This is a genomic window from Colwellia sp. BRX9-1, from assembly GCF_014077195.1.
Lineage (GTDB): Bacteria > Pseudomonadota > Gammaproteobacteria > Enterobacterales > Alteromonadaceae > Colwellia_A.
On record NZ_JACGVM010000008.1, the window covers coordinates 115,343 to 167,835 of the forward strand.

Annotated in this window: 48 protein-coding genes (1 of these 48 cut by a window edge); 18 read left to right on the forward strand and 30 right to left on the reverse strand. The window is 38.0% G+C overall.

Going from position 1 to position 52,493, the window contains the following annotated elements; genetic code table 11:
- Together H4J76_RS09835 and H4J76_RS09840 are read left to right on the forward strand one after the other, a co-directional pair.
- Positions 1–767, forward strand: partial view of a YicC/YloC family endoribonuclease gene (locus H4J76_RS09835; RefSeq protein WP_182214435.1) — the 3' portion only. The gene continues 97 nt to the left of window position 1, outside the view; only the last 767 of its 864 coding nucleotides appear in the window; its start codon lies beyond the left edge, outside the window; its stop codon occupies positions 765–767.
- A gap of 138 nt (positions 768–905) precedes the next feature.
- Positions 906–1,571: a YceH family protein gene (locus tag H4J76_RS09840; RefSeq protein ID WP_070375507.1), complete on the forward strand. Its 666-nt coding sequence runs from the start codon at positions 906–908 to the stop codon at positions 1,569–1,571.
- A gap of 59 nt (positions 1,572–1,630) precedes the next feature.
- On the opposite strand, the gene H4J76_RS09845 is transcribed toward H4J76_RS09840, so the two are convergent.
- The 4 genes from H4J76_RS09845 to H4J76_RS09860 all read right to left on the reverse strand — a co-directional run bounded on the left by H4J76_RS09845 (position 1,631) and on the right by H4J76_RS09860 (position 5,402).
- A complete protein-coding gene (locus tag H4J76_RS09845; RefSeq protein WP_182230513.1) occupies positions 1,631–2,236 on the reverse strand; it encodes an HAD family hydrolase in 606 nt (201 codons plus the stop codon).
- A 238-nt stretch (positions 2,237–2,474) separates the two neighbouring features.
- Complete coding sequence (locus tag H4J76_RS09850) at positions 2,475–4,184, reverse strand: GMC family oxidoreductase (RefSeq protein ID WP_182214438.1); 1,710 nt, start codon at positions 4,182–4,184, stop codon at positions 2,475–2,477.
- Positions 4,181–4,900, reverse strand: coding sequence for a gluconate 2-dehydrogenase subunit 3 family protein (locus H4J76_RS09855; RefSeq protein ID WP_182214440.1), 720 nt, complete (start codon positions 4,898–4,900; stop codon positions 4,181–4,183). The genes H4J76_RS09850 and H4J76_RS09855 overlap by 4 nt, the downstream gene beginning before the upstream one ends.
- A 4-nt stretch (positions 4,901–4,904) precedes the next feature.
- The gene (locus tag H4J76_RS09860) at positions 4,905–5,402 is read right to left on the reverse strand and encodes a thioredoxin family protein (protein ID WP_083277985.1); all 498 of its coding nucleotides are present in this window, start codon (positions 5,400–5,402) and stop codon (positions 4,905–4,907) included.
- 154 nt (positions 5,403–5,556) lie between these two features.
- Between H4J76_RS09860 and rph the strand changes: the two genes are divergently transcribed.
- Positions 5,557–6,270 carry a ribonuclease PH gene (rph, locus tag H4J76_RS09865; protein WP_070375502.1) on the forward strand — a complete coding sequence of 238 codons (714 nt, stop codon included), beginning with the start codon at positions 5,557–5,559 and terminating at the stop codon, positions 6,268–6,270.
- A gap of 26 nt (positions 6,271–6,296) precedes the next feature.
- Positions 6,297–6,950: an orotate phosphoribosyltransferase gene (pyrE, locus tag H4J76_RS09870; RefSeq protein WP_182214442.1), complete on the forward strand. Its 654-nt coding sequence runs from the start codon at positions 6,297–6,299 to the stop codon at positions 6,948–6,950.
- A 123-nt stretch (positions 6,951–7,073) separates the two neighbouring features.
- On the opposite strand, the gene H4J76_RS09875 is transcribed toward pyrE, so the two are convergent.
- The 3 genes from H4J76_RS09875 to bioH form a co-directional block, all read right to left on the reverse strand.
- Complete coding sequence (locus H4J76_RS09875) at positions 7,074–8,057, reverse strand: putative metalloprotease CJM1_0395 family protein (protein WP_182214444.1); 984 nt, start codon at positions 8,055–8,057, stop codon at positions 7,074–7,076.
- A 3-nt stretch (positions 8,058–8,060) separates the two neighbouring features.
- On the reverse strand, positions 8,061–8,375 hold the full coding sequence (locus H4J76_RS09880) for a hypothetical protein (protein WP_182214446.1): 315 nt from the start codon (positions 8,373–8,375) through the stop codon (positions 8,061–8,063).
- 194 nt (positions 8,376–8,569) lie between these two features.
- Positions 8,570–9,370: a pimeloyl-ACP methyl ester esterase BioH gene (gene bioH / locus H4J76_RS09885; RefSeq protein WP_220465216.1), complete on the reverse strand. Its 801-nt coding sequence runs from the start codon at positions 9,368–9,370 to the stop codon at positions 8,570–8,572.
- A 68-nt stretch (positions 9,371–9,438) separates the two neighbouring features.
- Here bioH and H4J76_RS09890 point away from each other — a divergent pair, with 68 nt between their 5' ends.
- Positions 9,439–10,245, forward strand: coding sequence for a ComF family protein (locus H4J76_RS09890; protein WP_182214447.1), 807 nt, complete (start codon positions 9,439–9,441; stop codon positions 10,243–10,245).
- A gap of 61 nt (positions 10,246–10,306) precedes the next feature.
- Here H4J76_RS09890 and H4J76_RS09895 read toward each other — a convergent pair whose 3' ends face one another.
- Positions 10,307–12,883, reverse strand: coding sequence for a M14 family zinc carboxypeptidase (locus H4J76_RS09895; RefSeq protein ID WP_182214449.1), 2,577 nt, complete (start codon positions 12,881–12,883; stop codon positions 10,307–10,309).
- A gap of 244 nt (positions 12,884–13,127) precedes the next feature.
- Here H4J76_RS09895 and nfuA point away from each other — a divergent pair, with 244 nt between their 5' ends.
- On the forward strand, positions 13,128–13,706 hold the full coding sequence (gene nfuA, locus H4J76_RS09900; RefSeq protein WP_070375496.1) for a Fe-S biogenesis protein NfuA: 579 nt from the start codon (positions 13,128–13,130) through the stop codon (positions 13,704–13,706).
- A gap of 58 nt (positions 13,707–13,764) precedes the next feature.
- Positions 13,765–14,019 (forward strand): hypothetical protein, encoded by a 255-nt coding sequence (locus tag H4J76_RS09905; protein WP_182214451.1) that lies wholly within the window; start codon positions 13,765–13,767, stop codon positions 14,017–14,019.
- Here the strand turns inward: H4J76_RS09905 and H4J76_RS09910 are convergent.
- Positions 14,009–15,376 carry an MATE family efflux transporter gene (locus H4J76_RS09910; protein WP_310733554.1) on the reverse strand — a complete coding sequence of 456 codons (1,368 nt, stop codon included), beginning with the start codon at positions 15,374–15,376 and terminating at the stop codon, positions 14,009–14,011. The genes H4J76_RS09905 and H4J76_RS09910 overlap by 11 nt on opposite strands.
- A gap of 93 nt (positions 15,377–15,469) precedes the next feature.
- Between H4J76_RS09910 and H4J76_RS09915 the strand changes: the two genes are divergently transcribed.
- Entirely contained in the window at positions 15,470–16,519 is a 1,050-nt protein-coding gene (locus H4J76_RS09915) for a polysaccharide deacetylase family protein (protein WP_182214452.1), read from the forward strand.
- 58 nt (positions 16,520–16,577) lie between these two features.
- On the opposite strand, the gene H4J76_RS09920 is transcribed toward H4J76_RS09915, so the two are convergent.
- The 5 genes from H4J76_RS09920 to H4J76_RS09940 all read right to left on the reverse strand — a co-directional run bounded on the left by H4J76_RS09920 (position 16,578) and on the right by H4J76_RS09940 (position 20,676).
- A complete protein-coding gene (locus H4J76_RS09920) occupies positions 16,578–17,219 on the reverse strand; it encodes an SCO family protein (RefSeq protein ID WP_182214454.1) in 642 nt (213 codons plus the stop codon).
- 175 nt (positions 17,220–17,394) lie between these two features.
- Positions 17,395–18,339, reverse strand: a complete 945-nt coding sequence (cyoE, locus tag H4J76_RS09925; protein ID WP_182214456.1) for a heme o synthase — start codon at positions 18,337–18,339, stop codon at positions 17,395–17,397.
- Positions 18,340–18,348: 9 nt separating this feature from the next.
- Positions 18,349–19,356 (reverse strand): heme A synthase, encoded by a 1,008-nt coding sequence (locus H4J76_RS09930; protein ID WP_182230514.1) that lies wholly within the window; start codon positions 19,354–19,356, stop codon positions 18,349–18,351.
- A 1-nt stretch (position 19,357) separates the two neighbouring features.
- Positions 19,358–19,918, reverse strand: coding sequence for a hypothetical protein (locus tag H4J76_RS09935; protein WP_182230515.1), 561 nt, complete (start codon positions 19,916–19,918; stop codon positions 19,358–19,360).
- A gap of 26 nt (positions 19,919–19,944) precedes the next feature.
- On the reverse strand, positions 19,945–20,676 hold the full coding sequence (locus H4J76_RS09940) for an SURF1 family protein (RefSeq protein ID WP_182214462.1): 732 nt from the start codon (positions 20,674–20,676) through the stop codon (positions 19,945–19,947).
- 56 nt (positions 20,677–20,732) lie between these two features.
- On the opposite strand from H4J76_RS09940, the gene H4J76_RS09945 reads away from it, so the two are divergent.
- Positions 20,733–20,948, forward strand: coding sequence for a DUF2909 domain-containing protein (locus H4J76_RS09945; protein ID WP_070375487.1), 216 nt, complete (start codon positions 20,733–20,735; stop codon positions 20,946–20,948).
- A gap of 78 nt (positions 20,949–21,026) precedes the next feature.
- On the opposite strand, the gene H4J76_RS09950 is transcribed toward H4J76_RS09945, so the two are convergent.
- From H4J76_RS09950 to H4J76_RS09975, 6 genes are all read right to left on the reverse strand, one after another.
- On the reverse strand, positions 21,027–21,911 hold the full coding sequence (locus H4J76_RS09950; RefSeq protein ID WP_182214464.1) for a cytochrome c oxidase subunit 3: 885 nt from the start codon (positions 21,909–21,911) through the stop codon (positions 21,027–21,029).
- 52 nt (positions 21,912–21,963) lie between these two features.
- Entirely contained in the window at positions 21,964–22,545 is a 582-nt protein-coding gene (locus H4J76_RS09955; protein ID WP_182214466.1) for a cytochrome c oxidase assembly protein, read from the reverse strand.
- Positions 22,546–22,556: 11 nt separating this feature from the next.
- Positions 22,557–24,149, reverse strand: coding sequence for a cytochrome c oxidase subunit I (gene ctaD / locus H4J76_RS09960; protein WP_182214468.1), 1,593 nt, complete (start codon positions 24,147–24,149; stop codon positions 22,557–22,559).
- A gap of 11 nt (positions 24,150–24,160) precedes the next feature.
- On the reverse strand, positions 24,161–25,717 hold the full coding sequence (gene coxB / locus H4J76_RS09965) for a cytochrome c oxidase subunit II (protein ID WP_404842430.1): 1,557 nt from the start codon (positions 25,715–25,717) through the stop codon (positions 24,161–24,163).
- A 565-nt stretch (positions 25,718–26,282) separates the two neighbouring features.
- Complete coding sequence (gene lexA, locus H4J76_RS09970; protein ID WP_182175283.1) at positions 26,283–26,918, reverse strand: transcriptional repressor LexA; 636 nt, start codon at positions 26,916–26,918, stop codon at positions 26,283–26,285.
- A 76-nt stretch (positions 26,919–26,994) separates the two neighbouring features.
- Positions 26,995–27,813 carry an alpha/beta fold hydrolase gene (locus H4J76_RS09975; RefSeq protein WP_310733553.1) on the reverse strand — a complete coding sequence of 273 codons (819 nt, stop codon included), beginning with the start codon at positions 27,811–27,813 and terminating at the stop codon, positions 26,995–26,997.
- Between the two features lie 375 nt (positions 27,814–28,188).
- On the opposite strand from H4J76_RS09975, the gene H4J76_RS09980 reads away from it, so the two are divergent.
- Together H4J76_RS09980 and H4J76_RS09985 are read left to right on the forward strand one after the other, a co-directional pair.
- A complete protein-coding gene (locus tag H4J76_RS09980) occupies positions 28,189–28,719 on the forward strand; it encodes a DUF6942 family protein (RefSeq protein ID WP_182214469.1) in 531 nt (176 codons plus the stop codon).
- A gap of 120 nt (positions 28,720–28,839) precedes the next feature.
- Complete coding sequence (locus H4J76_RS09985) at positions 28,840–31,839, forward strand: ATP-binding protein (RefSeq protein WP_259364761.1); 3,000 nt, start codon at positions 28,840–28,842, stop codon at positions 31,837–31,839.
- 17 nt (positions 31,840–31,856) lie between these two features.
- On the opposite strand, the gene H4J76_RS09990 is transcribed toward H4J76_RS09985, so the two are convergent.
- The 3 genes from H4J76_RS09990 to H4J76_RS10000 form a co-directional block, all read right to left on the reverse strand.
- Positions 31,857–35,021, reverse strand: coding sequence for a two-component regulator propeller domain-containing protein (locus H4J76_RS09990; protein ID WP_310734073.1), 3,165 nt, complete (start codon positions 35,019–35,021; stop codon positions 31,857–31,859).
- Between the two features lie 97 nt (positions 35,022–35,118).
- Positions 35,119–36,813: a S8 family peptidase gene (locus tag H4J76_RS09995; protein ID WP_259377134.1), complete on the reverse strand. Its 1,695-nt coding sequence runs from the start codon at positions 36,811–36,813 to the stop codon at positions 35,119–35,121.
- 277 nt (positions 36,814–37,090) lie between these two features.
- On the reverse strand, positions 37,091–38,929 hold the full coding sequence (locus H4J76_RS10000; RefSeq protein ID WP_182230517.1) for a S8 family serine peptidase: 1,839 nt from the start codon (positions 38,927–38,929) through the stop codon (positions 37,091–37,093).
- A 440-nt stretch (positions 38,930–39,369) separates the two neighbouring features.
- Between H4J76_RS10000 and H4J76_RS10005 the strand changes: the two genes are divergently transcribed.
- The gene (locus H4J76_RS10005) at positions 39,370–41,742 is read left to right on the forward strand and encodes a S8 family serine peptidase (RefSeq protein WP_182230518.1); all 2,373 of its coding nucleotides are present in this window, start codon (positions 39,370–39,372) and stop codon (positions 41,740–41,742) included.
- 110 nt (positions 41,743–41,852) lie between these two features.
- Here H4J76_RS10005 and H4J76_RS10010 read toward each other — a convergent pair whose 3' ends face one another.
- The 3 genes from H4J76_RS10010 to H4J76_RS19930 are packed head-to-tail and all read right to left on the reverse strand — an operon-like array spanning position 41,853 to position 43,136.
- A complete protein-coding gene (locus H4J76_RS10010) occupies positions 41,853–42,656 on the reverse strand; it encodes a formyl transferase (protein WP_182230519.1) in 804 nt (267 codons plus the stop codon).
- Between the two features lie 40 nt (positions 42,657–42,696).
- Complete coding sequence (locus H4J76_RS19925; protein WP_259368040.1) at positions 42,697–42,903, reverse strand: S9 family peptidase; 207 nt, start codon at positions 42,901–42,903, stop codon at positions 42,697–42,699.
- Between the two features lie 44 nt (positions 42,904–42,947).
- Complete coding sequence (locus tag H4J76_RS19930; protein WP_259368041.1) at positions 42,948–43,136, reverse strand: S9 family peptidase; 189 nt, start codon at positions 43,134–43,136, stop codon at positions 42,948–42,950.
- 78 nt (positions 43,137–43,214) lie between these two features.
- Here H4J76_RS19930 and H4J76_RS10020 point away from each other — a divergent pair, with 78 nt between their 5' ends.
- Complete coding sequence (locus tag H4J76_RS10020; RefSeq protein WP_070375470.1) at positions 43,215–43,403, forward strand: DUF2892 domain-containing protein; 189 nt, start codon at positions 43,215–43,217, stop codon at positions 43,401–43,403.
- A 254-nt stretch (positions 43,404–43,657) separates the two neighbouring features.
- Here the strand turns inward: H4J76_RS10020 and H4J76_RS10025 are convergent, their stop codons facing one another.
- Positions 43,658–43,921, reverse strand: coding sequence for a hypothetical protein (locus H4J76_RS10025; protein WP_070375469.1), 264 nt, complete (start codon positions 43,919–43,921; stop codon positions 43,658–43,660).
- A 338-nt stretch (positions 43,922–44,259) separates the two neighbouring features.
- Between H4J76_RS10025 and H4J76_RS10030 the strand changes: the two genes are divergently transcribed.
- The 4 genes from H4J76_RS10030 (at position 44,260) to H4J76_RS10045 (ending at position 47,042) form a co-directional block, all read left to right on the forward strand.
- On the forward strand, positions 44,260–45,018 hold the full coding sequence (locus H4J76_RS10030) for an ABC transporter substrate-binding protein (protein WP_182214478.1): 759 nt from the start codon (positions 44,260–44,262) through the stop codon (positions 45,016–45,018).
- A gap of 170 nt (positions 45,019–45,188) precedes the next feature.
- A complete protein-coding gene (locus H4J76_RS10035) occupies positions 45,189–45,560 on the forward strand; it encodes a VOC family protein (protein ID WP_070375467.1) in 372 nt (123 codons plus the stop codon).
- A 133-nt stretch (positions 45,561–45,693) separates the two neighbouring features.
- On the forward strand, positions 45,694–45,891 hold the full coding sequence (locus H4J76_RS10040; protein ID WP_070375466.1) for a CPXCG motif-containing cysteine-rich protein: 198 nt from the start codon (positions 45,694–45,696) through the stop codon (positions 45,889–45,891).
- A gap of 266 nt (positions 45,892–46,157) precedes the next feature.
- On the forward strand, positions 46,158–47,042 hold the full coding sequence (locus tag H4J76_RS10045; RefSeq protein ID WP_182230520.1) for an MYG1 family protein: 885 nt from the start codon (positions 46,158–46,160) through the stop codon (positions 47,040–47,042).
- A gap of 172 nt (positions 47,043–47,214) precedes the next feature.
- Here the strand turns inward: H4J76_RS10045 and H4J76_RS10050 are convergent, their stop codons facing one another.
- Complete coding sequence (locus H4J76_RS10050; RefSeq protein ID WP_182230521.1) at positions 47,215–49,467, reverse strand: hypothetical protein; 2,253 nt, start codon at positions 49,465–49,467, stop codon at positions 47,215–47,217.
- Positions 49,468–49,774: 307 nt separating this feature from the next.
- A complete protein-coding gene (locus H4J76_RS10055) occupies positions 49,775–50,416 on the reverse strand; it encodes a LysE family translocator (RefSeq protein WP_182221329.1) in 642 nt (213 codons plus the stop codon).
- A gap of 115 nt (positions 50,417–50,531) precedes the next feature.
- On the opposite strand from H4J76_RS10055, the gene H4J76_RS10060 reads away from it, so the two are divergent.
- Positions 50,532–51,458, forward strand: a complete 927-nt coding sequence (locus tag H4J76_RS10060; protein ID WP_182230522.1) for a LysR family transcriptional regulator — start codon at positions 50,532–50,534, stop codon at positions 51,456–51,458.
- Between the two features lie 253 nt (positions 51,459–51,711).
- Here H4J76_RS10060 and H4J76_RS10065 read toward each other — a convergent pair whose 3' ends face one another.
- Positions 51,712–52,287 (reverse strand): transposase, encoded by a 576-nt coding sequence (locus tag H4J76_RS10065; RefSeq protein WP_259377135.1) that lies wholly within the window; start codon positions 52,285–52,287, stop codon positions 51,712–51,714.
- Between the last annotated feature and the right edge of the window lie 206 nt (positions 52,288–52,493).

Here is a 52,493-nt window from a genome sequence, read left to right on the forward strand (position 1 = left end):
AAACTTACTTCCGTTTACCAGAACAATTTCGTAGCATTGAACCGGCATTGCGCGAGCGATTTCGTAAACAATTAAATCGTGGCAAAGTAGAGTGCAGCTTGCGTTTCAATGCTAACCCATCAGCAAAAAACAATTTATCACTTAATAAAGGCTTAGCTGAACAACTGTTACAGCACGCAGGTTGGATAAACGAACAAACACTTAATAGTCAATTAAATCCTTTAGAAATTATGCGCTGGCCTGGTGTCATGGAAGCTGAAGAAGCCGATATGACCAACATTCAAAAAGAAATTTTGGAAGGATTTGAACAAGCGCTAAAAGACTTTATTGATGCTCGGGCAAGTGAGGGAGAAAACTTAAAAGTATTAATTGAACAACGCCTTGAAGGTATTGTTGAGCAGTCAGACAAAGTAAAAGCATTTATGCCTGAAATCATTGCATGGCAGCGTAAGCGGATCACCGATAAATTCACCGACGCCAAAATTGAGCTTGATTCAAGCCGAGTTGAACAAGAGCTAGTGTTACTTGCGCAAAAAATGGATGTTGACGAAGAAATTGATCGCCTATTTAGCCATGTAAAAGAGACAAGAAGCATCCTAACAAAAGGTGGTGCACAAGGTCGTCGCCTAGATTTTATGATGCAAGAATTTAATCGTGAAGCGAATACCTTAGGATCTAAATCGATTAATGTTGATATCACCAATGCAGCTGTCGAACTAAAAGTACTTATCGAGCAAATGCGTGAGCAGATCGCGAATATCGAATAGGTATTAAGTAGGTTTGATTCTTTTAAAAGCCATAGCAAACTATGGCTTTTTTTATGACTGATAAAACAACTTAACATAGTAAATATAGACATAGCTTGGTATAACATTAGCAAAGACTTTTGTCAGGAAACTTTAAAAATGATCACACTATCCGCCAACCAATGCCGCATTATTGGTGTAATGCTTGAGAAAGAAATCACAACACCTGAGCAATATCCACTCTCATTAAATGGTATTACCCTAGGCTGTAATCAAAAAAGTAACCGTGAGCCGGTAACGAATTTTTCTGAAAGTGATGTGCAAAACTTAGTCGATGAATTGGTAGAAATGAATCAATTAATGGTAGATAGAAAAGCTTCGGTAAGGGTAAATAAATATTTTCATCGTTTTTGTGATACTGAGTTTGGTCATTTAAAATTTACACGCCAGCAAAAAGCCATTATTTGTGTGTTATTACTAAGAGGGCCGCAAACCCCGGGAGAGTTAAGAACTCGTACCAATCGTTTAGCTGACTTTACCGATGTCAGTGAAGTTGAAACGACTTTGCATCAATTGCAAAATTTAAACAGTAAGATATTAGTCAAAAAGCTAGCGCGAGAGCCTGGCAAACGTGATTCTCGCTACGTTCATTTACTTTCTGATACCCATGAAAATCAATTAGCTGATACTAACATTGTCGATATAGACGATAGTTCATCTGAAAATCAGCCTCGTCTGGAGCAAAGAGTAGCAGATCTAGAAAGGCAAGTTACCGTATTGAGCGAACAAGTATCATGCCTAACAGCATTACTTGAAAATAAGTAATTAACGATTTAATGTGCATGAAAATCTGCAGTAAAGAACATACACTGCAGATAATTCCATTATGCATGTTCTACAATCGATACTTGCTTAATTGTCTCGCTTAATTCATTAAGGTCGAGAACGACAACATCTGCCAAATTTTCATAGCTTGCTGTTATACCATAATTGATAAGACAAGACATGGTGTTAGCATTTCGCGCCGCTTGCAAGTCATATAAATAATCACCGACATACAATAAATTTTCAGGGGCTATCTGCCAAAGCTCGGCTAAATGTAGTAACGCATCAGGAGCTGGTTTGGCTTTGTGATCTTCTCGGGTCAGTAATATCTCAATATCGATATTATTGTTTTTTACTTTTATCGTCGCTGCTTGTCGACAATTTCTGGTAACAATCGCACAAGGTAAAGACAACTCAGCTAATAAAGTTAAAATTTGGTCGGTTCCCGCCAACTTATTTGCTGTCATAGCATCATTTATTTCATATTCTACTATCACCTCATGAGCTTCAACTTGATGATGTTCTGGTAAAGCATCAATAAAATCTAATAAATCGATGCCTTTTGGACACCCCAAGGAAGCTCTTATACTGTCAAAATCTAAAGATGAAGAGACCAAGGTGTTGTCGAGATCAAATATCACCCCTAATGGTTTATGTGCTAACAATACTGTATTACTCCTCGTTATCGGACAAACGAATTAAGTGTAATAATAACATTCGCTTTGATTAGCAATTTATTACACCAAGTTATAATTAAACTGTGCAGTAATACGTGGCTATAGCGAATTCAGATCAGACTCGTCGATTAGCCTTAGAAAATTGATGTCTCGTTAAAACCTAATCAATAAACTGTTGTGAGGGTATGCTTTTATCTCCTCACAACACTCCCCCCAATAACAATGGCTAAATGATAGACTCTTGCCAACGGTGTTTAATATGCTCTGCAACTCGAAATGCATTGGCATAAATGGTAAACGTGTAGGGAACACTACCGCCTGTGGGCATAAATGAGCCATCAGTAACATATAAATTATTGACTTCATGGGCTTGACAGTATTTATTCAATACCGATGTTTTGGGGTCATTACCGAACCGGCAACCTCCTGCCATTAAGTTTGTTGGCGGGTAGCTGCTAACAGAGCTAGTAATATTTTTTGCGCCCATACTTTCCAGCAACTTCTTGCCTTTCTCCGCTAGATACTCTCCAACCACCCTATCATGTTGGTGTGCACCAATTCTTACCTTGGCGACTGCTTGCCCCCATTTATCAGTGACTTCTGGGTCTAAACTAACAAAACAATCGTCGGTGGGTAACCAGTCATTAAAGACTTCAAAACGTAAGGTTTTATAAGTGGTAAATTCTTCTTTTAAGTTTTTCTGTAATTGCTCGCCCCACACTAACTCATTTGCATCATTGAATTGTTGCCCTTGTGCACGAGCAATAGGGTTTTGATAAAAGAGAAAGTCTATGGTGCCGCCTTTCGCTTGACCTTGTTGATTAGCACCAGAGAAGCTTTTATCGTCAATTTGATACCAGTCTTGTAAAGCACGATTTATAAAAGGGCCAACTTGCTTTAATTGAGCTTGCTTTTGCGTTGTTAAATCAGCAAATAAAAAGTCCCCTTTACCTGTACCTCCACCACTAAACACTAAATTCTTACCCACTTGTCCGCTATTGTTCGCAAGCCCTTGTGGGAATTTTTTCCCTTTGGAAGCCAGCAATAAACGTGATGTTTCAACCGCTTGACAAGCAACAACATAAATTTTTGCTGTGGCTTTTTGTTCTCGACCTTGTGAGTCGTAATAATGGATGGCAGATATTTTACCTTCATCATCACTCGCTATATGATAAACCTTAGCATTCGCTTTAATGGTTAAATTTCCCGTTGCCACGGCATGGTTTAACAAAGCAGCTCGACCACTACCTTTGGCACCGGTTGAACAACCATAGCTACTACAATACCCTGAATACTCGCAACTTTTTCGTCCCATGGCTGGAGTCGATAAGATGGCACGAGGTACTGGCAATGAGTGATAGCCAATATTTTTTGCTGCTTTGTCAATCCAGTCTGATACTTGATGATCAACTAATGGCGGGTATGGGAAATCGGTTGAGCGTGGTTCTTGATGAGGGTGTGAAACAACTTTCCCCGAGACACCAACATCTCGTTCTACTTGCGCATAAAAAGTTTCAAGCTCGTGGTAACTGATCGGCCAATCGACAATATTAGCGCCTTCAATATCACCAAAGGTTGACTTTAACTTAAAATCTACCGGCTTTAATCGATGAAAATAACCGCTCATAAAGTTAGATGAACCACCGACAACATTACCGTTCCAGAAGCTCCAGCCCGACTCACTTGTTGGCTCGCCTTGCCAATAGTTTTCTCCGTCAGCGGTTTGATATTCTTCTTCAATAACATGCTGTTCATCAGCCAGTTTGGGATTATAAGAATCACGTAAACTAATCGCTAATTCATCTTTGAAAAATTCTTTCTCGGTTAACCACGGACCTTTTTCCAGTATTAATACTTTAGCGCCAGCTTTCGCTAATGTATAAGCGACAGGTGAGGCCCCTGCACCACTACCAACTATGCAAATATCAAAACTCATGCTTTGTTACTTCCTTTAACTGTCGACCACTTTTTATTTGCTAATAAGTCTTTTGATTGAATAATGTTGTTGGCACTTTTGTCGCTGGTCACCGAACGTTTGGGTAACTCGAAATAACGTTGACCCGCTTCAGGTAATGGAAAGCCCGCTTGATGCTCTAGCCATTGCCAACCAGTACCTTTTGGATTACCGCCATAAGCAGGTGGCGATAACATAGCTTCAAAAATATAACCCAGTAGATTATTGAGCCAGTTTTCGCCCGCTCTCGAGCCACTGATCCCTCGTAACATAGTTTCTTTTTCGACTTTGCTTAACTCAGTAAAGTTTTTTTGTAATTGGTTTTGTGTATAACCATTTAACCAACCGACACCTTTAAAAATAAAGTCAATTTCACTTTTTTCAGTGGGTTGCTGATAAACAACGTTATATAAATAAATAACGACTTGTAACTCTTTGGCGCTTGGACCACTACTTGATTCTGGTAAGAGATGATCAAGCACGGCATTCAAGGTTAACCAAGGCTCTGCCTGCAAAGTCTCAAACACTTTATCTTTTTCATGTTGACTGAACGCTACCGCAGGAAGTGCAGAGATTGCCGTTGCTCCCGCCGCTGATTTTAATAATTTACGACGAGAAAACTTATGTGATAACCAAGATGGTGTTTGATAATTTTTATCAAAGAAGCTGTTGATTTTATTTAATGCTGTACCTGACATTGATTTATCCTTTTGTCTCACTGCTTTGCCATTTATTAAGAAAGGCTAACCACTGCTCTTTAGAATATTGTTCACCAACGAGTAATTCGGCAGTATCTTTTGATAAAAGCATTTTACCGCTACTTGTTGATACGTACATATGAGGATAGCCTAAAACGGGTGGTAACGATTTCATAAACGCTTCATTTTCATTACTGTCACTGACGCTTATTTTTAACAAGACAAACTCACTATGGAGCTTCTGATAAACCTCAGGGTTTTCAGCCAAAAAAACATCCATTTTTTTACACCAACTGCACCAGTTGCCACCAATTTCAATTAGCACATTACGCTGAGTTTTTTGAGCTAGCTTTATTGCCGCATTCGCATCTTTAAAGGGATCACTTTTTTCATCATAGACTTTACTGTATTTAGGTAAATCATCAGCGTTAATGGCTGAGGCGGGTGTTATTAACAAAAAAGAAGCGAAAGTAACAAGCATTAACACAACAAAGCTTTTCATAAGTAGGCTCAATATAAATTAGGATATTGTAAAGTACTGCTAACTAGACCCTAATTAGATTAACTATATTTCAAATTGTTTTCACGTGATTATGTCAAATTTGTTGCTGAACGATTATAATGCGCAACAATTATTTCACCATAGGTATATTAACATGCGTCCAAGCGGCAGAACTCCAGGTCAAATACGTCCTGTAACCATTACTCGTCAATTTACTACTCATGCTGAAGGTTCAGTATTAATTGAATTTGGCGACACCAAAGTTATTTGTACTGCCTCAGTAGAAGTCGGTGTACCACGTTTTTTAAAAGGACAAGGTAAAGGTTGGATCACAGCAGAGTATGGCATGTTACCTCGCTCTACCCACACCCGTATGCGCAGAGAAGCAGCTAACGGCAAACAAAGTGGTCGTACGTTGGAAATATCTCGTTTAATCGCTCGTGCATTGCGCGCAGCTGTCGATTTGAAAGCCCTAGGTGAAAATACCATTAGCGTCGATTGCGATGTTATACAAGCTGATGGCGGTACACGTACTGCTTCCATTACCGGTGCTTGTGTCGCATTAGTCGATGCTTTAAATTATATGCGCGCTAAAGATATTATTAAAACTAATCCATTAAAGCATATGATAGCAGCAGTTTCTGTTGGTATTTATAAAGGTGAAGCCGTTTCGGATCTTGATTACCCAGAAGATTCTGCTGCCGATACCGATATGAATGTCGTTATGACAGACACAGGCAAATTGATTGAAATTCAAGGCACAGCAGAAGAAGCGCCGTTTAGTTTTGATGAAATGCACAATATGCTAGCGTTAGCAAAAGATAGTATTAACGAATTATTTGATTTACAAAAGTTAGCCCTTAGCTAAATACTCTGATTAAAGTGGGAATAAAGATGAAAGATTATCAACGTGAATTTATTGAATTTGCTCTAGCGAAAGAAGTACTTCGCTTTGGTGAATTCACTTTGAAGTCAGGCCGTACAAGTCCATACTTTTTTAATGCGGGTTTATTTAATACCGGCGGTGATTTAGCACGCTTAGGTCGTTTTTACGCACAAGCACTCGTTGATTCTACTATCGCGTTTGATTTGCTTTTCGGTCCAGCTTATAAGGGCATACCAATTGCAACCACCACTGCAGTAGCATTAGCTGATCATCACGGTATGGACATGCCTTATTGTTTTAACCGTAAGGAAGCAAAAACTCACGGTGAAGGTGGCAGCTTAGTTGGCTCTCCTTTACAAGGTAAGATAATGTTAGTGGACGACGTTATTACTGCCGGCACTGCTATTCGTGAATCAATGGAAATTATTAAGGCCCATGGCGCTCAATTGTCTGGTGTATTAATCGCTCTTGACCGCCAAGAAAAAGGCCAAGGTGAATTATCTGCTATTCAAGAAGTTGAACGTGACTTTGGTACAGAAGTTATTGCCATTGTTACCCTAGCTGACGTGGTTACTTACCTTGAAGAGAACCTTGCTTTGCAACCTGCATTAGCGACAAGTTTAGCGAGTATTAATAAATACCGTGAGAATTACGGTATTTAGCTGACAATCATTAATATCACTTTAGCTTAATGATACAAGCACAATAAAAAGCCTCATTATTTATTAATAATGAGGCTTTTTCTTTATAGCGCAATAACTTAAGAGGTTTAGGCTTAAGAGGTTTTAGGCCGTTAATTGGAAATGAAAACTGGGTTCTTTTTCATAAGCTTGAGTAATGCCAGCATAGAGGCTTTCAATTCTTAAAGCTCGCTCATCAACAGAACTATCACGGTTAGCTATAATTTCGTCCTGAGACGCTAACGTGCGATTAACTAGTGTATCAAAATCTTCTGTTTCTTGATTTTCTTCTGCTGAAAAGACATCACGAGACTTACCTTGGACGGTTACATTTTTTGCTTCACTGGTGTCTGCTGAACTAATCGCGGCCAGCTCTGTTTGCGCTTGTAAAATAGCTCGCGACGCTGAAGCTGCAACACGGGTGTCTTGAATTGATGGATCGGCAGGTGCTAGTGCGGCGGCATAGACCTTTTGCATTTTAGTTATGGTTGCTCTTGGATCGCCATTAACCGTAGAAAGGTCTACTGAAACTTCACCACCAACAGCATATTTCTTTCCGTCTGGACCCATTTCAAAAGTATATGAAGGTGAGCCCGTTGATGCGCCACCGACAGAAGCATGTGCCAATTCATGAGCACGTACTTCTTGATCTCTTAGTTGTAGCTCATTAATAATTCTTTGTTCGGTAAAAGCTTCTCGACTGTTAGGAGCCGGTTTGCCATCAGGGGAGCTTGCTGAATTTTGACCATTTTCACTATCATCTTCAATAGCATTTTCGTTTGCTAGAAAAGTCTCAGCTGAAGATTGTTGCTCTGATGAACCACTCTCGCGATTACTATCACCGCTAATCGTTTTTGTTGCTGATTCCGCCTGCTTGCGGATGCTTTCAAAATCAAAATTTTCATTATTCTGTGCAGGGGTTCTGCCTCTTTCTCTGTCAGAAGCTACCCCTTTTTCTGCTGGAGACTGGTTTGAGGCCGCTGGTTTTGCAATAACTTCGCGGATATTATTTTCACGACGCAAGCTATCCGTTTGCGGATTAACCGCAGTAGGAATAGACAGAGTAGGCGTTTGCGGCGTGATGTTCATCGGTTATGCTCGAACGTCTAATAGCGTGCCTAAAGTTTCATCAGCTGTTTGAATAACATCGGCGGACGCTTTCGCTTGAAATTCTGCAACTTTTAAATCGACAACGGCTTTGGTAAGGTCTGGTAATTCTGCTGAACTAGCATTCTTACTAGCTGTATCTGGGCTAGGTGCATTATCAGTATTGTTTTCTTGGCCAATACCAAAATCTTCAGGACTAACAGCTAAGTTAGCCGCAATATCTGCTGCAGCTTCTGTTACATCGCCTTGCGCTTTTTGAAAGCCTTGTAGACCACTTGTTAATGCTGATTGTATTTCCATAACAAACTCCTCTATACCTATTAACAGAATAACAATGTACAAATAAGTAAATACTAAATTTACAGACTTAATTTACATATTTAATTTAAATACTTAGCTTAAGTAATCGGCTTAAGTACTCAGTTTTTGCTATTTAACCCTGCAACATCTTTGTTCAATTATCATACAATACGACTAAAAAGTAAAGGATCGATTTATCGATAAGTACCTTCAACTAAAGGGGCTAGCCAAGTCGTTAGTGTTTCGATAAACGCCTCCGGGTGAGAAATAAAAGGTGCATGTGATGCCTGTTCAAAAATAACAACATCACTGTTAGGTGATAATGCAGTAATAGCTGTAATTGCCTTGCGCGGCACTAAGCCGTCAAGCTTTCCGTATAACCGCAAGTAGGGTATCGATATTTGGGCGAGACTTTCGCGCTGATCAACGGTTGTCAATAATTGCAGCGACTCATCTAAAGTTGATTTGGTTGGCATTGGAAACTGCATAACGAGTTCTCGTAGCAATTTAATATCATGACGTAAATGAGGGCTGCCCATCGCCTGAACTTTTAAAAAGTTATTAATCGTCTTGGCGGTATCTTCTGCTAGTTGTCGATGAAATATCGCTAAAACATCTGGCTTAATGCCAAACCAGTTCTCTTGCTCAACAAAACAAGGCGAGCTAGCGACCGTGATTAATGCTTTCACTTGCTTTGGAAAATTTAATGCTATTTCACTGGCAATCAAACCACCTAACGACCAACCTATATATACCGCAGGTTTTGCTACAGATTGCGCTATTAATGATGCAACTTCAGCTAAAGTATAAGGAGATATTGAGTGTTCTAAATTGGCACCAAAACCAGGTAAATCGACAGTGATCACTTCAAAGTGCTCTTTTAATACCTCGACACTCGGTTGCCAAACGCCTGAGTTTAATCCCCAGCCATGAATAAAAACTAGCGGAAGTCCGCACCCTTGACTCGATATTTTTAAAGTTTCTGCCATGCTCATAATAGAGGGTATTACCGTTAATTTTTATTACACGAAGTTAACGACAGTTTACTTAAAGAAGGTATTAAATGGAATTTAACCACGTAAAATTTATTCAATATTTAAAACAAAAATCATTTAACTTTATTGATCGTTTAAAGTTGTTTACAACACAATTAAGTTGTTGTGACTTATGTGGTGGTCGCTGTCAAAGCCAAGCGCTTATTTGTGATTTTTGCTTGGCTGATTTACCACTTTTTGATTTAAAAAAATTACACGGTGATTTATTAACCTGGCCAGCGATAAATACTATATTACCTAAAAGAATTTTTGATCAGTTAATCTCAGTATCAGCTTACCAATGGCCCATAGACTTATGGGTCAGGCAACTAAAGTATCACGGCCGTTTTGAATTAGTCCCTTTACTGAGTGTTTTATTATTTAAACAATGGAAAAACGCCTTACCGTATGAAAATAAACCTTATACGCATTGTCCCCATCAACCCTTACTATTGTCCGTACCAATACACATGAAAAAATGGCAAACGCGAGGCTTTAATCAAGCGCATTTATTGGCAGAAGATTTTGCCCGCCTTGCACAAATGCCCTATTGTCCAGATGCATTGCAGCGTATTAGTCACGATAAAAGCCAAGCGGGTCAAACCGGTGTTATTCGCCGTAAAAATTTACGCCATGCCTTTAAACTGTCAAGCGAATATTTAGTCAATAAAAGCGATCAACAATCACGTTTACCTGAACACGTATTGCTCCTTGATGATGTGGTAACAACAGGCTCAACGTGTAATGAAATTTGTCGTTTATTGAAAGCTAATGGCGTTAAAAAAGTTACCGTATTAAGCCTTTGTTTATCTTTACCTAATAACAAAATTCAATAAAAGTTAACTTATACGGTGTTAGCTTTACACAATTTAAATCTTTTCATCTTTCAACAAATTATTAATGAGTAGTAGAAGCGTTAAATGCTTTAGCAAAAAATAAGCTGTTCGCTATTAGCTTTGAACTGCCTAACCAATAGCCACGAAAAGCTAAATTGTCAGTACTGGCAATCACTCGCCCATTACCATAATTATGGGCGACTATAGCTGAAGAATTTGCCACTCGATTGACCATGTTTTTATCAGCATAACCGCTCAATAATGGCCGTGCATTATATTTCGCCACTGAGATAAACGGCTTTGAACTATGTTGCAAAATTAATGTACTGTTGCGAAATAACGGTAAACGGTTATCCGTATAACCATAAGCTAACGGATGCGAGATATCGAGTGTTGACTCAAAAATCGCGCCAGCAATACGTTTACGCCCAGCCAGTTTTTCTTTGTCTTGGTAGCGTACATTATCCGTATCAAATAACTGGTTGATTTCATTAGTAGTAACGAAGTTCATCGCCAGTAATTCATATTCTGATAAAAATTTAGCTGCTCGTTTCTGCCCAAAAATAACACCACCACTTTTTGTCCATGCCGCTATTTTATCGACATCATCTTGTCCAAGAGAATCGTATTTGCCATCAACCATAATAATATGACTATAACCACTTAACTCAATTTTTGCTAAACGCTGCTGCTCTACAACCGTTACAGGGATTGACAGGGTATCGTCAAGATAAAATAACATCTCTGCACTCTCGTATTGAGAAACGCCTTTACCACCAAGCATTAAAACCTTTACTGGCGATAATAACCGGAAAGAGCCACTACCTATATCGATACCTTTAACGGTTAATCCCGTCGACAAGCTATTAATAGGTATATCAATTTTTTGACTACTTTGCGTGACAATATCACGCCAATTTAATTGCGTTTGTATGCCCGCAGGAATAATAATACTGCCTCGCGCAAAATCTTTATTAACCATTTTTCCATCAAGTTTAAATCGTGACGAAAACGTTTTTGTAGCAACCTTTGCTTTAATACCTTTATTAAGTAAGTCATTGAGTAATTTGGGTGCTAAAAAATGATGCCACTCAAATGCGTAGGCATACGCCTGTTGCTCAATACCACTGTTATCCGCTATATTTGTTGGCTTCTCCCAAGCATTATCTGCCAGTTTTAGTCCCCAAGTACGACCAACCCGATAAAAGTCTATATCCATTGCCAGTGGCATTGTCCAACCCGAAACATCATAAAAGGTATTGTCTTCGAACTGAGTTTGCTGCGAAAATAACGCTTGAATAACTCGATACTGACGCTGGTCTAATGGCACATAGAAGCTATGTTCTTTAGCATAAACAACGCCAGCTAAACGAAAATCTTCAGTCAGCGGATAGACCTTAATCTGATGTTGTTTTAATTTATCAAGTAGGACGTTGAGGCGATAAGAATCATGTGTTTCATGTAATAAGTAGCCACTAAAGCTTTCTTGATCAGCCAATTTTTCTGACTCTTTATAAAAGTTTTTCTGGTAACTCAATAGCTTGGTCTTATTTTTCCATGCCCCCTCAATGGTCGAGAGTGAAGTTAATACGTGATTTTGAATACCAAACTCAAAGGTTAATAAGCCATTATCACTGTTTTGTTGCATACCTCGGCTACTTGCTTGTTCGAATAAAACACCGACTCCACCGTTAATGTCTGGGTAAGTAGAGCCTTTCCCGTAATAAAAGTCATCGAAATTTTCTTGGCTGTAATAAAGGCGATCATTTTTATCAAGTGCCTTCGCATGATAGGTTGCTAAAAGTTGTGTCATTTCTGTATTGGCACTTGGCGTTAATGGGTGAGTACGCGTTGGAATGCCTGGCTGAAAAAAGTAACTGCCATTGGCACTCATCTCATGAAAATCGCCTAATACATGAGGCTGATATTGGTGAAAATACGCTAATCTATGTTGACTTTCTTTTTGTGCGAGTAATAACCAGTCACGGTTAAGATCAAAACCAAAATGGTTGGTACGACCGGTAAGCCAACCTTGGTGATGCTCGATATGATTAGGATCCGCATTAGGTGTGCTGCCGCGATGCATATTCGCCCATTGCACAAATCTATCCATGCCATCAGGGTTAATACTTGGCTCAATAACAATCAGGGTATTTTCTAGCATTTGTTTTATATCAGTGTTTTCACTTGCCGCCAAATGATATGCCACGGCCATTGCCGCATTAGCGCCACTAATTTCATCACCGTGTACACTGTAGCCAAGCCAAATGACTAACGGTGAACTGATGTCATCGGCGCTCCCCGTGGCTGATCTTTTTGCCAATATTTTACTCAAATTAGCTAAATTATCTTTAGAAGAAATCGTCAATAGCACTTGCTGGCGTAGTTCTTGGGTCTGTCCAATATCCGTCAGTGTGATCCGCTCTGAGCTGTTTGCTAATACTTTGATGTAGTTGAGGAGTTGATCATGACGAATATGTCGCTCGCCAATGCCAAAGCCTAATGAGCTTTCTGGGGTTGGAATAGCTTGATTGTAAGTGTGATCGGCTGGTAAATAGTCGGTAACTTTTGCCGCATAACTCAATGGTGAAAAAATAAAAAAACCGACCAGCACGGCTAAAAACAATCGTGGTAACATAAAATATATCCTTGAATTCAATAACAATAAAATACCAAAATCTATCGAAACACACCAGAATAACTGTCTCTTTTTATCATATTGTTATTTCAATTAACTATAATTTCACTAGCGTATAGGTAGATAACAGCGTAAAATATTAATACCTGACTAAATTAGTCAGGTATTAATATTTTCAATCTCTAAGGTCCGTGAGAAACTTTAGAGAAATTTTGGTAACAAGTGTAAGAGAGTAATAACCGTGATGATCAATATTTCCGAAACAGCACAATCGCATTTCGCTAAATTATTAGAACAACAAGCAGAAGGCACAAGTATCCGTGTATTTGTTGTTAATCCAGGTACTGCTAGTGCAGAGTGTGGCGTGTCTTACTGCCCAGCTGACGCGATAGAACCTGAAGATATTGAAATGAAATTCGAACACTTCTCTGCTTATATTGACGGTGACAGTAAGCTGTACTTAGAAGATGCTGAAATAGATTTCACCACAGATCAAATGGGTTCACAATTAACCTTAAAAGCGCCAAATGCTAAATTAAGAAAAGTAAATGACGATGCGCCATTATTCGAACGTGTTGACTACTTCTTAAAAGCAGAAGTTAATCCACAGTTAGCTGGCCATGGTGGCGAGTGTACGTTAATGGAAATTACTGACGACGGCTTCGCTATTCTACAATTTGGTGGTGGCTGTAATGGTTGTAGTCAAATTGATGTCACTGTAAAAGATGGTATCGAAAAGCAACTTCTCGAAACAATGGCAGGCGAGATAAAAGGTGTTCGTGATATGACTGAACACGAACGTGGTGATCATTCTTACTATTAAGTTATTTGTTCGTTAACCTGACAACTATACTGACTGCTGAGTTATTCATTAATTTAAAATGATAACAATACTTGAAAAATTAGGCCAAGACCCGCAAAGAAGCTTAGTGCTTTTTACTCGCGGACTTGGTCTTTTTGCTATTGGCGCTTGCTTAATTTTTATCGGTTACTATTACCATTATTATTGGCAAATCGCCGGCATTGTTTTTTTAGCTGTTGGTCTGTTAACCTCTGCTTGGGGTTACAGTGGGATCTTTGCTAATCGTTTACTCAATATTTTTGATCGTCAGACAAATAAAAAAATTAAAGACTAATGGGTTGTTTTTCTATAACGCGATAATAATGCCAAGCTAAGCTTAATCCTCGAACCAGCAAAAACACACTAAATGCAGCCCATAACCCATGATTACCAAAGCCTTGTAATAGCCACCACATTGGAAAAAAGCAACCAAAGGTCGCAATTATCATGCTATTTCGCATCACTTTGGCTTTCATTAGACCAACAAAAACACCATCAAATAAATAACACCAACAGCCTAATACAGGTAAGATAATCATCCAATGTACATATTGTTCGGTCGAGAAAACAACCTCTGGAATATCGGTTAGTAAACCAATCAAGAAATCACCTGCTATGGCAAAGAGTGCACTATAAGTGAGCGCAAAGAGTCCTGTCCAAAATAAAGCGATTTTAACGACAAAATTACGCTGCTTAAGATTCTTTTGCCCTTGTGCTTTACCCACTAGCACTTCTGCTGCATTGGCAATGCCGTCTAATCCAAATGAGATTAACAAAACAAAGTTCATTAAAATGGCATTAGTTGCAATAACATCATCCCCTAACCTAGCCCCTTGAAAAGTAATAAAGACAAAACAAATCTCTAAGCACAGTGTTCGAATAAGAATATCTCGATTAAGTTGAAAGTAATTGGTCAGCGCTGACTTCTCAAATAACTGATCTCTGATAGCTGTAAATTTACCCACCATTTTTATTAATATACTTTTTAGGGGTTGTCGATTACCTGTCTGTTGCGCAAAGATAATATAAGCCAACCCTATAATAACACCTGAATATTCAGCAATTAACGTTGCTGATGCCACCCCTTGCACTTGCCAATCAAACACTAAGACAAACAATAGATCTAGCGACAAGTTAATTAAGTTAGTGACGATCAATATCCACATTACAGCCTTAGCTTTATGATTGCCCAACAACCATCCTAATATAACAAGATTTGATAACGCAGCAGGTAAACCCCAAATACGGATATCACAATATTGTTTAGCATAAAATTGTATTTGTTCAGATCCTCCGGCTAAACCTAAGCTCAGATCAAGATAAAAAGACTGTAACAAAATCAGTGCACCACCAATTAAGCAAGCCACTAACAAACCTCGTAGCAGAACCAATAAACTTTTTTGTGCGTTTTCTTCACCTAATGCCTGAGCGGTAAGACCTGTAGTCGACATACGTAAAAAGCCACACAACCAAGTAACAAAGGTAATAATCATTGCCCCGACTGTACTGCCACCTAGGTAATAGGCCTGGTCTAAATGTCCTAAAACAGCAGTATCAACTAAGCCTAGAAGAGGTATGGTGATATTTGAAAAGATCATCGGTAAGGCGATGAGGAATAGTTGTTTATGGTGGTTGATAGTATTAACGTTCAAAAAAGTATTCCATATAAAAATTACCTGAAAATTTACTATAAAAAGAAAGCAAAACGCGCTATTTTTATGACTGACTAAACAAGGGCTTCACTCATGAAATTTTTATTACCTGCACTATTGCTATCTTGCTTTCACTTTTCTAGCTTTGCCGCTGTAATTTTACAATATCACCATGTTAGTGACAAAACACCGGCAAGTACTAGTATTTCACCGGAACAGTTTCAAATTCATATGCAGTATTTATCTGATAACAATTTCAATGTTATCGCGCTTTCAGATTTAATGAATTCTATCAAGAAACAGCAACCTATTACTGACAAAACAGTGGCAATAACTTTTGATGATGCTTATCTTGATATTCTACTCAATGGTAAGCCTATTCTCGACAAATTTAATTATCCTTTTACGATTTTTATCAACCCTGCCATTGTTGAGCGTGGTTCGAGTAACTATCTTACTTGGCAACAACTTAAAACGATGGCTGATCAAGGCGTTATTATAGCTAACCATGGCATGGAACATGACTCTATGGCCCGTATTAGTGAAGGTTTAACCGAACAGCAATGGCTAATGAAACATACTGAACTATTATTAGAGGCTGAAAGTATTATTAAAGAAAAAACCGGACAAAGTTGGCGCTATTTTGCCTACCCTTATGGTGAGTACACTCCGGCAGTACAACAATGGGTAGCACAAAACGATTTCATTGCTTTTTCACAACAATCAGGAGCCGTAGGCTTAGCGACAGATTTAACAAGCGTGCCACGTTTTCCTGCGTCAAAACCCTATGATCAAATATCTAGTCTGCGTGATAAATTAAAATCTTTACCTTTTAACATGACTTTACGTAATGAGAATGCAAGTACTATTGTCGAGTATAACCAATCAAAATCAGTGACTTTTGATGTTGTCGTTGAAGATTTTCTTCCCGCACAATTGAACTGTTATATTTCGGGTTTAGGTCGACAAAAAATAGAATGGCAAGAAGAAAATAGCTTTACCATTAATTATAGCGCGCCCTTGCCCATTGGCCGTGTTCGCTGTAACTGTACCGCGCCAAGTATTAGTGAGCCAGGACGTTATTATTGGTACTCAAAGCCTTGGTTTGTCTTAAAAGAAGGTATGCAGTGGTATCCGCTTTAACAAATATAGCGATTTAATAAACTTGTCAGCCCATAAAGTTAAGGATGACAAGTTTCCTTTATTCAGCTAATTTTACAATCTTTGCAAAATCACTGACCAGTTTCTCGCCATCAATGGTAGGTAATACACCCAAGGCTTGTCTAGGCTTAAAAATAGCCGCGATATCTCCCTGTGGATTAATTAACACTAAAGAAGCACTGTGATCGACTAAGTAACCATTATTGTCGGCTTCATCGCCTTCAGGCTCGTTAATCGCGTACATCATGCCAAGGTTACGAGCAAACGGAAATAACACACCATGGTCACCCGTAAGCGCAATAAACTCCTCATTAAAGTAAGCTATATACTGAGCTAATTTTTCTGGCGTATCTCTACTAGGATCAACAGAAACCAACAAAATTTGTGTATCTTTACTGATCGCTTTTAAATCGTCATAAACAAAGTTTAGTTCTTGTAATGTAGTCGGGCAAACATCAGGACAAGAAGTATACCCTAGAAATACCCACGACCATTTATTGGCTAATTGTTCTTTGGTAAAGGCTTGGTTATGATGATTCGTTAATTGAAACGGCTTAACTTCCCGAACCTGCTGATAATATAAAGCATGTTCGGGCTGTGGTAATACTGTCGCTTTTTGAAAGACAAAAAAACCTACTGCACCAGCAACAAGGGCGACAATGACATACAACAACTTGTTCATATTTAATTATTTCCGTTTGTCTTATCCAATAACCATTTGACTGATTAAATGGTCTACTTTTCATCTGGAAAAATAGATAAATACCGGATATAAAATTTAGTAAGTCGTTATCCTACTACTAAATATTATATCGAAGTAGCTTTGTCCTTACCCTTAACAATAATCAGATAATTGATCAGCTTGGTATCATAGGTAACAAATAATGGTCAAGTAATAGGATAATAAACAAGCCCATTAAATGTACGATTGAAAACTTAAAAGTGTCCATTGCCGTATTCTCATCGGCATTAAACTTAAGCTTCCAGGCGTAAGCAAAAAACATCAGATTCAATGTTACTGCGCCAATTAAATATAACCAATTACTCATTCCCACTAAATAAGGTAACAAGCCAACAACAAAAAGTAACACGGTATAAAGTAAAATTTGGGTTTTTGTAAAGTTTACCCCATGGGTTACCGGCAACATGGGAATATTTACTTTTGCATATTCATCTTTACGATGTATCGCTAAAGCCCAAAAATGAGGAGGTGTCCAAGTAAAAATCAATAACACTAATAACAAAGCATTAGGGTGTATTTCATTGGTCATTGCTGTCCAACCTAACAGTGGGGGTATGGCTCCAGCTAAGCCACCTATCGTGATATTTTGAGGCGTAGCACGTTTCAAATACATAGTATAAACAAAACTGTAACCCACCAAACCTGCAAAAGTAAGCCATGCCGTTAAGGGATTAACCAAGCTATATAAAATGGCAAAACCACTGACCGCTAAAAACATAGCAAACAAAGTCGCATTTCTCGGCGTTAAACGTCCCGTAGCAACGGGCCGGTTATAAGTTCGCCCCATAATACTGTCAATTCGTTCATCAACAATGTGATTTATCGCGGCGGCGGCTGATGATAAAAAGCCAATACCCACCATTGAAGGAATAAGTACTTGCCATGGAATGGTACCCGGTACAGAAAGACACATCCCCACCAGAGCGGTTAACACTAAGAGTGCCACTACACGAGGCTTAGTGATTTCATAATAATCTCGCCAAATAGCGGTTTTAGTCTCTATAACTTCAGGTGTAGTTGCTGGCCCGTTTGGGCTTTCTGTTGATACTGATTCGCTCATAAGTATTCCTTATAATTTCCGTCGTAAACTGTAGGTTAACGTGATCAAAGACAACATTAGACATGCTGCTACCACGTTATGACTCACCGCAACTGCTAACGGTAATGAGAACCAGATATTGCTAATACCCAATAATATTTGGCAACTAAGAATAAACGCTAAGCTAATAGCTGCATTCTTAAAAAATGCAGATTGAGATTTTCGAAATACCATTAATGCTAACCAAAAAAGATAAAGCCCAGTGACAATGGCTCCTAATCGATGAACAACATGAATCGTTACACGTGAAGCATGAGATAAATGACCAAATTCGTAACTGTCTTTTTCTGGTGGGATCAAATCAAATGAATCTTCGAAGGTCAATTGCTCTTGCCAGCCTGACTGGCAAATAGGTAATTCAGTACAAACCAAGGCAGCATAGTTTGACGATGTCCAGCCCCCTAAACCTATTTGTGCGGTTAACAGTACAATACCAATTAAGCCGTATCTGCCATATTTCTTAATGGCGAAATCACCACCTGGTACCCTAAAGTCAGCCAAGCGTAAGTATAATAAAAATAACAAACTCAAGGTTGTAAAACCACCAAGTAAATGACCCATAACGACAATCGGCATTAGTTTCATGGTTACGGTCCACATGCCCAAGGCCGCTTGGAAAATGACCACCACGAGTATCAACATCGGCAACCTTAATGGCGTACCTTGATCGCGTTGTCGGTAAGACATAAATGCTATCGCTAGAATTAATAAACCCAACGCACCAGCAAAATATCGATGGATCATTTCATTCCATGCTTTATGCGCTTCAACTTTTCTTTCTGGAAATGCTTGCTCTGCTTTAATAATTTGTTCTGCGGTTGCAGGTACATCAATTAATCCATAACAACCTGGCCAATCTGGACAACCTAAACCCGCATGCGTTAAGCGCGTATAAGCACCTAAGCTAACCACGACTAGTGCTAATAGAATACTAATTAAGACTAAGGTACGAACACGATGATTAACACGATTTTTCATCTTAACCCACCCTTGAATACTTAAGTAATTTCTTCATATCGGCTAAAATTTCTTTACCAAACATTGCTTGAGCATCATCATTTGTCGGTGGTTTATGAGATAAAACCACATTACCTAAAGGGTCAACAACTAAGACTTTGGTATCTGATAAAAAGTCATCAACTAGACTTGGAGTAGAAATGATCACCCAGCTGTTTTCAATTAACCTTTCCGTTTGCTGAGGTGAGAGTGGATTAGGAGAAAGTGCGACGCGCTTTACTCTGGGCATTTCTCTACCCAGGGCTATGTAAGAGTTATTAACACTAAGTAACGTTTGTTCACAGTGATCATCACAATGCTGTGGCAAGCTATAAATAATTGACCAAGTTTTTTGTAAAGCGGGTTGACTCAAGCCTAACTTTTCTAAAGTCAGTTCATTCTCAACTAAAGTGCCTTTGTTCGTCACACCATAATCAAGCCAATTTTGAGTTAAGGCGAGTTTTGCTAACACGATAGGGAGGATAAAAGCGCCCAGCACCATGACCATACTACGACGAGATTTTTTCTGTGATACATCATTCATACACTTAGACCTTATTATTTTTTTTATTAGTGATTTAACGCTTGTTCACTATTTTTACCCAACTTAATTGACGCCCATATCATCAACAATAACCATGCAATCGCTAAACTGAACCATTGAAAGGCATAAGCACGATGTTTTTCAGGTGGCATAACAATTGGTTGCCAATTTTTTTCATAACCCACACTCTCTGTTTTATCTAAGTAGACGACAAAGGGCAAGAGTTGACGTGAAATTAATGTTGAAAATTTATCTAATTCTATCTGCTGAACACGCAATGGCCACTCACCTTTAACCAAGACTTGTTCCATTAACATTATGCCTTGCTCTATTTTACGTACGTGGCCTGATAGTTGATACTTTCCAGTAATAGCCTGCACATCGGGAATTTCTTGACGATTTATAGAACCTACTACCCAACCTAAATTAACTAAGACCGCCTGCTCACCACTATTAAACACTTGATAAACACGATAACCTAATTGTCCTTTATTCGTTTGGTTGTCTAATAAAAAAATAGTATTATTATCAAATTCCCCAAACATAGTGATCGGTAGATCATTAATTTCATTTTTTTCTGAGAGCACTTGAGAAAGTGACAAGGCTTGTGTTTGGCTCAATTGTGTAATGGTTGCGATGCGTTGCTCTTTTTGTAAAGCACGATCACTTTGCCATAATCCGAGTTTTACTAATCCGGAAAAAACAAGTAGGGTAAATATCAACCAAGGTAGGCGAATGTTTGATATAAAATTTTTCAAACAATTAATTCCTTAAATATGCTTAAAGCGAACATAACAACATAGGAAATTTTTAAATGGCATTTGCGATAAAAATAATTATTATTGGCTGCTTAGTCTTCATGGTATTTAGCCTGTTTCAGGCACTCTTTGTCTTAAACAAAAATGACCCAAGTAAACCGTCAATGTCAAAATTTATTGGCCGACGCGTGATGATTTCAGCCTTCATTATTATACTTATGCTAGTCGCTATTTTAACAGGCGTTATTACGCCACACCCACGACCATTCTAATCAACTCGCTTAAAAATAAAAAGTAGGTGAAGCTAGCTTCACCTACAATATTTCTTAAACGTTTATATCAGTAATTTTTTATACGATATAAACAAAAACAAACAGTATCACCCAAACCACATCAACAAAATGCCAATACCAACTTGCCGCTTCAAAAGCAAAAGCATTTGTTGGGGTAAAGTGGCCTTTTAACACCCTTAAAAATACCACAATAAGCATGACGGTACCTAAGGTAACGTGCATACCATGAAAACCGGTCAGTAAGTAGAAAGTTGAACCATAGATACCACTAGTTAAGTACAATTTCATTTCTTCTGAATAGCCGTGCATATACTCTACAACTTGCAAGAATAAAAAGACAACACCTAATAATATGGTAAAACCTAACCATATTTTCAGCATTTTACGATTATCTTTTTCTAAGGCTGAATGTGCTAAATGTGCAGTAATTGAAGACGTTAATAACAAAATAGTATTAATTAACGGTAGGCCATACCAGCCCATTTGAGTTGTTTCGGTTCCATCTGGTGTGACTAATAACGGCCAACTTGCGACAAACTCAGGCCATAAAACAGCACCAGTCATGGCATTATTATCTGCGCCGCCCAACCAAGGTACTGATAACGTGCGGGCATAAAATAAGGCACCAAAGAATGCTGCAAAAAACATCACTTCAGAAAAGATAAACCAGCTCATTCCTTGACGAAATGAGTTATCCATTTGATGGCTATACTTACCTGCCATCGATTCGTTTATAACGTTACTGAACCAACCATAGAGCATGTATATAACTAAACAAATGCCGGCAAGCAATATGTAACCGCCAATGCCACCTTCGCTACTATTTAACGTAGAAACATAGTTCCCGGCGCCAACAGCAATTAAAAACAGTGCCACTGCGCCAACAATTGGCCAATGACTTTGTGATGGTACGTAATAACTTTCATATTCTTTTGTTGTCATTATTATTCCCCTAAACAAATACTGTTACACGCTAAGTGCTCAGTATAAATTGCTACGATTCCACTTTTCCGGTCACGTCATACAAAGTGTAAGACAAAGTTAGCGTTGAAATATCTTCAGGTAATTCTGGGTCAACATAAAACTGTAACGCCATTTCTACCTCTTCATTCGCTTTTAGCGGTTGCTGCGTAAAACAAAAACATTCAATTTTTTGAAAATACGCTGCCGCTAAACCGGGCGATACTGACGGAACTGCTTGGCCAATAATATCGCGGGTGGATTCATTTTTTGCATAAAATTTAACAAGTTTCATTTCACCGGGATGAACTTTTATTTCACGGACCATAGGTTCAAACTGCCAAGGTATACCTTGGGCGGTTCGACTAATAAACTGCACCGTAACAATCCTTTTTGTGTCAATCTGCTCAACATTATAGACAGCAGCGGCAGTGGTTGACGTTTTTCCATTCAAACCAGTAATATCACAAAACACATCATATAAAGGGACAAGTGCAAAACCAAAACCAAACATACCAAAAACAATCATAACCAGCTTTTTTATCACTTGATTGTTTTTCGTTATAGCAGTGCTATCTTTGTTATTTGAATTTTGCAATTCGTCACCTTTATTCATATTTTATTAACTTAATCAATTTTTGGTGGTGTTGAAAATGTATGGTACGGAGCAGGACTTGCAACAGTCCACTCTAAACCTTCAGCGCCATCCCAAGGTTTAGCCGATGCTTTCTCTCCACCTCTAATACACTTAATGACTACCGCTAAGAATATTAGTTGCGAAAGACCAAAGGCAAAACCACCAATACTGACCCACTTGTTGAAATCAGCAAACTGCAACGCATAATCTGGAATACGACGAGGCATGCCCGCTAATCCTAAAAAGTGCATAGGGAAGAATAGTAAATTAACTGAAATCAGTGAACACCAAAAATGCCATTTAGCTAACGACTCGTTATACATATGACCTGTCCATTTTGGCAACCAGAAGTATGCACCAGCATAAATCGAGAATAATGAACCGGTAACTAATACATAATGAAAATGAGCAACAACAAAGTAGGTATCATGGTATTGGAAATCAACAGGTGTTAATGCCAACATCAAACCAGAGAATCCGCCTATAGTAAATAAGATGACAAACGCGATAGAAAATAACATCGGCGTTTCAAAGCTCATTGAACCACGCCACATAGTTGCGACCCAGTTGAACACTTTAACACCCGTAGGTACGGCAATTAACATGGTGCAATACATGAAGAACAGTTCACCAAATAACGGCATACCTGTCGTGAACATGTGATGCGCCCAAACAATAAATGACAACACAGCAATCGATGCCGTTGCATAAACCATTGAGCTGTAGCCAAATAACTTCTTACGAGCAAACGCTGGGATAATTGTCGAAACAATACCAAAAGCAGGTAAAATCATGATGTAAACTTCAGGATGCCCGAAGAACCAGAAAAGATGCTGGAACAATACCGGATCACCGCCACCAGCGGCATCAAAGAAACTCGTACCAAAATAAGTGTCGGTTAACAACATAGTTACCACACCTGCGAGCACGGGCATCACCGCAATCAATAAGTACGCGGTAATAAAAAATGTCCAAACAAACAATGGCATTTTCATGTAAGTCATACCAGGCGCACGCATATTCATAATAGTAACAACAATATTAATTGCGCCCATTATTGATGAGATACCCATAATATGAACAGCAAAAACAAAAAATGCCGTACTACCATTTGAATAGGTTGTAGAAAGTGGTGCGTAGAATGTCCAACCAAAGTTAGGCGCACCTGACTCCATAAAGAATGTAGACAAAAGAATCCCAAAAGCAAAAGGTAGAATCCAGAAGCTCCAGTTATTCATACGTGGTAAGGCCATATCTGGAGCACCAATCATCATAGGTATCATCCAGTTAGCAAACCCGGTAAAGGCCGGCATAATTGCACCAAATACCATGATCAAACCATGTACGGTTGTTAGCTGATTGAAAAAATCAGGCTCCACTATTTGTAAACCGGGTTGGAATAACTCGGCTCGAATAACCATGGCTAAAGCGCCGCCGGTTAATAGCATAATAAAAGCAAACCATAGATATAACGTACCTATATCTTTATGGTTTGTCGTGTACAACCAACGTTTGATGCCTTTCATTTTATGGTCATCATGATGATCGTCGTGCGATTCTTGTTCTATAACGTCTGTAGTCATTTTATATCCTCCTACTTCGCACTAGCAGCATCAACAGCTGCAGGTTGTACTAAATCACCGGTGTTATTGCCCCAAGCATTACGCTCATAAGTAACAACTGCCGCTATTTCGGTTTTAGTTAACTGACTACCAAAAGCAGCCATAGCAGGGTTTTTCTTACTGCCATTAATAACCATATCTATATGCACAGCAATATCACCCAGTGCAATTGCACTACCTTTTAGTGCTGGAAATGCCGGAGGTAAACCCGCACCAGAAACTTGATGACAAGCAGCACAAGCTTTCATGTAAACTTGCTCACCCATAACCATCAGTTCATCTTCGCTGTACACTTTAGTTAGATCTTCTACTGGGGCTTCTTCAGCAACCATTTCAGCAACTGCTACCGGTGTTTCTGTGTCATTGCCTGATCCCTTAGCAGCACCTTTAACATCAGCGGCTTGTACGGCATCACCGGTATTGTTACCCCAAGCATTACGCTCGTAGGTCACAACTGCAGCAATTTGCTTCATACTTAACTGCTTACCATAAGCTTGCATACCTGTACCCGCTTTACCATTGAGTACAATATCAATATGCTCGGCAATACTACCCGTAGCAACTGGACTTCCTTTAAGTGCAGGAAATGCAGGAGGTAGACCAGCACCAGAAACTTGATGACAGGCAGCACAGTGGGCAATATAGGTAGTTTCACCCAAGGTCATCAATTCATCCATTGATGCGGAAGCGTTAAGAGATGCTTTCTCAGCAGCAGCGGCTTGAGCGTTGAGTTGGTGTTGTTCATCAAGCCATTTTGCATAGTCTGCTTCAGACTTTACTTCGACAACAATTGGCATAAAACCATGGTCTTTGCCACAAAGTTCAGCACACTGACCTCGGTATATCCCAGGCTTGTCAACTTTTGTCCATGCTTCATTAATAAATCCTGGGTTAGCATCTTGCTTTACAGCAAAAGCAGGTACCCACCAAGCATGAATAACGTCGTCAGAAGTGATTAAAAATCGTACTTTTTTATTAACTGGAATGACAAGGTGTTTATCAACTTCGAGTAGGTAATTTTCACCTTTGACTTTATCGCCAGCATCAACATTAAGGTGTTTACCTTCTTGTGTTTCATACTGTGATCTTGGCGTCGATAAAACGGAGTAGAACTCAATATCTTGATCAAAATATTTGTAATGCCATTTCCACTGAGAGGCGGTAACTTGAATGGTAACGTCAGAATCGTCGTTATTTTCCATTTCAATCAGTGTTTTTGTTGCTGGTACAGCCATAGCGATAAGAATGACAATGGGAATTGCTGTCCAGAGGATTTCTACTTTTGTACTTTCATGAAAATCTGCTGATTTAGCCCCTTTGGATTTTCGATGGAAAACCATTGACCAAAACATAGCACCAAAAACGACCACACCAATTGCTACACATATATACATTGCGAGCATATGTAGATCGTAAACATCTCTACTTACTTCTGTTACACCCTTGGTCAGATTTAATTGCATATCTGCCCAAGCTGAACTGGAAAGAACACTCCCCAACAACAGCCAACCTAGGTTACGTCTTTTCACACGACATCTCCTTCACCCTATAAAAGTTTAAAACTTGATACCTAGGACAAAACACATCCTTTAGTACGGATTTTTATTATTTTCTTAGCGATTTTGTTATCAACCAGTTAGCGTCGACAACATCGCCTTATATTTATATTTGTACACATTCCAAACTAGAATTACTTAAAAGTTGATCTGGGTCAATTTAAAAATCGAGCTATTTTAAAATAAAAACCAATAAAAACAATAGAGTATCAACTCTAATACAGGCAAAGGCCTAATAACAAAGGGCTGTAGCCGTAGTATTAAAAATAAACAGCTGAGTATAAATACGCGTATTGTAAAAATTGATCTTGGTTGTTTTTTAATCAGAGAAAGATAAAGTTGTTTGAATGGGCTTTAGAATGAAAATTATTCTTAGTAAAGAGAAAGGTTTGCATGAAAAGAATACGAAAGGTTAGAAAAGCAAACTTTAGCCTATTTTATACACTAAAGTTTGCGGAGCAGTTTTACATATTTAATACTATATTTGTTAGATAAATTGGCTTAGTTACCACCAAGTTTATTGGATAGGTTAACTTAATTACATCCAGTCTGCCGAGCGAATAACGCCAACAGCCAACCCTTCAATATTAAACTCTTGATCAGACAAATCGACTTTTATAGGAGAGAAGTCATCATTTTCAGCATGTAAGTAAACGATGTTACCTTCTCGTTTATAACGTTTAACCGTAACATTTTCTTCGACACGAGCAACAATTACTTGGCCATTCTGTACATCGGTCGTTTGATGAACCGCTAACAAGTCACCATCAAGTATGCCGATATTTTTCATGCTTTCGCCATTAACTCTCAATAAGTAATCAGCAGCTGGGTGGAACAAATTACCATCAACTTTGTAATGATCTTCAACATGCTCTGCAGCTAAAATAGGTTCACCTGCAGCCACTCTGCCGATTAAAGGTAAACCGGCTTCTTCCATTAACTTCTCAGTCAAACGAATGCCGCGAGAAGTACCTGGCAACATTTCTATATAGCCTTTTTTAGCCAAAGCTTTTAAATGTTCCTCTGCTGCATTTGCTGATTTAAAGCCAAAAAACTTGGCTATTTCAGCACGCGTTGGTGGCATGCCCGTATCGCTTATTTTGTCTTTGATCAGATCAAAAACTTGTTGTTGTCGGTTCGTTAGAGGGCGTAATTCGCTGATTTCATTTAGCATAGGGAGCCTGTAAATTTACACAGTTGTTACTGTGAGTATATACAGGTCGTTAGTAAAGGCAAGTTTTCTAGTCGAATTATTTTTGAAAACTCCCTGATTTTAAATAATGGATAACTTGTTCGATAACTTTTTCGTTTTTCATCATAAATGGATGGGTCGTTTCCATTTCAATGTGATCATTCATACCATCAAGTTTGGTACTAGCAACCGAAACTTTACCATCATCTTTATCAGGAATAAGTGTTGATAATATCCAATTAATACTTTGATTACCGGCAATAACACCCAAATCAAAATTAGCATTGCCAAGGTTACTAGGGACACTGAATTCGCCGGTACCTAATTGCATACCCGCATCACCATTGATGAAACTAAAACCAGGTGTATTTTTTAGTTTATCAACAACTTCACTGCCTTTGTTTGGTGGACCTAGCATCACGACTTTATGTAAATTAGGTATTTTATGCATACTTAAATATTGGCGAACTAATATACCGCCCATTGAATGGGTAACAAAGTTAACTTGGCGATTTTCACAAATTAATAGCGCTTTAGAAATCACTTTTTCAGCCAACTCTTCTATCGAATAATCTCTAGAAGGGTAGTTGATATTTATCACAAAATATCCTTCTGCTAACAATCGTTTTTCAATAGCTTTCATGGAGTTAGCCGAACGTGCAAGCCCATGCAGTAAAATTACACATTCACCATTAGCTAAAGAATCTGCTGGCTCTTCAAAAGAAGCTTGAATTTTATAGCCACGTTCAACCGAAGTATCTAAGCTTTCTTGTTCAATCATATTTTTTAAACGAGTTTCTGCATCAGTAATTTTTTTACTAAATTGTTCTTTAAGTAGCGCTAGGTCTGACTTAAGTGCTGCAATTTTTTCATTCATAGCTGCGCTCCATCATTTTTTTTTAGAATTCATTATTGATACTGTAGTCATGTTAAACAGCAGCTAAGCAATATATTTTTAGCTGCCACAAATATAAAATATAAAACAGTTTTCTCCAACAAAATTTGAAACCATTACCCTTGTAATGTCATTTTTTTCGATAAACTTCTCGCGTGGACCTTTAAATAGCCATAGAAAGCTATACGATATTAACATTTTATATTAGTTATCTGTTAGACATTGATAATCTTCAATCGATCTAACTTTACCAGTAACTACATACATTCAAGCAAAAAAATTTTAAGGACGTTTTACTTGTCTCGATTATAAATTTACAATTCAACATACCCCCCACGTAAAATGAGTTAAGTACCATTGAATGTTATTGGTTTAGGTTGCTCAAACTTTAGCGTCGCCGTTTATATTGGCAATAAACCGAGTATGCTTGAATATCAGCAATTATCTTGTCTATCGCCGCTAACCTTGGGCGAAATAGAGATGGTTAATCAAGCTTGTGGCAATGGTTGGCGGAAAGTTTTCAATGTTTATGCGAAGCTGCTTTACGCACTCGATAAAGAAAAATTCGCTTACTCAACACTTGCGCCAACTTGGCAAAAATATCGAGAGCGATTTTTGCTGCAGCAAGGCTCTCAAACGGCTTTATTATTTTCTCCGCCTCAGTTATCAACCACTAAGCAAACTCTGCATATTATTTGTGGAAAAACCTACGCCAAAAATTTGTTAGCGACAAATCAACTAAACGCTAATTTCACTTGGCTAGATGAGCAATTTGCTATTGATAAAGCTAAAAATTTAATTGTGTGTCCCTATTTTGATTATCGGCAATTGTCGAATGCTAATATTGAAAAATTAGCCTTTTTACTCAACGATATAAATAGCCAGTGAAAGCTGGCTATTCATTTATATAGTGTTAAATTAATGTATACTATATTTATTAAAGGAGAAAATAATTAGCCTCATGATTAGGCAACATACTAAACGTCACTTTAATATTGGATCACATCATTGCTATATTTTAATAAAAAAACACTTTTATTTATTACAATAATTTTAACCTTATTACCCTATGCAACGATCACCAGCACGCTTGATATTTCCTCTGCTTTTTTGCTATCACTTCCTACTATATTATTACAGGCTACCGCAGTATTCTTTGTTGTTCATAGCTATTTACAGACCAGATCACGTTCATTAAAATTGTTCTGGCAGTTTTTCTCTCTCGCTATTATCATTGATCTTATTTCGGGTGTTATCTTCGCAGGTAACTACATAAACACCCCCCCGATCCTGCAAGATTTTTTCTCTTTGTTCAGTTACTTTTTTATCTTACTGGCCATAGAAACCAACCCGCATCTCAGCGAAACGCCACTCAATAAATACATTGCGGGTCGAGTGCCAGCACTATTTTTTACAGTCACCTGTTTTTGTTATTTCGTACTGCTGCCAGAAGAGTTTTCAAAAGCGTTAGATCACAGGTTATTACCGTCATTATTATTTCATATCACCATTTCTGGCCTCATTTTTATTAGACTAATCAGCTGTGTTATTTTTTGTCATGAAAAATTTTGGCGCGCTATTTATTGGCCATTAGCCATTGCCTCATTAGCTTTGTTAGTTGATAACACTAATAGTTATTTTCTTCTTCAAGAGCAAGCCCTTTATAAAGACAATTATACGAACAGCTTAATAGCGTTAATCCCATACTGTGGTCTTATTTTTGCCGCAAGTGCATCATTAAACATTCAAAGACCGACCAAACCTATTTCAAAAGATACCTTTCCCGAATTTTACATTTTATTGCTGGTGAGTATTATTTTTAGCATTCATATCGTTGGTTTAGAAGTTGGGGCACACTACATTACAAATTCTTTCTGGCAGTCTTTTGTTATTGGTATTTGGGGCGTTATTGCTTTTATTTTAGTCATTCTTATTGCTTACAATAAAAGAAAAAACACGCTCGAATTTAAGGAAAACGCTTTCACTCAGCAACAAGAACAAAAAGAGTTAATACAGACCAACCATAAATTACTCAGCTCAATTCTTAATAGTGAAGACAAAGCCATTGTCCGAGCATCTAATAATGCTATTTTGACGACATCAACGGGCGGCGAAATATTATCGTCAAACCCTGCCGCAGTTCAATTGTTCCAAAGTTTAGAACATGAATTGAAAGGCACGAATGTCAGCACACTTTTTTCTGCAGAAGACACTATGCATTACTTTTTTGGCTTCAAAAGTAATGTATACGCCTTACAACGTAAAGATATCGGTATTTCAGTAGAGTGTGCTGCTCGACGTGCCGATGGTACTGAATTCCCAGTTCAGGTTGAATTGCAGTGGGCAGATCGCGAAGAACAACCCCTTATTGTTATTACCTTTATTAATTTAACTTCACGAAAGTTAGCTGAAAAGCAGATGTTAGATTTAAAAGATAAGTTTATTGCGAACATTTCCCATGAGTTTAGGACGCCATTGACAATTATTAATGGCATTTTAGACCAATATCTACTCAAAGCTCACAGTAAAGAAGAAGGGTTGGAACTTACTACCGCTAAGCGTAATGGTTTGCGTTTAGTTCGTATGGTTGAACAACTATTAGAACTCTCTCGCCTTACTGACAACCCTAAGCTTTCATTGTCTACTTATCGATTAAGTCAGTTAATGGCTATGCCAATTGATTCATTTTCACGCTTAGCTAAACAAAATGATTTAAGTTTTGATGCTGAAATATCTGATGATCTTTGGCTAGAATGCGACGCTCAAGGTTTTGAGAAAATCATCTTCAACTTACTTGCTAATGCGATTAAATATACACCTGCTGGCGGTAGCATCAAGGTCAGTGCTTATGTTGATCAAGATAATGTTATTTTAGAGATTACAGATACCGGCATAGGTATTAATCAAGCATCACAAAGTAAAATCTTTGAACGCTTTCAAAGAGCTGATGATGAAAAAAATCATGCTGTTTTTGGTGTAGGTATTGGTTTATCTTTAGTTAATGAATTGGTAAAAGCGCATAACTGGCGTATCAATTTAGTCAGTGAATACAATAAAGGCAGTAAGTTTTCTCTATCAATCCCTTTAGCTACCGCTGTCGAAATAGAAACTCAAGTGCCAATGAGTGTATCTCAAAGCGAAGTATCATCATTGCTGTTAGAACAAAATAATAATAAAACTAAAGCAAAAAATCATTTACATAATGTCGTGTTAGTTATTGAAGATAATCTCGATATGCAAAATCACATAAAACGTGTGGTTGAACAGCAACATCATTGTTTATTAGCAATGAGCGGCGAACAAGGACTGCTCATCGCCGAGGAATATATACCAGACCTTATCGTATGCGATATAATGCTAACGGGCATTGATGGCTTCGAAGTACTTAAACAATTAAAAGAAAATGAACTTACTTCTCATATTCCCGTTATTTTGCTTACCGCCCGTTCAGACTTAGATAGTCGACTTCACGGCCTAAATTTACAAGCAGATGAGTATTTAAGTAAACCTTTCAATCAACAGGAATTATTAATACGTATTGAAAATTTGATTGAAAATCGTAAATTACTCCAGCAGAACTATTTACATAAATTTCGTGACCATCAAAAAGAACAACAAAAAGAAAGTAGCGTAAAAAAAGTGTCGCAGTTAACTCCAAGCGAAAGTGCTATCTTATCCGTTGATGAAAAGTTTATAGAGAAGCTAGAAACCATTGTTGCTAAGATGTACTTGGAAACTGATTTAGGTATTCAAGATCTAGCCAGTAATATGGCGATGAGTGAACGCCAACTGCAGCGAAAAATGAAAGTAACACTGGGCACAACACCTAATAACTTCATTAAAGAGTTCCGTCTAGCAAAAGCACAGATATTGCTACAAAATGGTTCTAAAATTGGCAGAATAGCCTTAGATGTTGGTTTTTCTTCACAAACATATTTTGGTCGATGCTTTAAAGAGTCGTTTAACTGCACCCCAAAACAATATCAACAACAATTCATTAAAAGCTAACCACAAAGCTACTCAGGCTAACCTTGCTTAACTTGGATGTTATGCTTAAGTGTCGCTAGATCAGCGCCTTGAATCACCGCTAAGTAGCTAAAGGGTTGTATCTTAGGTTCACATAAGCCAAGCCAAGCAATCGCTGGCTCTTCGCTTGTTAATGTTAAGCCAAGTTCAATCATCACACTGACTTGATCCCACGATATTTCCATAGGTTGCTCTCTATTAAACGGATAAAAAGAATAAGCAATATTCATCGAAATTTTATCGTCGAATTGTTTTTCAAACTTACTTGCTAACCGCGCTGCTAACTCACCAGCATTGTTGTCTTTTTCATAACCAATAACAGCAAAGGTATCATCGGACCAACGAACAACTAGGTCATCGGTATTTCTGCTAAACAGTAATAAATCAGTAATGTTAATCAATTGGCTATTACTGATATTGGTCAACTCATTAACCTGAACCATTAAGACGTAAAGACGGGGTAAAGTGCTCCGCTGTACTGGTAGAATATTCTGATGAATTTGATTCATCAGCTGGCTAGTTTGCTCAATATAAATATCAAGATAGCGGCGACTTCGTACCCCAGTTACTTTATCTACCGTTGCCGACTTTTCAAGTAGAATATTGGCATGTTCAAGTTCGCTATTTTGCGATTGTAACTTTTGCGTTTTCTCTTTGACCTGCTCTTTAAGGTAAGATTTTTGTAGTTGTTCAACCAATAGTTTTCGATTCAAAAAGCGTGAATAGACTAATAACGTTAAAGCTACTGCCATGGCATACAATAAATAAGCCCACCAAGTATTCCAAGGTGCTGGTTTAACCGTAATAGCTAATGAATAACCCGGTTCACTCCAAACATTGTCGTTATTTCCAGCAATAATTTGCAGTGTATAACTACCTGCAGGTAAATTTGTATAAGTGGCTCGTCGTGATTTACCTGCAGCTATCCACTCCTCATCAAAGCCTAACAAGCGATACATATAAAGAGTTGACTCCGGATTGGCATAGTTTAAACCAACATATTCAAAGGAAATTAGCTGATCACTGTAATCAAATTCCAATTGGCTTAAGTTAGATAATTTACTGCCAAGAGGCATAGGTTCATTCAGCTTTAATATACTCGTTAATCGTACTTCTGGAACGGACAAGCTGGTATTAATTTTTTCTGGATTAATAGTGCTCATGCCTTTGCCTGCACCAAAATATAAGGTGTTACCTTTTGAGCGAAATACTGAAGAATGAGTGTATTCTAAATCAACTAAGCCATGAGTCAGATTAAAGTGTTTAAAATTTTTATCACTGATTGAAAACCGAGAAATACCTTTACTGGTACTAAACCAAATATCTTCATTAGCATCTTGGGTGATGCCATATACGGTCAAACTTTTCATGCCATCTTTAGTATTAAGATGGGAAAATGAAAAGTTATTACTGTAACGATCTTCTTGGCTTAATATACTTAAGCCAGCATTTTGAGTGCCAAACCATAGGTTCTTGTCATGATCTAATAGCATTATCCAGGTAAAGTCATCCGAAATACTATTAGGGGTATTTTCATCATGTCTAAAATGAGTAAACGTCCCAAGGGCCGGATCAAAACGATTTAACCCTGCACCAAATGTGGCCAACCATACGATTCCTTGTTCATCAGCCAGCAATTGTAATATGCTATTAGTGCTAGGACCATTTTTAGTGTTTAATTCGTTTTTAATAAAACGAGTAAAAGTACCGTTTTCATTATATAAATTTAGTCCTTGTTGAAAAGTAGATATCCAAAGGTTGCCATTAATATCTTTAATAATATCGGTAATACTATTAGCTGAAATAGAATGTTCATCTTTAGCATCATGGATATATCCAGTCACTTTATTGGTTGTTAAATTGACTGAATATAAGCCTGAGCCTCTCGTTCCCACCCATAAAGTGTTGCCATCGGCAAATAGATTCATAATTCTATATTCTGAAAAAGAAGCATTAAAATCGACGGTGGTAATGGAATTATCAGCTTCTGACAACTGATAGATACCACCACCATAGGTACTAAAAAAAAATTTTCCTTGTTCAAATTGCGCAAAACTAGTGATATTGTTATTTTTTAAAATAGGATTTGTTTGCGTACTATATTGTCGAAAGGTTGCCATATTCGGATCCCAACGATTCACACCTGAAAAAGTCCCTACCCACATCATCTTATGGTTGTCTTCAAAAAAAGTAATAACAAAATCATTACTTATACTGTAAGGGTTATTTGGGGAGTTGTTATAGCGACTGAAGTCTTTGGTTTCATTATTATAAATAGATAAGCCACTATCGGTGCCAATCCAAATATTTTGTTCTGAATCCTGATAAATATTACTAATTGCATTACTGCTAATTGTTGACTGAACATTCACATTATCTTGATAGTGAATAAACTGCTCTGTACTTGGTGTATATTTTAATAAACCACTATCAACTGTGCCTATCCAAATATCACCATTAATAGCTAGATATAAACTACTGACAAATTTATTAACATAAGTCGCACTTTTTTGATCGCCATACTTAATCGATTTAATAAAATTTCCCTGTAGATCAAATATCGAAACCCCACCGCCATTAGTACCAATCCAAATTTCTTGGTTACGAGTTTCAATTATTGAAAGTACAGTATTATGGGTCAGGCTATTTGGGTTACCTGATTCTTGAAATATATGCTGAGTTGACCATTTTTCTTCATCTGTACTGAGAACATTCACACCATTTTCGGTAGCTATCCAAATTTTACCTTCACTGTCTTCAAATAAAGCATTTACGGTATCATTGGTCAGTGTGGCATTTTTTGTTTTTCTAGTAAAATGGATAAAATCTTGGCTTTCTGGTCTATATAAATTTAAGCCTCCACCAAAAGTACCGACCCAAAGCCTTTGCTGTTTATCAAAAAGAATACTACTGATCACACTAGAGCTTAGTGAGTTAGGCTGGGTACTATCATGTTGAAAATTTAGTGTTTGATGCCCATCAAAACGGTCTAAGCCTTCCGATGAGCCGAACCACATAAAACCATCTTCATCTTGAGCCATGGTTCTAACAAAGCTATAAGACATTGGGTTATCAATCCCAAAGTTTTTAAATTGCTTAACATCTTGTGCAAATATATTGCAACTAAGAATAATTGATAAGAAAAAGGGGAGTATATTTTTCACAAGATAGCTCTTACTAAGATGAGGGTATATAGAATCTTCTAACATGAAATAAAAAATAAAAAGCCACTTTAATAACAGTGGCTTAGAGTGAGTTACACTATTGTGGTGCTACCCAATTATTAACATCAATTCCGGTTGTACTATCAGCAACACTCATTCTCCAAATTACCGAGTCAGATTCGACATTCATTCTCCAAATGACACTGTCCGTTTCGATGTTCATCCGCCAGATAACACTATCTGTTGAGGCAGTGTTTCTCCAATCGATAGCATTTTCGATGAAATTCATTCGCCAAATGACACTATCACCATCAACGTTGCTTTCATCCAATTTCCACACATATTCATCGCCTAAACCTTCAACATAAAAATTGCCATCATCATTAATATTGGCAGGTCCAAAATAGTGTTCATTACCAGCAATGTCTTGTGCAATATCTAATGCTTGATTCGCACATGCTGAAGCGTTACTAGCTAATGCATCCGCCACATTAACCACGCCTGAACCTTGTTGAAATACGCTATAAGCAAGTTCACCGTTATTATCGAATGCGGTATGAGCACTGTCCATTAGTCTACACTTAACTTCGTCAGGAGTTAACGTTGGATCTTGGGTCAACATCAATGCCACTACACCAGAAACAACGCCAGCAGCTTGCGATGTACCTGACATTTCAAAATATCGTCCGCCGTCGTGAAATTCTGGATGTTCCTGAACGATTTGAGTATCAAAAGCCATTAATCCTGATAAATGACCGCCTGGTGCGACAATTTCTGGTTTAACAAATCCTTCGACTGTCGGGCCGGCCGAACTAAAACTAGCGACTATGTCATCACTTAAATAAGAAGGCGTATAGTTATCAGTCATCGCACCAACGGTAATTATATAAGGTACATTACCTGGAACGCCGATTGTCATAGGGCCAGGACCACTGTTACCAGCAGAAGCAACGACAACAATACCAGCTTGCCATGCTTTCATTACTGCTTGGTTAAGTGGGTCTTCCCAATAGTATGAACGAGCTGGCCCACTGAACGACATGTTCAATACTTTTAAATTGATTTGATCTTTAACTTGTAGCGCCCAATCTATGCCACGAATAACGTCTGCATAGGTCGCCTTGCCTTCGGCATCAAAGGCTTTAATCCCAACTAATGCAGCATTCGGTGCAACACCATACACTTTACCGTAAGCGTCGTAATCTGCATTGCCAGCAATACTGGCGACATGCGTACCGTGGCCACTTTCTTCATTACTATAATTACTGATATTGTTATTAACCGCATCATAAGTTCCCCAGAACTTATCCCGACCATATAAATCAGTAGATAAACCTGAAGATGTTCCTTCTAATTGATCAAGGCCTGTATCTAAAAAACCAATAGTTACACCATCGCCAAAATTGTAGGCCGAATGAGCAGCAGAGGCCTCAATTAAGTCATTAACGACAGACTTTGGCTGCCATTTGCGCTTGCCCCAGGCATTACCACCAGACATTTCTACATGATGATTTTGCGTAACTTGAATATCTAACTGTGCATGTAACTGAGCTAACTGTTCAATATTAAGAGAAACGGCAACAGCATTGATAATAGTTAATTGATGCGTTGGTTGAACGTTTAGCGTTGCTAATTCTGTTTGCAATAATTGATAGTTATTTGAAGAAATAATGTACGATTGCTTTTGTGCATCTACATTTTTATTAATTGTTGTATGGATCAGCCAAACAGCTACGCTGATAAGACCTAAAAGTGAGAGTGGTTTTATAATGTTTTTTACAGAAATATTCAAAATTTTATCCCCTTTTCCCGTTACATCTTTTAAAAACGTCAGGGTAATTTAACTTAATGTTTGTAATTTAAATTTAAACAATTTTTAATAATTAGTTACAAAATACACATTGATTGTGAACATAAACTAAACCGGACCCAACCTGTAATAACTTATGAGTATATACATATAACTAAAAATTATTACATATTACTAAAATAAAAATATCCAGCTCAAATAATGAACTGGATATCAACTAGTTAATAAGACTACTTCCTTGTACTAATAACGTATAAATCTAGAAATTAACTGTCGTTTCCGTAGAACAATTACTAGTTCCTTGGTCACATACTTTATATGTAAACGAACCAGAAGTTCTAAAGCTGTCGGTATAAGCACCATCGTTTGCCGTTGTTGTTCTTAAAGAACCATTACGGATAATATCGACACTTGCAGTAGCTGCACCTGACCAAGTTACGTCAACTTTGTTTTTACCTTTAGCCTTGTATCCTGATGCGTCAGCAGTAATATCGCCACCTTCTACTGGAGGAGGAGTAACAACGCCACCACCACAACCATTAGCGGTTAAGTAATCGCTAGCCGCTTTTGCTTTAACGATACCGTGACCAAAGTAGTCATCGTGACCTGTTGCGCCGTTATCTTCCGCTGTTGATTTTAGTGCATCACGAATTTCTGTACCCGTACAACCGTTATGATTAGACCAAACTAGCGCAGCAATACCAGATACTGCTGGTGTTGCCATTGAAGTACCGCTCATGAAACCGTAATCGCTAGCTCCAATGTTAATATCAACTGTATTTGCTGCTAATAACGCTGCTCCATCTTCTTGAGAAGCCCCTACTGCAGGAATGCTAGTTGCGTTAGTGTCTCCCAAAGTACCATATAGCATACCAGGTTCGTTATTATATAGAACCGCACCGATACCGCCTGAAAGTTCACAGTTATTCACTTTATCATGGAAAGAAATAACGCCACGCTCTATAACACAAACCATACCGTTTGCACCTGAATCAGTAGACTCTGCAGTACCCATGTTGTAAGTATTACCTGAAACTGACCCTGAGTTTTCCATTGCAGAGGAAGCAAAAGCAACGCCATCAGCACTCATTGAAGCGCTAGTTGCCATACCCGCCGGGTAAGTAGATAATGTATCGACACCACCAGCTGTTACTTCAACACAAATAGTTTCGTCTGTGACAGTCGTTGCATTTTTGCCTTTACCTGAAGTAGCTGTACAGCTTGGAAATTGTGAGAAGTCTGCAATAGCGTTGTTATTGTCGTTTGCACCAATCATCATTACTGAAGAGTAACCCGCTGGGAATGAACGAACATTGTTACCATCGTTACCTGCTGCTGCTACAACTAAACCGCCCGCATCTGTAAATGCTTTAAATGCGTTCTCTTCAGTGCTGTTTGCACCACCACCACCCAAACTCATGCTGATAATGTTCGCGCCAGCGCCAGAACAAATATTTGCTGCATAAGCTAAATCAGAAGAGTATCCCCAACCTGCTTCGTTAAATACTTTAACAATATGCATATCAACGCCAGGTGCCATACCAACAACACCAAAACCATTATCTGCAGCACCAATGGTACCGGCTACGTGAGTACCGTGTGGGCCACCGTTTTCATCCCAGTTACCTGTGCCTGAATCATTAGTACCAGTGATATTGTTCCAAATAAAATCTTGGTTAGAGCGATCTAAACCTGAATCGATAACACATACCTTCATACCTGCGCCAGCGTTAAAGTTAACTTGGTCAGCTTGAGATTGAACAACCGCATAAGGAGTAAGTTGAGTTGTAGCAGGGTTGCCTGCAGTATCACTATATACAGAAAGTGGTACACGGCGTTGATCTTCTTCGATCATTTGAATATGTGGGTTATTTAATAAACCTTTAACTTGGCTTAAGTCTTTACCAGCGAATGAAGCAGCGATAAAACCTTTGCCGTCAACTTTTAATTCGCCGCCTAATTTTTTAGCGAGAGCTTTAACAAGGCCTTTTTTACTTTCGTCTACTTTAATAATGTATCGATCATCGGCAGCTTGTGCTGAAAATGCTGCGGTAACGGCTAAAGCAATAATTGATGTCGTAAATTTAGAAGCTTTCATATGTTCTACTCTCTCTTATATATAGGGACGTTGTTTATATTATTTTTATGATCAACGTTATGTTTTATTTTATTGAGCAGTCCTTACTATCTTGATGATGACTTATTTATCTTGGTTAAATCAGTATCGTGCATCTTGCATAATTCGATAATATCAAGTCAGAAAATATTCCCTAGCAAAATAGCGACAGCTTTTCGAAAAAAAACGACAAAATAAAAATAAAATCTATTGTTTCATGTAGATAACTACAAAAACAAAAACCACCTTGTCGCTTTACTATGAAAAACAGTCTGTGGTTTGCTAGTTAAAATATCGCAAACAAGCCATTATTTTTGCAATGGGTTTTCACCCACTAAAGCAATACCTAATAAAATACGTTGAAGGTAGCCTAGGCAAACGTTCAAATTAAACGTAAAAATAAACGATGGAGTTTATATCAGATGAGAAATAACAAACGCCTTGCACTCAGTGCAGTAGCCTTATCTATTCTAACCGTAACTAGCGCGGCAAGTTATGCGAGCCAAGCTAAAATTAATAAAGTAAATAAAAGCGGAATGGAATCTGCCCAATCAACAACATTAAGTTTTGCTGATTGGCGTGCACAACAAATGCTCGAAAAGCAGGATTTTACTGATCGTTTAATTGTTAAATATAAAAACAAGAAAAACGGAAAAGCAATCCCTCCAGGATTAGCGAAAAAAGCAGGCTTATCGTTAAAACACGAAAAGATTTTGAAAAATGGTCATCACATTATTTCTTTTGGTAAAGAAAAGAACATTAAAGATGTGAAAACCATGATCAACCGCATGAAAAAGGACTCATCAATTGAGTTCATTGAGCCTGATTACAAACGCTTTTTAATGGCGCAAAATCAACCTTGGGGTATAGCACAAACACAATCAGACCAATTAACTGATAACGACGGCGCAAATATGACCGTGTGTATTATTGATTCTGGTTATGAACAGGCAAATCCTGATTTAAATGCTAACAATGCTTCAGGTACCAATAACTCAGGTACTGGAAATTGGTATCAAAACGGGGGGTCTCACGGTACTCACGTAGCAGGTACTATTGCTGGTGTTAATAACAGTGAAGGTGTTGTTGGTATTATGCCGAACACCAATGTAAATCTGCATATTGTTAAAGTATTTAATGAAGCGGGTTGGGGTTATGTTGGCGAGTTAAGTGATGCAGTTGATACTTGTGTAAATAATGGCGCAAAAGTTATTAACATGAGTTTAGGTGGTGCAGGTTCAAGTGTTACTGAGAAAAACGCATTACAAGCCGCTGCTGATTCTGGCGTATTATTAGTTGCCGCTTCAGGTAATGATGGCAATACCACATTATCTTACCCTGCTTCTTATGACGCTGTTATGGCTGTTGGCGCACTTGATAGCAACAATCAACATGCTGAGTTTTCTCAATACACACCACAAGTTGAAATTTCTGCGCCTGGTGAAGCTGTTTTATCAACCGTTGCTGGCGATGGTCGCTTAGGTTTTATTAACTTAGGTTCAACAACTTATGCTAATGATATTGTGCCACAAACTCATTACATTGAAAGTGGTGGTAGCTTCATCGTAAGCAATGTAGATAGCAGTGCAAACGGTGTTTTAGCAAGTTGTACACTTTCAGGAAGTAGCTACAGCTGTAGTAATGTTGCTGGTAATATTTGTTTAGCAGAACGTAATGACAACCAAAAAGGCAGTAATTACCCCGAAATAAACCCAGCTAAAGCTTGTGCTGATGCAGGTGCCTCTGGTGTTATTGTTTATAGTGACAGTACTCGTCCTGGTTTACAAAATCCATTCTTAGTTGATTCTACTAACGCTGTTTCAGTGCCAAGTGTTTCGGTTAGTCGTGCGTTGGGTCAGCAATTATTGACGCAGTTAGGCAATGCGGCAACGTTAACGGTTAACGGCTCGCAAAACTATGCTTATTACAACGGTACTTCAATGGCTACGCCTCATGTTACAGGTGTTGCAGCGATTGTTTGGAGTAATAACATTGATTGTAGCGCTGACGAAGTTCGAAGTGCATTAAAATCAACGGCTATTGATCTTGATGTTGCTGGCCGCGATGACAAGACAGGTTTTGGCTTAGTACAAGCAAAAGCAGCGTCTGATGCATTAGCTGCAACTTGTGGTGGTAGCGTAACACCACCGCCACCAACTGGTGATGATGTATTAAGTAATGGCACAACCAAAACTGGCTTAGCTTCAAGTACTGAACTTAGCTTTACAATGGAAGTTCCAGCGGGTGCAACAGACCTAACCTTTGATATGGCTGGTGGAACAGGTGATGCTGATTTATATGTTAAATTTGGTTCAGCACCTACAAGTACTAGCTATGACTGTCGTCCTTATGCTGGTGGTAATAGTGAAAGTTGTCCTATTAGTACGGCACAAGCGGGCACTTATTATGTGAAAGTTGTTGCCTACTCAGCTTTCTCTGGTGTTAACTTAACAGGTAGCTTTACTGAACCTACAACAGGGGGCGGAGCAACCGGTGGTAGTGCATCTTTAACGGATATTAGTGTCGCTCGTCAAGCATGGACTTATTACACCATTGACGTGCCAGCAGGCATGGCAACATTAGACTTCACGATGAGTGGTGGTACTGGTGATGCTGATTTATATATTCGACGTGGCGCACAGCCAACATCATCAACTTATGATTGTCGCCCATACAAAGGTGGCAATAATGAAGTTTGTTCATTTACCAGCCCTGTAGCAGACACTTGGCATATCGGTATTTACGGCTATTCAGCTGCTAGTGGTGTAAGCTTGGATGTTGTTTATAATCCTTAGAACGTCATAAATTAGCGATTATATTAATGGTAAAGACTAAAGGGGGGAGCATTATTAATGCTCCCCCCTTTTTATTTACAACAACATATTAGTCAAACTAAAATTTACACTTACAAGTAATATTTTTGTATAAATTCAATGTACTCTTGCTCATCGGTGATTTTAAAACCACTTTGTTCAAAGTCTAGACATTCATTTTTATTTGGAAAGGTAAAATAGCTAGCACTCTTTTCTTGTGGCTGAGAACAAAGTAACTCGTCATTTTCAAGTGTTTCAATAGCCGCTAATATATCGGTTGCACCTTGCTTATAAAGCTCAAGCACATGCCATAAATAAGATTTCTCTCTATTAACTAGTGTAGTAGAAGTCTTGATTATTTTTCCTGTATCTATCGAACCATCGTCAATGGTGTGCAGTGTCGTACCTATTTTATCGTCGTTATTTTTCATTGCCCAAAACGTCGCCATCACGCCTTTATACTTAGGTAATATGCCAGAATGTAGATTAATAATGCCTTTGGTAGGAATATTAATAACCTTTTCTTTTAGAATGCCACCAAAGCGTATTGAAACAATAAGTTCGGGCGCCAACTCTTTCAAATCATTAATCATCTCTGGCGAATTAATTTGCTTGACGTCTCGAATCGCTGAATTTAAAAAGACGCTAAAGCCATCAAAAGTTTTATAGCTATCGTTATTACTTTTAGTCTTAGGAATTAGCGGACTTAGCAGTTGGTTAAACAAGTCTTGCTCGAAAAACTTTAGCGTCTTTAATGGCGTTGGTATCACACTGCTTTTGCCTACTTTTGCTGATAACCATAGATGAACCTCATGGTGTTTACAGACCTCTGGTAGCAGTTTATTCAGTGCAAAATTACTCGCTAAATCTTTATTAGCCAAAAATAAAATTTTCATAATTAAGCTCTTTTGCCTATTTTATATTAAGAATACATCATCACTTTAGGCTGACTAAATGTTGTTTAAAAAATTCGGCAATGGCTGTAAAAGCTTTGTGTCGATTACGCTGAATAGACAAATAGTGGTCGCCGTCTGCCAATTCAATATATTCAACTGGCTTATTTAAGTCTAATAGCTTCTGGTAAAATCTTTGGCTTTGACGAACATTAACCAAGGTATCGCTGGCACCATGGAATAATAACATAGGTATATTAATTCGCTTTGCCTGATAAAACGGTGAACGGGCGATTAAGTGTCAACATCTTTACCCATTTGGTGTTCTACAAATTTCTTATTAGTGTAGTAACGACTCTTAAAAAAAATATTTCGAAGGTCGCTCACTCCGGCAAAACTGACTGCGTACCAAAATAAGTCAGGTGTTTTTAACGCCGCCATGGCCGCCGCATAACCACCATAACTTGCGCCAACAACATACATTAGTATTTGCTAATTTAATAAAACCTAATATAATATGATGTAATACTAATTTAACCATACCAATATCACGGAGTTACCATGACTAAGAACGATGCATTAAGACTAATAGCAGGCACAATGATACTTATTTCACTTATTTTAACCGTAACATTATCAATAAACTGGTTATGGTTTACTGCTTTTATTGCGGTCAACTTAATACAGTCATCATTTACTAAATGGTGCCCAATGATGGTCTTATTAAAAAAAATAGGCCTAAAAGATTAACCAAACACCTTATTCTAGCAACAAACTCGTCGAATATTCTGAACCATCGGTATTAAGGAGTATAAAGTGTAATCACTGCCCTTTGGACTTATTCATTAATGCTTTAGTTTAGTGTGCCGACAGCCAGAAATTTTGCATCCTTCTATGGCGATTAGCTGATCGCCTATTTTTATCTGCTGGTAGTCTGTCTTAACCGCTAATACATCAATATTTCATACTATTAATGTATTAGAAAAAATTAATAGGATTACTCTTTATAATCGAGTTATTTTTTCGTTTAGGTTGTAGTTTTTATCGGTAACGATAGCTTCCAATACCTCTATTCGACTTAATTGGTCACCCAGTGTTTTATTAACCGCTGCCGCGACTTCTGTCTCTAAATTAGCTTTTTCTAATTTCAACGCTTCTACTTCTAATTCTTTTATTTTCTTTTTATTGGTACTTAATACCAAAATAATTAAAAAACTCACTAAAAAAATCACAGCGATACTTAAAAATACCCAAAGGTTTATATTCATGGTTAGGTTGTCTCATTATTCATTAAATAAAAATGCTATCTTGCAAAGTTTATTCCTTATATATTTTATCATTATTTCAATCACTTAAAAAACGACAACTTGAAAATATGGCTATATTAGCTAAGCTTTAGCGAAGATTACTATTATTTCGCAGTATCACTTTGGCGATACAGTTCAATCAGTTCACCTTATAACGATTAAGCTGTCTGCCATAGCACCACAAACTTAGCAGGATTAAAACCCATTAAATATTTATAATTTCACCATGAGATTTATTCCCTTAACTACCCATATTCTGCTATGTTTATTGTAAGATCACCGATTGAAAAGAAAGTAAAATGACTCTACGTTGTAAAATAAAGTTATGCTTTATTAATATCCTTCTTATCACATCATGGCCACTCATCGCTGATACCTATAAGGTGATTTCTTACGATCCTGCCAATCCTCCACACAATATCTCTACAATAGATCAACAAGGCAAGGCTACAATATCAGGCATATTTGCCGACATGTTTCACCAAATAGGAGAAATTACCGGCGATACTTTTATAATGGTTAAAATGCCAGCCGCTAGAGCTATGCTTGAATTTGACCTTGGCCGTGTTGATATTGAACCCGGAATCAACCCTATTTGGCGCAGTAATTCAAAAGAAATAGGTTTGTATTCCATTGCCTATGAACGTGTTGAAGAAGTGATTGTTTTTCGCTCTGGTGATGAATTTGAAGTAAAAGGACCAAGAGATTTATTTGGACACAAAGTAGGCATAGTTAGAGGCTTTACTTATCCTAGGTTTGAGGCATCCTTTACCAATAATGACATCAACAAGGTATTAAATAAATCAGAAAGTTTGCTCATTAAGCAATTGTTGGCTGAACGCGTTGACCAAATTTTTATCAGTAAATCCTCAATACAATATATGAAAAGACATCTTCCAACTTTAAGTGATATTGTCGTTGGAGACGTGGTGAGCTCGGTAGAAGTTATGATGCGTGTACACCCAACAAAACTTGAACTTTTACCAAGATTAAATAAAGCATTACAACAAATGATTGATAATAAAAGCATTGAGAAAATTATTGCTAAATACCAATAAATAGTTAGCCACGTTATTAAAATAGTTAATATTCATCATATTGTACGAGTTATAAATCCATCCCATAATATCTGAATAAACAAGCGTTATTGACATGATTTGGTTAACCTGTTGTAGTTAACATTCTACTTAAAATGAATCACCTTAATCATAATTAAAAAGGAATAGATATGCTTAGCTATGCCACCATCGGTGTAACCGATTTAGAAAAATCAGAAGCCTTTTATAATGAACTCTTGGCACCTATAGGCGCTAAAACGTTAATAAAAATGGAACGCATTATATTTATTGGTAAAAGTATGAAAGAGCCCATGCTCGCTATTTGTGTACCTTATAATGAAGCGCCTCAAAACTGTGGTAACGGCAATATGCTTGCTATTGCGCCGGGCTCAAAAGAGCAGTGCGATGAAATGTATCATAAAGCCATTGCCTTAGGTGCGACTTGTGATGGAGAACCAGGGCAGCGTATACCTGACGTATTTTATGGTGCTTACTTTCGTGATTTAGATGGTAACAAAATCGTTTTTAATCATTTTGGTTAATTACCAGTATTCAGGCATAGCGTTGAGTTATGCTTGAATATGGCTTTATCATTACACCTTTCCCACCTATCATTTAAAATAACTCTCGATAATGAATGATTATATTACTGACAATTATAGGAAACCGTAACAATTGAATCAATTGACTAAAAAGCGCATAGGATGTCCTTATTGTGGCGAAACAATTAAAGTACTCATTGATTCAGCCGACGTAGACCAGCAGTATATTGAAGATTGCCAAGTTTGCTGTAAACCAATAATTTTTTTAGTTTCAGAAAGCATGGACGGTGATCTTGATGTTAATGTTTACAGCGAAGATGATGCGTTTTAAGCCCAATTTAGAAAATACCCCCTATCATTCCCCTTAGCTAAACGCAGATTCAATCAACATTATTAACAAGGATATTATTGTTCTTTATTGATTTTTTCACCGGTATTGAAAACTAGTGTTATTAAAAGCCCACTATTTTTGTGAGCTGTCTTCGTATAGAATCTGCCTTATAATTTCTACACCTTGACGTTGTCCCAAATCGGCCAGTCAAAATAGTGAAGTTAACTAGCAACATCTTCTTATTCCTTTCTAAAATGATATAAAAAATGAATGATATAACTATAGCAACTCACAACGGTAATTTTCATGCAGATGACGTGTTTAGTATCGCTGCTCTTAAACACATTTTTCCTAACTTTAACCTCATACGCACACGCAATTTAGAGGTTATCGGTAAAGCAGATCTTGTTATTGATGTTGGTGGTGAATATAACGCAGATGCAGGTCGATTCGATCACCATCAGCGTGGTGGTGGTGGTGAACGCGAAAATGGAATTCCTTATTCTTCATTTGGCTTGGTTTGGCAGAAATATGGCTTAGAAATATGTCAGGGTAACCAAGACGTAGCTAACGCTGTTGATGCAGGGCTAGTTTCAACAATTGACGCTATTGATTGTGGCTATACCGAAGGCGCTTCTAAAGGTATAAACCAAGGTATTAGCCTTAGCCAAACGATTTCAATGTTCAACCCTACTTGGCAAGAAGATAGTCACTTTGATAGCTGTTTTGATGAGGCGGTTGAGTTTGCGACACGTATTTTGACTCGGTTTATTGCCTCTGCAAATGGCGGAATTAGTGCAAAAGAAATTGTCGCTAAAGCGATTGATAATGCAGAAGATCCAAGAGTGATTGTTTTAGATAAATATACGCCATGGAAAAGAACCGTTCATGCTCTGTCTGCACAAGCTTTATATATGGTTTATCCTTCTGGCTCTGGTCCTTGGAGAATTCAAACAGTGCCTGTTGAACCGGGTTCATTCGAAGATAGAAAATCACTACCTCAAGCATGGGCTGGCTTATCTGATGATGCGCTAAAAGCCGTAACCGGTATTGACGATGCAATGTTCTGTCATAATGGCCTGTTCATAGCCGGAGCAGAGACTTTTGAAAGTACTATGAAAATGGCTGCTATTGCTTTGCAAGAAGCATAAAAAAATCGCATTATTCGCACTGTACCAATCACATTGCGATTATATGGCTGATTTCGCCTTAGTGATATCAGCCATAAACCAAACGTTCTGCCACAAAAATTTCTGATTTAACTATAGAAATACTGCACTCTATACAGAAAAGAGTATAAATATCGTTATATCAAAATCTTAACTATTGCTTAAGTACCGCTATTTGTTTTAGCATTTCAGTTTCTAATCGTCCTATTAATGCCGTAAACCTTGGCTGTTGCGCTAGATCGATAAAATAAGGTGATTGTAATAAGTTAGCACGCCAATTATATAAATAACCATTATCAATGGCAGCTTCGAGGTACTTAATCGTCTGCTCATCGTTATTTTCGAGTGAGCTACTGATAGCAAGGTTCATGTATTCAATACCCAACAAGCGTGCTTGACCTGTAAGATAAAAAGACTCATCTCGTCCCTTTACTCTCTCAACAACCTTTTCAACTTTGGCTAACTGACCTTGTGCTTTATAAACACGGGCAAGTAGCAAAATGCCATTTACATTTTCTATAGCATCCAATGTTGCGGGGGGTGGTTGATTAACCCATTCATTTATCCCCGGAATATGTAGATTAATCAATGCCTCTGCATCGGCAAATTTTTGCTGCTTGAGTAATAAGTATATGGCACCAGTAATAAAGCGCTCTTTGAGTTGTTTACTGGGATATACCGTATTAGCATCGGCTATGGTATCGTTAATGAGTATTAACGCTTTAGCGGTTTGCCCAAGATAAATAAGACTGTTCACTTTTTGATTGATAATTTCAGCGTTATTGGCATTAATCGACATTGCCTTTTCTGCATATTCAAGAGACTTAAGACCAGATCCCAAAGATAAATAGTAGATCGAAAGTGCTTGAGGAAAATAAGGGTCGTTAGGGTCTAACCTTGCACCATTTTCAGCCAGCTTAATAGCATCAACAATTTGCCCCATATGCTGTGCATATATTTGTCCTAAATAAAAAGGATAAAAAGTATTCTTCGGGTTAACCTTAATAGCTTGTTTAAGCGTTTGTTCCGCTTCTGAATATTTTTGTAATGTTTGTACTAAATATACTGCAAAAAAATACGGTAAATCAGCATTAAGTGGGTCAACTTTTTGAGCCCTTTCAAATAAAGCCCTGGCGTTATCTTCTCCCATTTCAGCACCATTTGATTGTGCATGCCTTATGATGATATCGACATTATTAGGATTTAGCCGATAAGCTTCTTTTGCATACTGATTACGTAACTTACGATCTGTTTTTATAATTAATGACCGAACAAAATAAGCTTCAGCAGAGTTTGGATTAATGCTAAGTACTTCTTTAATTAGCGCTTCTGCCTTATCAAGTATTAGCCAATCAAAGCGACTACCCGTAATAATTTGACGAGCATATGTTTCTGCCAGCTTAATGCGCGCCATCAAAAATTCGGGGGCAATGTCTGTTGCTAACTCAAGAGCAGCAGCGGCATTATCTAAACTTTCAAAGGTATAGGTATGAAGTCCCCTTAGGCCTTGCAGATATAAATCATAAGCTTTAGGGTTGATAGTTTGCGCAGAAGATACTGTCTTAACTAATGATATGCCTAAGGTTTCCTTCAGTGCATCGACAATTTCTGCTGATATTTCATCTTGTACTTGAAAGATGTCATCAAGCTCGCGATCATATGACTCAGACCACAAGTGTTTATCTGTCTCAGCATTGATGAGCTGAGCGGCTATGCGCACTCTTACACCCGACTTTCTCACACTGCCTTCGAGTACGTTTTTCACACCTAAAATTTTAGCAACTTCCGAAATATTAATCTTGGTATCTTTATAGGCAAACGCCGAAGAACGAGAGGTTACTTGTAGTTTCGGTATTTTTGCTAATACATTTAATATTTCTTCTGAAATACCATCGGAAAAGTATTCTTGTTCTTTATCAGAAGACATATTTACAAAAGGAAGTACAGCAATCGAGGTACCCTTTGGCTCTGATATTAATGGATTATTTGCATTAACTTTGATGGAAACTTGGGCAATAACTTCAGCTTGTTCTGTTGGCAAGACTAAAGCCGTTGGTGATTGAAAACGACTCTCATAAATAAAGTAAATCAAGGCAATTGCCATAAGGCCAATAATGATAAAATCTAATTTACGACCCGTAAGAGCAGCAGTAGAATCTCCAGATGATATGGCGGATTCAAGCTTGATACCGTCGGGAGTTATTTCAAACGCCCAAGCAAAAAAAAGGGCAAAAGGAAAACCAATAAGACCAAAAAAAAATACCGCAGTATTTATCCAATTAGGCAAGTGTAATGCCGGAACAGCAATTGACGTGATTTGAACAACAACCCAAGCAAGAACAAGGTAGGCAATCCCAACCTTGAAAACATTTCGCCTTTTCAGTTCTGATATCAAAGATTCAGCCACATTTAATCCATAAATATGTTTATTTTTTAGCCATGTATAATCAATGTAATGCTATTAATGACTTAAATCAAACTTGAGAGGTTTAATAAGCCAATTTGCTTAATATAAAATATTACACAAAAAGAACGCCTGCAAAGTGTAAATAGTTATCAAATACATTGCATGCACATTCTCCACTGCCAAAGCCATTATCGAGGGTGTAATAGCCTTAGCTAAATCATTCAAACGTAAAGTGAGGGCTAAGGGCGAATCACTGGAAGGCTGATATAAGTTGGCAGACCTAAATAAACGCCTGAGAAATTTTTACTTAAACAGCGTTCATTAAAATGAGCTTTATAGCAATTATCATTAATATGAATCCTGCGACTTTATCTATTTTTTGTTTGTGACGATTAAAACGAGGCATTATATTAGGGTGTGATAACAATAACGCCACACCGCTGTACCAAATAAAATGAGCCAACATAATAATTATCCCATAACTTACTTGCATTATTAGCGGAGTATCTACAGAAACAACTTGCGTAAAAATACTTAAGAAGAAGATAGATGTTTTCGGATTTAAGATGTTGCAGGTAAAGCCTCGACGCATCGCGTTAAAAGGCGACATTGCTGCGGTTTGATTGTTGTGATCATTATTTAACAGATCACGTGTTGTTAATAACTGCCAGGCAATATAAATAAGGTAAGCCGCTCCTAAATATTTGATTGTCGCAAATAACCAGGCAGAGTTTGCAATCACAACCGCTAATCCTGCAATCGAATAGCTAGCATGTATACAAACTGATAAACACATACCTAGACTCATATATAACCCCGATAAACGGCCATTATAGATACTCGTGCGAGTCACCATGACAAAATCAGCACCAGGCAACATAGCCATAAAAATAGCGATGGTGCTTACCGCAATAATTTCTGTCATGTAAGTACTTATTAACAACTCCATATTTCTCTCTCATCATTTAAAATAGTCTCATAGCAACTCACTTGTTACTGTGTAGCTATGTTAATCTATGAGAAATTTAAAACAATACACCTATTTGTAAAAGGACTTGTGCTTGATGGACACAAATAAACTAATCCCCTTATTGTCTGATATGGCTATTTTGGTAACTGTCGTTGAGCAGGGCAACTTTAGTAAAGCGGCAATAAAACTTGGGGTCACACCCTCAGCGGTAAGTCGCCAAATTAGCCGATTAGAAGATGCTTTAGGCATAAAACTATTACAACGCACTACACGGCAACTAGCGTTAACAGAGTCAGGAACATTAACCTTTAATTATTGTAAACAGATGATAGAGTCAGCAGAGCAAGCCGTTAATGCCAGTAGCTCGACAACATCGACAGTTAGTGGCTTGTTAAGAGTGGCGGCACCAAAATCACTTGCCAATCGAGTATTGCGGCCACTCTTTGTCGAGTTTTTAAAGTGCTACCCTGATATTCAATTGCATTTAAAAGTAACTGACCGGATTTTAGATCCTATTCATGACGGTGTTGATTTCTTAATTCATATCAATGACAAACCGATTGAAGCTTTGGTCAACGTTAAAATTGGTCGCAGTGAGCAAGTGTTATGTGCCAGTCCTGATTTTCTAGCTAACCATCCGCTGCCAACACACCCTGACGATTTAAAAGATTTACCCTGCCTTTGCTTAGGTGAAAATATGTCAGATAGCCGGTGGCGATTTAGTCAAAAAAATCAACAAACAAGCGTACAAGTCACTGGTTCATATTTACTTAACCACAGTGAAATGCGTCGAGACGCTATTGAACAAGGCTTTGGTATTGGCTCTCTGCCTGATTATATCGCACAACAGGGCATTAGCAGTGGCAAGCTAATTCCACTTTTGGAAGATTGGCGGTTACAAGGTAATTACCAAGGTGATATTTGTTTGCAGTATGTACAAAGTAAATATTTACCCAATAAGAACCGAATTTTTATCGATTTTATGAAGCAAAAATTACAAGAAATACAGCCCCACTCGTGAGGCATTAAACCATTAATTTAAAGACACTCACTTTAAAGATCAAAAAGTAATTAATAAGACACTCATGTTAAAAAGCTAAATAGATGACAAATAAACTTCAACATTTATGGAGTCCTCAGCTATAAGAGATATTTTGACAATATATGCATGTATTAAAGAAAGATGTAGTCAATTTGCTCCCAAAATAACAATTTTTTGGCAAGGCTATTTCTCCAAAATCATGGCTTTATAATTCACACCTGTTTTAATGTTTTCAAGCAAAGAGTTTATTGCAATGGCTTAAGTTATGTCGTCGCTTTAATTGCTGATGCTCGCAGTAGTCACTCAGCACATCTTCGTGGCCGATAGCACCATGAAATTGTGTTCTAAATTCGGTGGTGATGATTAACCAGTTGTCCGCTGAGATATTCAATCGCTTGAGTATCTCAGGTTGTTTTTGTTCGATAAAACCCCGTTTATCTCCGCTAATACAACGGCCAGTTAACGTAATTAATTGAAGATAGTCGGCGAGTTCAAAAGGTAGGCCCTTTGGCATGTTTTTCCTGGGGTTACCAATAAAGGAAAGCAGGGTCTTGGGCTGTTGGCCCTTTTTTGCCTCTTTACAACGACGTTTTATGCTTGTGTGGGCTGAGCTCTCTGGTGTCTTTGCGATATTGGCTCGAATAGGGTTTAAATCAACATAGGCCATACAAGACGCTAACGCTGCTTCATCTAATAACGCTTGGGATTTAAAGCGTCCTTCCCAAAATCTACCGGTGCAGTTATCTTCTTGGTTAGCCGCTCTTGCAATACTTTCATTGATATACCCCATAAACCAACTGATTTTCATCAGGCGCTTTCGATAGACCTCTGCGGTTGCATTAACCTCATCAAGTAAGGGTTGAGCTAAGCCGTCACCGTTGCAATATTATTTGGTCAGTAACGTGCCTTTGTGTATGCGGTGCCAACGCACAAGTACGTCAGTCATTGTCCACTGCTTCGCTTTTTCTTCATCAATAAATAACACCACATGATAGTGATTACTCATCACCGCAT

Bases quoted from the DNA above. Each gene is read 5' to 3' on its own strand.
- H4J76_RS09840 (WP_070375507.1), top strand. From the start codon at position 906: ATGATCACACTATCCGCCAACCAATGCCGCATTATTGGTGTAATGCTT.
- H4J76_RS09850 (WP_182214438.1), bottom strand. From the start codon at position 4,184: ATGAGTTTTGATATTTGCATAGTTGGTAGTGGTGCAGGGGCCTCACCT.
- H4J76_RS09855 (WP_182214440.1), bottom strand. From the start codon at position 4,900: ATGTCAGGTACAGCATTAAATAAAATCAACAGCTTCTTTGATAAAAAT.
- H4J76_RS09860 (WP_083277985.1), bottom strand. From the start codon at position 5,402: ATGAAAAGCTTTGTTGTGTTAATGCTTGTTACTTTCGCTTCTTTTTTG.
- rph (WP_070375502.1), top strand. From the start codon at position 5,557: ATGCGTCCAAGCGGCAGAACTCCAGGTCAAATACGTCCTGTAACCATT.
- pyrE (WP_182214442.1), top strand. From the start codon at position 6,297: ATGAAAGATTATCAACGTGAATTTATTGAATTTGCTCTAGCGAAAGAA.
- H4J76_RS09875 (WP_182214444.1), bottom strand. From the start codon at position 8,057: ATGAACATCACGCCGCAAACGCCTACTCTGTCTATTCCTACTGCGGTT.
- H4J76_RS09880 (WP_182214446.1), bottom strand. From the start codon at position 8,375: ATGGAAATACAATCAGCATTAACAAGTGGTCTACAAGGCTTTCAAAAA.
- bioH (WP_220465216.1), bottom strand. From the start codon at position 9,370: ATGAGCATGGCAGAAACTTTAAAAATATCGAGTCAAGGGTGCGGACTT.
- H4J76_RS09890 (WP_182214447.1), top strand. From the start codon at position 9,439: ATGGAATTTAACCACGTAAAATTTATTCAATATTTAAAACAAAAATCA.
- H4J76_RS09895 (WP_182214449.1), bottom strand. From the start codon at position 12,883: ATGTTACCACGATTGTTTTTAGCCGTGCTGGTCGGTTTTTTTATTTTT.
- nfuA (WP_070375496.1), top strand. From the start codon at position 13,128: ATGATCAATATTTCCGAAACAGCACAATCGCATTTCGCTAAATTATTA.
- H4J76_RS09905 (WP_182214451.1), top strand. From the start codon at position 13,765: ATGATAACAATACTTGAAAAATTAGGCCAAGACCCGCAAAGAAGCTTA.
- H4J76_RS09915 (WP_182214452.1), top strand. From the start codon at position 15,470: ATGAAATTTTTATTACCTGCACTATTGCTATCTTGCTTTCACTTTTCT.
- H4J76_RS09920 (WP_182214454.1), bottom strand. From the start codon at position 17,219: ATGAACAAGTTGTTGTATGTCATTGTCGCCCTTGTTGCTGGTGCAGTA.
- cyoE (WP_182214456.1), bottom strand. From the start codon at position 18,339: ATGAGCGAATCAGTATCAACAGAAAGCCCAAACGGGCCAGCAACTACA.
- H4J76_RS09930 (WP_182230514.1), bottom strand. From the start codon at position 19,356: ATGAAAAATCGTGTTAATCATCGTGTTCGTACCTTAGTCTTAATTAGT.
- H4J76_RS09935 (WP_182230515.1), bottom strand. From the start codon at position 19,918: ATGAATGATGTATCACAGAAAAAATCTCGTCGTAGTATGGTCATGGTG.
- H4J76_RS09945 (WP_070375487.1), top strand. From the start codon at position 20,733: ATGGCATTTGCGATAAAAATAATTATTATTGGCTGCTTAGTCTTCATG.
- H4J76_RS09950 (WP_182214464.1), bottom strand. From the start codon at position 21,911: ATGACAACAAAAGAATATGAAAGTTATTACGTACCATCACAAAGTCAT.
- H4J76_RS09955 (WP_182214466.1), bottom strand. From the start codon at position 22,545: ATGAATAAAGGTGACGAATTGCAAAATTCAAATAACAAAGATAGCACT.
- ctaD (WP_182214468.1), bottom strand. From the start codon at position 24,149: ATGACTACAGACGTTATAGAACAAGAATCGCACGACGATCATCATGAT.
- lexA (WP_182175283.1), bottom strand. From the start codon at position 26,918: ATGCTAAATGAAATCAGCGAATTACGCCCTCTAACGAACCGACAACAA.
- H4J76_RS09975 (WP_310733553.1), bottom strand. From the start codon at position 27,813: ATGAATGAAAAAATTGCAGCACTTAAGTCAGACCTAGCGCTACTTAAA.
- H4J76_RS10000 (WP_182230517.1), bottom strand. From the start codon at position 38,929: ATGAAAGCTTCTAAATTTACGACATCAATTATTGCTTTAGCCGTTACC.
- H4J76_RS10005 (WP_182230518.1), top strand. From the start codon at position 39,370: ATGAGAAATAACAAACGCCTTGCACTCAGTGCAGTAGCCTTATCTATT.
- H4J76_RS10010 (WP_182230519.1), bottom strand. From the start codon at position 42,656: ATGAAAATTTTATTTTTGGCTAATAAAGATTTAGCGAGTAATTTTGCA.
- H4J76_RS19925 (WP_259368040.1), bottom strand. From the start codon at position 42,903: ATGTTATTATTCCATGGTGCCAGCGATACCTTGGTTAATGTTCGTCAA.
- H4J76_RS19930 (WP_259368041.1), bottom strand. From the start codon at position 43,136: ATGTATGTTGTTGGCGCAAGTTATGGTGGTTATGCGGCGGCCATGGCG.
- H4J76_RS10020 (WP_070375470.1), top strand. From the start codon at position 43,215: ATGACTAAGAACGATGCATTAAGACTAATAGCAGGCACAATGATACTT.
- H4J76_RS10025 (WP_070375469.1), bottom strand. From the start codon at position 43,921: ATGAATATAAACCTTTGGGTATTTTTAAGTATCGCTGTGATTTTTTTA.
- H4J76_RS10030 (WP_182214478.1), top strand. From the start codon at position 44,260: ATGACTCTACGTTGTAAAATAAAGTTATGCTTTATTAATATCCTTCTT.
- H4J76_RS10035 (WP_070375467.1), top strand. From the start codon at position 45,189: ATGCTTAGCTATGCCACCATCGGTGTAACCGATTTAGAAAAATCAGAA.
- H4J76_RS10045 (WP_182230520.1), top strand. From the start codon at position 46,158: ATGAATGATATAACTATAGCAACTCACAACGGTAATTTTCATGCAGAT.
- H4J76_RS10055 (WP_182221329.1), bottom strand. From the start codon at position 50,416: ATGGAGTTGTTAATAAGTACTTACATGACAGAAATTATTGCGGTAAGC.
- H4J76_RS10060 (WP_182230522.1), top strand. From the start codon at position 50,532: ATGGACACAAATAAACTAATCCCCTTATTGTCTGATATGGCTATTTTG.
- H4J76_RS10065 (WP_259377135.1), bottom strand. From the start codon at position 52,287: ATGAAAATCAGTTGGTTTATGGGGTATATCAATGAAAGTATTGCAAGA.